Annotated in this window: 55 protein-coding genes and 1 pseudogene; 45 read left to right on the forward strand and 11 right to left on the reverse strand. The window is 41.9% G+C overall.

What is annotated here, in order from left to right; genetic code table 11:
- Positions 1 to 257: 257 nt before the first annotated feature.
- Together CIK99_RS14070 and CIK99_RS14075 are read left to right on the forward strand one after the other, a co-directional pair.
- Positions 258 to 608, forward strand: a complete 351-nt coding sequence (locus CIK99_RS14070; protein ID WP_144008012.1) for a hypothetical protein — start codon at positions 258 to 260, stop codon at positions 606 to 608.
- A complete protein-coding gene (locus tag CIK99_RS14075) occupies positions 605 to 991 on the forward strand; it encodes a hypothetical protein (RefSeq protein WP_094382133.1) in 387 nt (128 codons plus the stop codon). Before CIK99_RS14070 ends, CIK99_RS14075 begins: the two co-directional genes overlap by 4 nt.
- 42 nt (positions 992 to 1,033) lie before the next feature.
- Here CIK99_RS14075 and CIK99_RS14080 read toward each other — a convergent pair whose 3' ends face one another.
- From CIK99_RS14080 to CIK99_RS15620, 5 genes are all read right to left on the reverse strand, one after another.
- A complete protein-coding gene (locus CIK99_RS14080; RefSeq protein ID WP_094382134.1) occupies positions 1,034 to 1,597 on the reverse strand; it encodes a hypothetical protein in 564 nt (187 codons plus the stop codon).
- A gap of 236 nt (positions 1,598 to 1,833) precedes the next feature.
- Entirely contained in the window at positions 1,834 to 2,112 is a 279-nt protein-coding gene (locus CIK99_RS15030; protein ID WP_144008013.1) for a hypothetical protein, read from the reverse strand.
- An 11-nt stretch (positions 2,113 to 2,123) separates the two neighbouring features.
- On the reverse strand, positions 2,124 to 3,089 hold the full coding sequence (locus CIK99_RS14085) for a hypothetical protein (RefSeq protein ID WP_094382135.1): 966 nt from the start codon (positions 3,087 to 3,089) through the stop codon (positions 2,124 to 2,126).
- Positions 3,086 to 4,108, reverse strand: a complete 1,023-nt coding sequence (locus CIK99_RS14090; protein ID WP_094382136.1) for a M48 family metallopeptidase — start codon at positions 4,106 to 4,108, stop codon at positions 3,086 to 3,088. Before CIK99_RS14090 ends, CIK99_RS14085 begins: the two co-directional genes overlap by 4 nt.
- A gap of 2 nt (positions 4,109 to 4,110) precedes the next feature.
- Positions 4,111 to 4,332, reverse strand: a complete 222-nt coding sequence (locus CIK99_RS15620) for a DUF6140 family protein (protein ID WP_144008014.1) — start codon at positions 4,330 to 4,332, stop codon at positions 4,111 to 4,113.
- A gap of 1,703 nt (positions 4,333 to 6,035) precedes the next feature.
- On the opposite strand from CIK99_RS15620, the gene CIK99_RS14105 reads away from it, so the two are divergent.
- From CIK99_RS14105 to CIK99_RS14190, 17 genes are all read left to right on the forward strand, one after another.
- On the forward strand, positions 6,036 to 7,073 hold the full coding sequence (locus tag CIK99_RS14105) for a DUF3871 family protein (RefSeq protein ID WP_094382139.1): 1,038 nt from the start codon (positions 6,036 to 6,038) through the stop codon (positions 7,071 to 7,073).
- A 152-nt stretch (positions 7,074 to 7,225) separates the two neighbouring features.
- Positions 7,226 to 8,029 carry a DUF1071 domain-containing protein gene (locus CIK99_RS14110; protein ID WP_094382140.1) on the forward strand — a complete coding sequence of 268 codons (804 nt, stop codon included), beginning with the start codon at positions 7,226 to 7,228 and terminating at the stop codon, positions 8,027 to 8,029.
- 70 nt (positions 8,030 to 8,099) lie between these two features.
- Positions 8,100 to 9,068, forward strand: a complete 969-nt coding sequence (locus CIK99_RS14115; RefSeq protein WP_094382141.1) for a PD-(D/E)XK nuclease family protein — start codon at positions 8,100 to 8,102, stop codon at positions 9,066 to 9,068.
- An 88-nt stretch (positions 9,069 to 9,156) separates the two neighbouring features.
- On the forward strand, positions 9,157 to 9,360 hold the full coding sequence (locus CIK99_RS14120; protein WP_094382142.1) for a hypothetical protein: 204 nt from the start codon (positions 9,157 to 9,159) through the stop codon (positions 9,358 to 9,360).
- Positions 9,357 to 9,647 carry a hypothetical protein gene (locus CIK99_RS14125; protein ID WP_094382143.1) on the forward strand — a complete coding sequence of 97 codons (291 nt, stop codon included), beginning with the start codon at positions 9,357 to 9,359 and terminating at the stop codon, positions 9,645 to 9,647. The genes CIK99_RS14120 and CIK99_RS14125 overlap by 4 nt, the downstream gene beginning before the upstream one ends.
- A gap of 251 nt (positions 9,648 to 9,898) precedes the next feature.
- On the forward strand, positions 9,899 to 10,390 hold the full coding sequence (locus CIK99_RS14135) for a hypothetical protein (protein WP_094382145.1): 492 nt from the start codon (positions 9,899 to 9,901) through the stop codon (positions 10,388 to 10,390).
- On the forward strand, positions 10,387 to 10,596 hold the full coding sequence (locus tag CIK99_RS14140) for a hypothetical protein (protein WP_094382146.1): 210 nt from the start codon (positions 10,387 to 10,389) through the stop codon (positions 10,594 to 10,596). Before CIK99_RS14135 ends, CIK99_RS14140 begins: the two co-directional genes overlap by 4 nt.
- Positions 10,593 to 10,868, forward strand: a complete 276-nt coding sequence (locus CIK99_RS14145; protein ID WP_094382147.1) for a hypothetical protein — start codon at positions 10,593 to 10,595, stop codon at positions 10,866 to 10,868. The genes CIK99_RS14140 and CIK99_RS14145 overlap by 4 nt, the downstream gene beginning before the upstream one ends.
- A gap of 2 nt (positions 10,869 to 10,870) precedes the next feature.
- Positions 10,871 to 11,137: a hypothetical protein gene (locus CIK99_RS14150; protein ID WP_094382148.1), complete on the forward strand. Its 267-nt coding sequence runs from the start codon at positions 10,871 to 10,873 to the stop codon at positions 11,135 to 11,137.
- A 273-nt stretch (positions 11,138 to 11,410) separates the two neighbouring features.
- Positions 11,411 to 11,611, forward strand: a complete 201-nt coding sequence (locus tag CIK99_RS14155) for a hypothetical protein (RefSeq protein ID WP_094382149.1) — start codon at positions 11,411 to 11,413, stop codon at positions 11,609 to 11,611.
- Between the two features lie 13 nt (positions 11,612 to 11,624).
- The gene (locus CIK99_RS14160; RefSeq protein ID WP_094382150.1) at positions 11,625 to 11,948 is read left to right on the forward strand and encodes a hypothetical protein; all 324 of its coding nucleotides are present in this window, start codon (positions 11,625 to 11,627) and stop codon (positions 11,946 to 11,948) included.
- 1 nt (position 11,949) lies between these two features.
- Entirely contained in the window at positions 11,950 to 12,297 is a 348-nt protein-coding gene (locus CIK99_RS14165) for a hypothetical protein (RefSeq protein WP_094382151.1), read from the forward strand.
- A gap of 142 nt (positions 12,298 to 12,439) precedes the next feature.
- On the forward strand, positions 12,440 to 13,126 hold the full coding sequence (locus CIK99_RS14170; RefSeq protein WP_094382152.1) for a recombinase family protein: 687 nt from the start codon (positions 12,440 to 12,442) through the stop codon (positions 13,124 to 13,126).
- The gene (locus tag CIK99_RS14175; RefSeq protein ID WP_094382153.1) at positions 13,116 to 13,403 is read left to right on the forward strand and encodes a hypothetical protein; all 288 of its coding nucleotides are present in this window, start codon (positions 13,116 to 13,118) and stop codon (positions 13,401 to 13,403) included. Before CIK99_RS14170 ends, CIK99_RS14175 begins: the two co-directional genes overlap by 11 nt.
- The gene (locus CIK99_RS14180) at positions 13,400 to 13,666 is read left to right on the forward strand and encodes a hypothetical protein (RefSeq protein ID WP_094382154.1); all 267 of its coding nucleotides are present in this window, start codon (positions 13,400 to 13,402) and stop codon (positions 13,664 to 13,666) included. Before CIK99_RS14175 ends, CIK99_RS14180 begins: the two co-directional genes overlap by 4 nt.
- A gap of 15 nt (positions 13,667 to 13,681) precedes the next feature.
- Positions 13,682 to 14,152 carry a hypothetical protein gene (locus CIK99_RS14185; RefSeq protein WP_094382155.1) on the forward strand — a complete coding sequence of 157 codons (471 nt, stop codon included), beginning with the start codon at positions 13,682 to 13,684 and terminating at the stop codon, positions 14,150 to 14,152.
- Positions 14,153 to 14,311: 159 nt separating this feature from the next.
- A complete protein-coding gene (locus CIK99_RS14190; RefSeq protein ID WP_094382156.1) occupies positions 14,312 to 14,905 on the forward strand; it encodes a hypothetical protein in 594 nt (197 codons plus the stop codon).
- A 471-nt stretch (positions 14,906 to 15,376) separates the two neighbouring features.
- On the opposite strand, the gene CIK99_RS14195 is transcribed toward CIK99_RS14190, so the two are convergent.
- The 4 genes from CIK99_RS14195 to CIK99_RS15625 form a co-directional block, all read right to left on the reverse strand.
- Positions 15,377 to 16,444, reverse strand: a complete 1,068-nt coding sequence (locus CIK99_RS14195; protein ID WP_094382157.1) for a Fic family protein — start codon at positions 16,442 to 16,444, stop codon at positions 15,377 to 15,379.
- Between the two features lie 655 nt (positions 16,445 to 17,099).
- On the reverse strand, positions 17,100 to 18,527 hold the full coding sequence (locus CIK99_RS14200; RefSeq protein ID WP_094382158.1) for an ATP-binding protein: 1,428 nt from the start codon (positions 18,525 to 18,527) through the stop codon (positions 17,100 to 17,102).
- Between the two features lie 37 nt (positions 18,528 to 18,564).
- Positions 18,565 to 18,897, reverse strand: coding sequence for a hypothetical protein (locus tag CIK99_RS14205; protein ID WP_094382159.1), 333 nt, complete (start codon positions 18,895 to 18,897; stop codon positions 18,565 to 18,567).
- A gap of 112 nt (positions 18,898 to 19,009) precedes the next feature.
- Positions 19,010 to 19,246, reverse strand: coding sequence for a hypothetical protein (locus tag CIK99_RS15625; protein WP_216822813.1), 237 nt, complete (start codon positions 19,244 to 19,246; stop codon positions 19,010 to 19,012).
- A 201-nt stretch (positions 19,247 to 19,447) separates the two neighbouring features.
- Here CIK99_RS15625 and CIK99_RS16130 point away from each other — a divergent pair.
- From CIK99_RS16130 to CIK99_RS14220, 3 genes and pseudogenes are all read left to right on the forward strand, one after another.
- A pseudogene (locus CIK99_RS16130) lies at positions 19,448 to 19,603 on the forward strand (ATP-binding protein); the annotation flags it as partial.
- A 494-nt stretch (positions 19,604 to 20,097) separates the two neighbouring features.
- Positions 20,098 to 20,280 carry a toprim domain-containing protein gene (locus CIK99_RS15040; RefSeq protein WP_254047824.1) on the forward strand — a complete coding sequence of 61 codons (183 nt, stop codon included), beginning with the start codon at positions 20,098 to 20,100 and terminating at the stop codon, positions 20,278 to 20,280.
- 168 nt (positions 20,281 to 20,448) lie between these two features.
- On the forward strand, positions 20,449 to 21,405 hold the full coding sequence (locus CIK99_RS14220; RefSeq protein WP_094382160.1) for a hypothetical protein: 957 nt from the start codon (positions 20,449 to 20,451) through the stop codon (positions 21,403 to 21,405).
- Positions 21,406 to 21,474: 69 nt separating this feature from the next.
- Here the strand turns inward: CIK99_RS14220 and CIK99_RS15555 are convergent, their stop codons facing one another.
- Entirely contained in the window at positions 21,475 to 21,642 is a 168-nt protein-coding gene (locus tag CIK99_RS15555; RefSeq protein WP_173805371.1) for a hypothetical protein, read from the reverse strand.
- Between the two features lie 230 nt (positions 21,643 to 21,872).
- Here CIK99_RS15555 and CIK99_RS14225 point away from each other — a divergent pair, with 230 nt between their 5' ends.
- From CIK99_RS14225 to CIK99_RS14330, 23 genes are all read left to right on the forward strand, one after another.
- Positions 21,873 to 23,081, forward strand: coding sequence for a site-specific integrase (locus CIK99_RS14225; protein WP_094382161.1), 1,209 nt, complete (start codon positions 21,873 to 21,875; stop codon positions 23,079 to 23,081).
- Positions 23,082 to 23,824: 743 nt separating this feature from the next.
- Complete coding sequence (locus CIK99_RS14230; protein WP_094382162.1) at positions 23,825 to 24,397, forward strand: UpxY family transcription antiterminator; 573 nt, start codon at positions 23,825 to 23,827, stop codon at positions 24,395 to 24,397.
- Between the two features lie 251 nt (positions 24,398 to 24,648).
- Entirely contained in the window at positions 24,649 to 24,804 is a 156-nt protein-coding gene (locus CIK99_RS16135) for a type IV toxin-antitoxin system AbiEi family antitoxin domain-containing protein (protein ID WP_371591051.1), read from the forward strand.
- Positions 24,805 to 24,819: 15 nt separating this feature from the next.
- On the forward strand, positions 24,820 to 25,233 hold the full coding sequence (locus CIK99_RS14235; RefSeq protein ID WP_371591052.1) for a hypothetical protein: 414 nt from the start codon (positions 24,820 to 24,822) through the stop codon (positions 25,231 to 25,233).
- The gene (locus CIK99_RS14240) at positions 25,230 to 26,087 is read left to right on the forward strand and encodes a nucleotidyl transferase AbiEii/AbiGii toxin family protein (RefSeq protein WP_094382163.1); all 858 of its coding nucleotides are present in this window, start codon (positions 25,230 to 25,232) and stop codon (positions 26,085 to 26,087) included. Before CIK99_RS14235 ends, CIK99_RS14240 begins: the two co-directional genes overlap by 4 nt.
- A gap of 540 nt (positions 26,088 to 26,627) precedes the next feature.
- Positions 26,628 to 26,849, forward strand: a complete 222-nt coding sequence (locus CIK99_RS14245; protein ID WP_094382164.1) for a hypothetical protein — start codon at positions 26,628 to 26,630, stop codon at positions 26,847 to 26,849.
- 164 nt (positions 26,850 to 27,013) lie between these two features.
- Positions 27,014 to 27,460, forward strand: coding sequence for a Panacea domain-containing protein (locus CIK99_RS14250; RefSeq protein WP_094382165.1), 447 nt, complete (start codon positions 27,014 to 27,016; stop codon positions 27,458 to 27,460).
- An 11-nt stretch (positions 27,461 to 27,471) separates the two neighbouring features.
- On the forward strand, positions 27,472 to 27,882 hold the full coding sequence (locus CIK99_RS14255) for a hypothetical protein (protein ID WP_094382166.1): 411 nt from the start codon (positions 27,472 to 27,474) through the stop codon (positions 27,880 to 27,882).
- 353 nt (positions 27,883 to 28,235) lie between these two features.
- A complete protein-coding gene (locus CIK99_RS14260) occupies positions 28,236 to 28,736 on the forward strand; it encodes a hypothetical protein (RefSeq protein WP_094382167.1) in 501 nt (166 codons plus the stop codon).
- A gap of 81 nt (positions 28,737 to 28,817) precedes the next feature.
- Entirely contained in the window at positions 28,818 to 29,072 is a 255-nt protein-coding gene (locus tag CIK99_RS14265) for a hypothetical protein (protein ID WP_094382168.1), read from the forward strand.
- Positions 29,073 to 29,524: 452 nt separating this feature from the next.
- Positions 29,525 to 30,124 carry a hypothetical protein gene (locus CIK99_RS14270; protein WP_094382169.1) on the forward strand — a complete coding sequence of 200 codons (600 nt, stop codon included), beginning with the start codon at positions 29,525 to 29,527 and terminating at the stop codon, positions 30,122 to 30,124.
- A gap of 153 nt (positions 30,125 to 30,277) precedes the next feature.
- On the forward strand, positions 30,278 to 30,499 hold the full coding sequence (locus CIK99_RS14275) for a hypothetical protein (protein WP_094382170.1): 222 nt from the start codon (positions 30,278 to 30,280) through the stop codon (positions 30,497 to 30,499).
- A gap of 382 nt (positions 30,500 to 30,881) precedes the next feature.
- Positions 30,882 to 31,931 (forward strand): mannose-1-phosphate guanylyltransferase, encoded by a 1,050-nt coding sequence (locus CIK99_RS14280; RefSeq protein ID WP_094382171.1) that lies wholly within the window; start codon positions 30,882 to 30,884, stop codon positions 31,929 to 31,931.
- Positions 31,932 to 32,119: 188 nt separating this feature from the next.
- Entirely contained in the window at positions 32,120 to 33,457 is a 1,338-nt protein-coding gene (locus CIK99_RS14285; protein ID WP_094382172.1) for a nucleotide sugar dehydrogenase, read from the forward strand.
- A 35-nt stretch (positions 33,458 to 33,492) separates the two neighbouring features.
- A complete protein-coding gene (rfbC, locus tag CIK99_RS14290; RefSeq protein WP_094382173.1) occupies positions 33,493 to 34,080 on the forward strand; it encodes a dTDP-4-dehydrorhamnose 3,5-epimerase in 588 nt (195 codons plus the stop codon).
- Positions 34,081 to 34,175: 95 nt separating this feature from the next.
- On the forward strand, positions 34,176 to 35,078 hold the full coding sequence (gene rfbA / locus CIK99_RS14295) for a glucose-1-phosphate thymidylyltransferase RfbA (RefSeq protein ID WP_094382174.1): 903 nt from the start codon (positions 34,176 to 34,178) through the stop codon (positions 35,076 to 35,078).
- 60 nt (positions 35,079 to 35,138) lie between these two features.
- Positions 35,139 to 36,275, forward strand: a complete 1,137-nt coding sequence (locus tag CIK99_RS14300; RefSeq protein WP_094382181.1) for a dTDP-glucose 4,6-dehydratase — start codon at positions 35,139 to 35,141, stop codon at positions 36,273 to 36,275.
- A 1-nt stretch (position 36,276) separates the two neighbouring features.
- A complete protein-coding gene (locus CIK99_RS14305) occupies positions 36,277 to 37,392 on the forward strand; it encodes an acyltransferase (protein WP_094382175.1) in 1,116 nt (371 codons plus the stop codon).
- Positions 37,393 to 37,396: 4 nt separating this feature from the next.
- Positions 37,397 to 38,506, forward strand: coding sequence for a DegT/DnrJ/EryC1/StrS aminotransferase family protein (locus CIK99_RS14310; RefSeq protein ID WP_094382176.1), 1,110 nt, complete (start codon positions 37,397 to 37,399; stop codon positions 38,504 to 38,506).
- A gap of 36 nt (positions 38,507 to 38,542) precedes the next feature.
- Positions 38,543 to 39,754, forward strand: coding sequence for an ATP-grasp domain-containing protein (locus CIK99_RS14315; protein WP_094382177.1), 1,212 nt, complete (start codon positions 38,543 to 38,545; stop codon positions 39,752 to 39,754).
- A 5-nt stretch (positions 39,755 to 39,759) separates the two neighbouring features.
- Positions 39,760 to 40,836, forward strand: coding sequence for an NAD/NADP-dependent octopine/nopaline dehydrogenase family protein (locus CIK99_RS14320; RefSeq protein WP_094382178.1), 1,077 nt, complete (start codon positions 39,760 to 39,762; stop codon positions 40,834 to 40,836).
- Positions 40,826 to 42,691 carry a hypothetical protein gene (locus CIK99_RS14325; RefSeq protein ID WP_094382179.1) on the forward strand — a complete coding sequence of 622 codons (1,866 nt, stop codon included), beginning with the start codon at positions 40,826 to 40,828 and terminating at the stop codon, positions 42,689 to 42,691. The genes CIK99_RS14320 and CIK99_RS14325 overlap by 11 nt, the downstream gene beginning before the upstream one ends.
- A 112-nt stretch (positions 42,692 to 42,803) precedes the next feature.
- Positions 42,804 to 43,214, forward strand: coding sequence for a hypothetical protein (locus tag CIK99_RS14330; protein ID WP_216822814.1), 411 nt, complete (start codon positions 42,804 to 42,806; stop codon positions 43,212 to 43,214).
- Between the two features lie 282 nt (positions 43,215 to 43,496).
- Here the strand turns inward: CIK99_RS14330 and CIK99_RS14335 are convergent.
- The coding region (locus CIK99_RS14335) for a transposase (RefSeq protein ID WP_094379682.1) at positions 43,497 to 44,509 on the reverse strand (1,013 nt) is incomplete at its 5' end.

Genomic DNA, 44,509 nt, shown 5'->3' on the forward strand with positions numbered 1-44,509 from the left:
ATGCAGATAGTATATTAGCTAGTGAAAAATAACAAAAAATTACTCTAACGAAGTACTATTATATAGGAAATAGTATAGTTTTAGAGTAAAAAAGTGTTACATACCATTCACTAGCAAAGCTACACACACAAGGTGTAGTCCTTTTGTTCCACGAGCAGCTATGGATTTGCATATCGGTCATCGGCTCAATCCGATGGCTGATGTGCTATATGAAGACTACCATTAAAGCCAACATTAGCATTATAGAAAACATAACCATGAACGATTTAATACAGAACTTATGGAACAGTTTCATGTCCGGGCGGCAAGATGTGGTGTATGACAGCGTAGAAAAACCTACAACTACGCTTGAACCTTGCACCATCCCGACACCGCCCCTGAAAGAAGAAAGAAAGGCAGTGAAGAAATCATTTGCCGAAGAACTGAATGACCTGATCGCTGAAAAAGGCGAATTTGAGAGACTGGAAATATCGCTGAAAGAATTGTTGGCGATTATTTCACGACACAGACCAAGAATTGAGGCGTACAGAGGCTTTATCTCTTATGCTTCCAGTCAAGGCAAGAAGATTATTATAACATCAAACAAAACCAAAAACAACAGATTATGACGGAATTATATTACTTAGACAATGTTTATCCAGTTGCATCACTTCCAGATGCTCTGACGAAAGATATTGATGCCCTGCTTGCTAAGGGTGGTCATAATGTTAACACCTCTATGAGCTTTACCCCTTATGGAGTTGAGGTATATTACCCACTCATACTAAAAAACTATGATCCACGAAAAGCACCTTTGGCTCTTGCAGACATCATCCTTGGTGCAGCGGCTCCTCCAATGCCTAATTTCTTTCCATCAGAATGTTACAAGATGGACGAGGAAGAGATTAAGCACATCTACATGGAAGAAGCAAAGAAGGCTGGTATTAAGAGGCTAAAGAGTATTGACATTGATGTGACTGACCAAGGCATATATGTCAGGGTCAATGGGTAAGAAAAAGGACGGCACAATGTGAAGTGTCGCCCTTTAATTTTTTTACCAATAGAATATTTGTCTTGTTATGGATTCGTCATAGTCTAACGTTCTTCGAGTTTCCTCACTTTCGTTAGTTTCGACCATATCCCCAACCATGCGTCGCCAGCACCAGTTTCCGTGAGAGTCCTGATCTCCATACTGAACTTTTGCTTTTACTGTACTTGTTATGCCCTCTCCAGAAGACTCATATTTGATGAGCCATGGAAGTCCTTGGGCAAAATCACAGTAAGTATATGATTCATCCCAATAGAGATAGTTCATGTCGATAGAAGTCAACTTGCCATTTTGGTATTTGAATTCCCACCTGTAATATTGATCATCGAAGAGAGCGACACTGATCAGACCTTGCTTATTGTGGACTATCTTCTTTGCGTACTTACCCTTCTTGTTCTTGACAGAAATGACCTTACCCTGCTGATTGAAGGCTATGCTGTTTCCATCACTATAGGTAACACGCTTCACTTGACCCTTGAGGCATAATGCTTGACGGTCTGTGAGTTGCTGTGCTTTGATGTTAGAAGACAACAAAGTCAAGCATAACAATATACTCAGAATTCTGATCATGATTATGTTTCTTATAAGTATTGACTCTTATAAAAATTTAGGTAAATCTGTCACAAATTTCCACTACCTGCTCTAAAGTCGTAAGACAGAACGAGCAGATCGTGGAAATGTTAATGGTGATAATTTATGTTACTGAAACAAAACGTCTCTACGCATTATACTCTACAAATATTATCACTACAGGACACTTTCTTTCTTATTATGAAAGTATTCCCTGCTAAAATAAAGCAAAAAATCTATCTATGTGCTCGAACGTCTGTTACTGTGTTATTTTTAAATTCAACAACAAACCGTCTGCCACAATGATTGCAAACGAAGTCGTATGCTCCTTCTTCAAGCATACCATTCATTGCTTTACCTCCCATTCCATGACCTACAGTGAAAGATCCTATAACTGCAACGCCAAAGGCCGCTACACCTTTTGCTGCATGAACCATTTTACTACTTGTTTCTTGTTCGACATTACTACTGTAACAAAATGGACATCTTACATTTTTTAAACCATTAACTGCCATAATATTTTATTCTATTTTGTTTTATTATCATTTTTTGTTATGTTTGCAAAATTTACTATTGCAATTATTCCGAACACAAATGCCAATAATGCCATAAAATACCAAAGATAATCAGTTTCCATCTTGGTATCTTGACCTAGATTCCAAATAGTAGGTTCACATTTTACAAAAGTATTAAGATCATTAAAATAGCAATATGATCCACATGCAGCTGCGATTACGGATGTTAATAATCCTATGCAAAGATGAGCAACATCAATTCCTGATGTATTGTAGTCCTTTTCGTTGAAGCATTGATTTGTGAGAAGCTTGAATCGGAACTGTTTAAAATCTTCATTCCTAAATGTCTTCCAATCTGTATATTTATCAGAGATCCAACTGATCGATATCCAGTTTGAAACCAAACCGCCAATGAACAATAACCATGCAAAATAGAATGTATAGTTCACTGCCTCATAATCCTTTGCTCCCAAGCCAAAAAATCCATTGGTGTGTTCCATTGTTGTCGATGATAACCCAGAACACCAATTATAACATAAATATAGAAGCCCAAGATTGAGAGCAGAAACAATTATGGATAATACTATCAAAGTGAACCTTCCTCTCAATTCTTTGTTATAGAAAAACTTGACATAATCATGGTCTATTCCTAAAGTTAAATTTCCGACATTATGAGGGATAGAGCGTTCCCAATGACGTCGACAATGAGGACACGAAAAATCAAAATCACCAATTTCAAACATTTGGGATTCAACATATTTTCCTGCCTGGTCAAGTTTATCACCTGCTAAGATTTTTACTCCGTTTGCAACGCAAGTACCAATGAAACCATTACCGATGTTGCCTATATGTTCTATACCACTAGTAATACCTTTTTTTGTTGCCCAACGTGTCGCTTTTCGAGCATTGGTATCTCGCATCTGTCCTGTGACGTAATTTTCACAATATGGACACTCTTCCTTTATTATCTGATTCATATTCCTTTATTTTTTTTAAGTTTTGGTATAATCGATCCTAACTTTACATTCTTTGTTATTTCTAGTCCCTTATCCATAAGAGCACTACCCTTTGCCGACAGTTCTGCACCTTTTTCCATAATTGCATTTGCTCCCGTGGTAGCGACCTCAGTTCCTTTTTCTAATAAAGTGGAACCTTGCTGAACAACATCATGTTTTTCTATTGCTTCAAAACGTACACTTTCTGTTCGTAAGCGATTGCAAGTATCTGTTTTCTCCCACAACAATGCCTCGTAAGCACGGACAGGAGCGTATGGATGGTCGACATCAGAATTAGCCATCCAGTGTACAATCTTATTCCATGCTGTACCATCTTTCAAAGCCTCATAATCCTTACCTTGTTCAGCCCAAGCCCGAATATCCATAATGTCAACAATGTTCTTTGGTATCATGCTGATTCTTACTAATGCACGTGCAAGCGTTTCTGCTGATGTGAACATACAAGCCACTCTGTCAGCTGATAGTTCAGAAGCTCTACTCCATGCAATAAGTGCATGTCTTATCGGTTTCATTGCTGCATTGCCAACAAGACCGACAAGGCTATCGGCAATAGCATCGCCAAACGAGAACACTGCATTGGCAAGTGTCTGATATAAAACATGTTGACAAAGTATATGACCGCATTCATGTGCCAATACTGCATCAAGTTCCTCGCCCTTAACTCTTCGTATCAATCCAAGTGTCAGAACAATGTAAGTCTTGGTATGACCAGAAGTCCAGGCGTTCGCTATAGGGCTCATTTGGAGGTATAGTTCTGGCACAGGAATGCCAAGGCGTTCACAAATTGGAGGGAGGTGGTTGTATATCTCAGGCATTTGTGTTTCGGATAGACGCAAATTTGTTGTTACGTTCTCACTCCATGATATTTCATCATAACCATATTGAAACACCTTCTCCATTATCTTGGGTAGTGCAGGAATGCTCTTTAGAGTCTTTAATGTACTGGCATCCTCTGGATGTATAAGTTCTTCAAGTTTCATATTTATCCAATTCTTGTTGCTTTTAAGAATCCGCCGTTGAGGGCATTCATTTTTTTTAGATCAACACCCCTTTGAAAAAGAAATGCTTGTGCCACCTTTTCTTTCTCTGGAGAAAAAATAGGATTGGCATAGGTATATGTCTGAACATCAACGGATAGACCTTTGTCTATCCTTTGACCACAACATATTTTGGTTGTTATAACAGTTACTCGGAAAATAGGCATAATTATATACGATTGAATTGCCAATATTAATCAAGCCGACAACTCCACAAAAACTCAGCAGTTAGTTTATATATACAAAAAGGATGGAGCTTCGTTAGAGTCCACCTTCTTGCAGGATAAGTCTGGAAAAAATAACCTTTAGGGAATGAACAGTAACTACAACCCCATCCAGTGTACTATGTGAATTAAAAGGCACAGTGGGGCTGTACCATGTTCATTCGTACACAAGAGGGGCGCAATGCTGTTCTTATTCTCCCTATGCGATGTGGAGTATTCCCCACGAAGTTTTCCAGACTTTTTGCAAGTTAGGAATAAGACAGATAACGCCTTCTTGACCGCCTGGCTATTCCCCTGTTTTTAGCAGGAGCCTCCAAACGGCGACACAAATTTACAAAATCTTTTGTAAACCAGAAAATTTCGGAGGCTTACACCTGCAAGATTTATGTTTTTTTAAGATAAAAATGGCAAAAACGACATCTGGAAGTGTATTTTTGGCTATAATTTTCTCTGGTTTGAGAAGCATCTTGCAACCTTATACATGACACAAAAATCCCCTCTGAAATACGAGGGGTAAACAACAATTTATCTAATTATATTTTACCTGGTGATGGTTGGAATTTCCGAAGAGGAGCCAGCATCATTGGAAGGTCGCCATTCTTACAAGTAGTTTCTGGACTTATGTTCCACCAGTGAAAGTCTGAATAGCGGCGAAGGGCAAGAGAAAGCTGTAGAAGCGATCAACGGCTCTTCAAAAACTTATGAGATAAGAAAGATGGAGAATACAACGACTCTATCTGTGGAGAGATATAATGTCGCTCCTCTTATCAGGATCGACTGTATTTCTCTATCTGATATTGTCGATTATTATATGGAAAACGGCTCAGAAATGGGCTGTTTTTCTTTGTTTCTGGAGACCGTATAAGACATATCTGTATGCCTTATAAGTAAGAAAAACAATAACTTATAAATTTTACAACTATGACACAGCAAATAATCATTCAAAACAATATACATGGGAGCAGTATTATGGCTGCTCAGAAGTGGCAGCACATATTCTCCCAACAATCAAACACAAACAACAAATCACAAACCGAGGCGAACTTACCTTCCGTTAGCAGGACAAGTTCATCAATGCCTCAAGAGGACGCAATCATTGTCCTTTTCATAAAGCTAACACTCATACAATTTCTTTTAATACCGGCTGATTCATTCGGTCGGATCAACATACAAACAAATCTACAAGGCATTACTACTATAGATGCATTGAAGACTTTATACAATTCAAGCACACAGGTTTATAACCTTGATGAAGCATTGAATATGACCGCTATTAAATGTTTAGCAGAAAACGTAATTCTTCCTATATCCTATCCTCACACAGAGAGAAAGTGAAGAATATGTGCTGCTGCATTACAGACATTCTCTGTATGCAGGACAGGCATATAAAATGGAAACTTACAATTATCTACCAACATGAATACTTGGTTATTTCAAAGGCAACAACAAGGTAATGGACTTTGTATAGTGCATAGAATTACAGAGGCTTCATACTACACACTATGCCTTCAGATTACAGCCCAATCACCTACAATACAACAATCAAAGATAGTAGCGTGATTGGGTTTTCGTTTATGACAATTCACATTATTAACCAGGTGGCAACACCACAAATATTGCAAATTCAAATGGCAAACAAATCAACAATGACAATCGAGCCTTTAGAAGGTAAGATTGTATCTGAGATTACTCTTGGCGTTGATGACATTGAAGTCATTGATGCAGAAGTTATCGAAGTAGAAGATGAAGATTGGGGCGACAATCATCCTAACTTCATCGAGTCTAACACTCAAGCAATCACGCTTGAGGAACTGACCACAAAGAACGTAATACCAACGTTCAGCGACAACACTCTTACTCTGTCGCACCAGAACTTTATTGGTGCAGTGGGTAAGATGGCTGAACAAGTATTCGGAGAACTTACACCTGTTGAGATCCGAGTTTCGCATCCAATTATCGGACGCATACCATCGGCTCAGCACAAGAAAGCGAACGAACTTCTTGACGAAGAGAAGACAGTATTCTACCAGCGTATGGCTTGGTGCTGTCGAGTCAAGAATATCACTCGTGAAATCAATGGACAGACAGTACACCTTGTTATAGGAGGCGTAAGAAGTCTGTCAGAAGACAAGCTCTACAACCGTCAGAGTCCACAGAAGTTTCATATTTTTGTTGGCTATCGCGTGAAGGTATGTAGTAATTTAATGTTGACCTGTGACGGCAACAGCGGAACTATTGAGTGTATGACAGAAGCAGATATTATGCAGAAGTCTTTGGAACTCTTTACCGCTTTCAATCCTCACAAGGAAGATACTTTGCGTCTCTTGGAGAACTTACAAACTACTCCTATCACAGAGACTCAATTCTGTAACATCGTCGGCAGACTGCGTTTATTGCAGAACTTGCCAGTTGCAGAACAGAAGCTTCATCCAACATTCACTATCGGCGATCAAGCTGTGAATGCAATGGTGAAGAACTATGTGGCAGACCCTAACTTCGGTATGAAGGACGGAGAGCCATACACATGCTGGAATCTTATGCAGAACACAAATGAAGCAGTCAAGCAGTCGGCTTATATAGACCGATTCATCGACCGCAATCAGCAAGCAACAGATTTCGCTATTGGAATACAGAAAGCCATTAACGGTGAAGATACCGACGGCTACGACTGGTTCCTCAACTAATACCATTCAACTCGGCTCTGGAAAGCAAAGGAATGGTTCCCTGGATGGGTTATCACAAAATAATGTTATTCAATACGATAAACATTTGAGTGGTAGCCCATCCTTTTTGTTTGTATCAACCTTATTTATTCACAAATTTAATTTTTACAGCAATGTGTAAATTCACAAAACCAGTAATCCCTGCTGATGCAACAGCAGATGAGCGTCGATCTTTAATGTTCGAGGCTATGTATTCAGCTGACCTCTCTGAGGAAACTGAAAAGAAGTCGAATCTGACCTATTTGTCATGGTCACAGGCATGGAAACTGATGAAACAGTTCTATCCTTCCGCTACCTACAAGATTTTTACCAACCCTAACAATGGACTCCCTGTATTTGAGTCTGAAATGGGGCTTATGGTTCACACTTCTGTCGAGGCAGATGGTATTACCTACGAAGATTGGCTTCCTGTCATGGACTATGCTAATCGTGCGATGAAGTCTGTACCTTATACAGTTCAGGTATATGATAAGCAGAACAAGCAGTACGTTGAAAAGCGTGTTGAAGCTGCTACTACATTCGATGTGAACTCCTCAATTCAGAGAAGTATGGTAAGAGCAATAGCCCGACATGGTTTAGGTCTCTACATCTACAATGGTTTTGACCACATCAACGAGGATGGAGAACCACAGGTACAGCAGACTACCAACAACGGTTATCAGCAGAAGAACAACGGTGGCTATCAGAGACAGCAAGCACAGCCACGTCAGCAGTACAACAACAATCGTCCTGCACAGGCTCAGCCACAACCCCAGGCTTCTGTAGATCCAAATGCCGCTCTGAAGGCTCAGATCAATGCAACAACAGATGTTCAGGCTTTGATTAGTCTTTACCTCGACAACACAGCCGTCATCGAAGCGACCCCTGATGTTAAGAACCTTTTGACCACCAGAAAAAAGGCTCTGCAAGCAATCTAATTATTCACTTGGTGGGATGACTATATCAAAATAACTATATGGTCATCCTGCCACAATTCATTTTATAACAATGGAAAAAAGAATAGAACTCGTTTCTAGTGGTGTTCTCTTCAAGGAGGAAGAACACGAATACTGGCTTACACTCCCTAATGGCGAGAAGAAGCAGTTGTGCGGAATAACATCTGCAATCCAAAGACAAGTGGCAGGACACGAGTATGATGGTTGTCCTGAGTATCTTATTAAAAGGGCAGGTGAATACGGAACATCAGTACACAAGTCAATCGAAAGACTCATAAATGACTTTGAACATGATGGAACAGTTGAGACTGAGGACTTCCGAAATCTCACAGCAGACATGAACATTGAGGCTTCTGAGTACAATGTTACAGACCTTTCTAATGATGACTACGATTCATGCTTTTATTCAAGCAATATCGACATCGTTACAAGGCTTAGCCAAGAAGATTTTGGACTACTTGATCTCAAAACATATTCTAACGCTAAGTTGACCAAAGCACAGATGACCAAAGCAAGGTATCAGCTTTCATGCTATGCCTATATGTTTGAATTGCAGAACAAGGGTGCAAAGGTTAAAGAACTATTTGTAATCCATCTTTGCAATAAGACCAAGAAGGACGGCTCTATCAATCACATAGCAGAACTCGTACCTATTGAGCGTATTCCATCAGACATCTGTAAGGCTCTTCTTGAAGCTGATCGTAATGGCGAACAGTTCAACAATCCGTATGAACTGCCAAAGGAGGTTGAGAAGAAGTGCAAGCGTATCATCAAACTCATTCAGACTAAGAAGGAGGCTGAGGAAGAACTTACTCACATCAAGAAGGAAATCCTCGAAACCATGCTCTTCTTGGACGTTGATAATTGGAAGGGTGACGGCATTACATTCTCACGAACCGCAGAGACAACTCGTAGCAGTTTTGACCTTGCGGCATTCAAGAAAAAATATCCTGATCTCCCTTATGACGATTTCATCAAGAAGTCTAATGTGGCAGGTTCATTGAAAATCCTGACAGCTTAATCAACTCAGCATCAATAACCAAGGCTGGGGAATACCTATTATAAATAATAATGTGTGTATTCCCTGGCTTTTCATTTCTTCTACAACAATGAAGTACGAAATCACAATCACTACCGATGAGAAGGAGAACAGCGATCTTACCCTTTCTCTCAACACAGCCGATGGAGGCACTTTCGAGATTAAATCCTACGGCACAACAATGAATTTTGAGCAGTTCATCGAATTTGCTGATGGCATTCATGAGATACGTCAGAAGTTCGCAGTTATTAACCTCAAAGCAAGAAAACAATGACAACGCTTGAATTAGAAAAACTCAAAACCTCGAATGAATGGAAAGCAGCCGAAGAGTTAGAAAATAAACTCAATGCTATGGGCTTCGATCCAGTTAAATTCGTTCACGCTGTTATGTGTTACCATCGCACACTACAGCAGATATATTTCCGTATAGTTCTGGAGTCTATCAAACAATTCGCTTCTCCCGAATATGGTTATGACCTCAGAAACAAAGGAGCGCATGACGCAGCCCAGAAGATAGTTGACTCTGGTGCTTTAGAAGAATCATACCTCCCATATATCTAACCTATGGTGTATGAGTGTTGTTGTGCTGACCTATCCCTGGATCAATGGAAGGAACGCATGAAGGGGATTAAACCTATCTCCTATAAATGGCTTGTGGCTAAAGTTAAGAAGCATTTACCTCAGTTGTACGAGAGTCTGATGCTTGACTTTTACAATCCATACGAGAACAAATGTGGTGTGACTAAAGAATACTACATTCTATGTCATTCCTCTATAGAGTATTTCATCAAAAAATAAAAAATCAAACAATTATGAATATCAACGATTTTATATTTACAAGAACCGCCCCAAAGAAGAAATTGGAGGTTGTCAAAAATCTCCAACAGGGCGAACTGTTAGCAATCACTTATAAGACCATCCTCAGAATCATCAAGGAGGCAGGTGTAGGTGATAGCAATAAGACACGATGCAAGTTCAAGACTCTTTACTTGTCTGGAGCAACTAACGACTGGAATAGCAAGGTAACTAATATCTACAACTGGAAGAAGGACGAAGTATATCTCTCTGTTTATATTCAGGGCGACGATACAGATACGGATGTTTCATATAAACTCCGTGATTTCCTCGACAATCGCTATGAAGAGCAGTGCCTGGGTCATCTTGAAGAGTCATTCCGTAATGGCTATGAGCATAAAGTACCTGCTAACTATGATCGAGCAGACAGGGCAAGGGTAATTCGTGCTATCTTGACCGCTTATGTAAAGATCCACTATGCGGACAGATTAAAGGAGGGCGCAGCATGAAAGTAAAGATTGGAGATAAGATTCGCCATTCACTATTTGGCGGCGAAATCTTAACTGGCATAGTCGAAGATATTCAGATTTGCCGACAAGGTGAGAAAGAAGGTCGTTCGGTTAAATCCGCAGACGTTAGCAAGCATCATGGCATTATAGATGTAGATAATGGTCACTGGTGTTACTTTGATCAAGTTAAGGAGGTACTGGAATGAGCATAATCGAAGAAATGACTCAGGCACACTCCGAGTACATCCGTGAACATGGCTATAATCCTAATGTAGCCTATGTAAAGGTACGCTGGAAGTCAGATCAAGAAGAAAGCGATAACACTGAAGCTATCGCTATTGATGGCGTGGACGCTATCCATGACGAAGACATCCTATTCTACTGTAATTCTCTTCAGGGCTTAATCGGACTAACCACCGAAGGCCCTGGAGAAGACTTTACCGTAACAACATTTATTGGATTTGAAAACATTGAATAACAATGGCAAAGACAAAGCGTAAGATGACAAAGAAGTATTGGAAGTCTCTGGAGCGTAGAACCAGAAACAAGGCGATACTTATGATTTTCGGTTCTCAGGCAATGGCAGATATGCTATGTGATACGGAACCGAGTAATCCGAAAGAAGGTGGTGTGTGGTCAGTTATATTTGAAAAGACACACATTCCCGAAGATGGATGTTCCTACAAGTTAGTGGTGAATGGAGATACCTACATAAACTATCATGGAAGAACGAGTAAAACAACTTGAAGAGCAGGTGCATTTCCTGGTTGAACTTTTAGACGAGCGACAACTGGAGGAATACATCTGCTTTCTTAATTCCCATAAAGAAAATGGTAAAGACAACAAACATGAAGAAAGGTAATGTCACTGTATCTTATCGAGGTGCATCACTATTAGAAGTGGCTAACTATGTTCATCACGAGACTGTAGCGCACTGTGAGTATTGTGGTAAACCTATGAGCCGATCAGATATTAATGATTATGGCTCCCTATGTGAAAGCTGTTATATGAAAGAGTACTATGGCTAGAGGCACATTCTTTATGATTGATGCTGAACACGATGGAGATATTCAGCATTACAAGTCGTTAATCATAGATAACGGCGGCGAGATAGATGAAGTTGTATGGACTGGAGTAGAGGACGATGACGCTTATATCGTATTCTCAGCTCCTACCAGACAGCAAGTTTCTAACATTAAACTTATTCTGGAAAGTGAATAAACTTACAACCAAGATGGCTCAGTTTATTTGGTCTCTCCTTATAACTGATCCTTCGCTCCCTATGTCCTGGGGAGTTGACCCTGACAGTTTCGAGTGTACTGAGGATGCTCTTGAATTTCACGTTCAAGGATTCTTATTTACTGGTAACGTAAGAGTTGTATTCATAGAGGGTGCTGACTTATTTGAGGTTGCTTTCTACAATGAAGATGGTAGCCTACATAAGAGAGTCGAAGATGTATATAACGATAACCTGGCAGACGTAATAGATACAACCGTCGAGAATGATAAGGTTGGTGATTACGATGCCAAAATACTTAACTTCTTAATCAATTCATAAAATGGAAGAACAAAACAATGAGCGTATAGCAAAGCAAATCTGGGAACCACTACAGAGATACAGACATTTCTTCGGTTGGCTTCCTGATTTGAACAGTATCAAGGTCATCAAGAATGGTACATCCTTCTACCTTGGTAAACTGAAAGCACTGGTTTTGATACAGTATGTGAATATCACCAATTCCTTCAAACTGACCATAAAGCCAGATAATGAGGAAAACGAGATTACCTACAATTCTCTTTTCCTTGACAACTTGGTTCCTGTGATTGATGCGAATATCAAATACGGGACATCACGCTACGATTACATTTGTCATATTTGCGGACTTACACATAAAATGGCAGTGTAGCAGAATATGAATTTCTCAGAATAGGGAGATATGCGAAAAACAAGATTTTCACAGAGTCTAAAATTTCGTGTATTTCCCTTTTTTCTATCCTATCGAACGGCTTAAAGAATACTCAACGTCCGTTCGATTTATTTGAAATGGCATGGAAGAACAAAAATTCGTAGAGTACCTTCGTGTCTCAACAAGGGTACAAGGAGTATCAGGTTTAGGTCTCGATGCTCAAAAAGAAATCATCAGAAACTACTTGAAGGATGTTGAACCTATAGCATCTTTCGTAGAGGTGGAGAGTGGAAGGCACAACGACCGTCCAAAACTCCAAGAAGCCCTAAAGATGTGTCGCAAAGAGAAAGCAACTCTTATCGTGGCAAAACTGGATAGGCTCAGTCGTAATGTCGCATTCACATCACGCTTACTTGAATCAGACGTAGAAATCAAATTCTGTGACTTTCCAGAAGCAAATCGACTAGTCCTTCATATAATTTCCAGCATATCGGAGTATGAAGCTAATCTCATAAGGACGAGAACAAAACAAGCCCTTGATGCTAAACGTGCAAGAGGTGAGTCTTTGGGTAAACCTGAGAATTTCAAAGAGAACCAGGAGAAAGCAATAGCCAATAGTAGAAAGACAATTAAGGCAAAAGCAGACTCCAACCCTAACAACAAAAGAGCTGTAGCCATGCTTAGAGTGTTGGTAAAGAATACAACCAACTTATCTGAAATGGCAAGAGTATTAAACCAAGAAGGATTTACAACAAGCCGTGGAGGTCAGTTCACAGCCCAGCAAGTAAAAATCCTTCTGCAACGCTATGACATTAACAATGGAGAATAATATTTTCATTCAAGACGGATGCATAATACATACTTTGCGTCCGTCATCTGTTGCTCATGCTCGGATATTCAGTGAAGAGCAAAGAGCCAAAATCAAGCAACTTCTTCATCACAACTTCTTTCCCCATCATACAGCAGTAGGAAAGGGAAAGTCAACAAGGAAGCATTGGAACCTTGAAAAGTATCGTGGCAAGTATGGAGTGGGATTTAAGATGATTACCACTTCAAGTATATCCTCGAACTTCAATCACCTCACCTATTTCCTTAAAATGATATGACCGATACTTACATTTATCCTGTGTACGAGACCGATGCTTGGCACTCGCTTAACAACAGAGAATGCAAAGGAATCTACACAAGCAAAGAAGAAGCCGTTGAATCCATAGCAGAACACCATTGCATTCCACTTGATGAATTTGGTGGACTGACTAAGGAAGAGGCTAAAGAGAGAATAAAACAAGAATTACAAATCCCCTTTCAGACTCAGGGCTATACAGTAAACTATGATATTGAGGTGTGGTTCCTGAATGATTGGGCTTAAACAACAATTACAAATATGAAGAAATTTGTTATCCACTACAATTACTATGCTACCGCAGACGTAACTGTATTAGCCAATTCAAAAGAAGAGGCTATTGAAAAGGCTGACCAAATCGAAATCCCTAATGACGAATTTGACCTTGAATATGACAACAGAGAGGCTTTTGAATTAGAGGATGTTCCAGAATTACAGGAGGTCATCGATAAGGCTACTGCAATCATCAAGAAGTTCAATGAAGGTGCAGGACAGGAGGATTTCTATTCAGTTCCATGCTATCCTACCGTCACTACCTATTGCTGGAATGGTGACGAAATGGTTAAGAACAAGAATGCCGTCGAGGACTTCTATTATGATTCCGATAAAGGTCTGATGATGGATGTGGGCGAAGGATTTGAGGTTGAAATATCAGAACTTTCCGATGTTGAGCAGTTGAATGTGTGCCAGGTAATCATAAACTCAGCACAGGCAAATGGTATAGAACTATGAGAATCCTATGGTATTTCCTTGCATATAGTCAGGGAGCAACAAAACCTATTGTAATATGGGTGGAAGCGAAAAACCAAGAAGCCGCTCGCAACATGATTCATCGTGAGAACCCATATCTGAGTAAACTTGTATTTCAACGCACTAAAAGAATTGAATAATATGAGCAACACATGTTTTACAACTTACAAGGTGGTATCTGAGAACAAGAAAGATGTCACCAAACTATTCAAGACCATTAAACGACTTGGTGGCAGAAAGACTCCACTCGTAAAGAATGGCTGGTATGATCCGAAACTCTGGTTAGGATGTTTGGTTAAAGCCCTTGGCGGTAATCCTGACAAGGTGTATTGCCGTGGTACTATAACCTTCTATGAACTGGAGGATGACGTACTTACACTCAACACAGAGACGGCTTGGGCTGAAATGGCAGAGACAAGACACTTCATTGAGTCATGTTTCCCCGGTATGAAGATCTACTATATCGAGGAGGAAAGCGGATGTGAGATATTCAACACTAACGACTCTGAGGGCATCTACTTCAAAGATCGCTATTATCTCGACGGTTTTGAGGAATCTGAATACTTCGAGACCCTGGAGGAAGCTGCAAAGTATGTAAAGGAGATTGTCGGACATGATGTAGAGGCAAACGTTACGGCTATCGACAAGGCTCTCTCTGACTATGTAGAAGAGCATGAAGAGGACGATCCCGATTGTTACTATTCGTTCCATGAGTTCAGCATTGTAAATGACTAATCAGAACAAAAGAAGAAGGCTACTGTTATGGTTGTCTTCTTTTTTCATCATATTGCACACAAGACCTAATGAATGGCGATTATTTGATTTCAAAACGAGAAATAAAATATAAAAGGAACACAATAAATCCGAGTTTTATTCGTTATTATATTATGAGTGAATCACATAGTTGTTAAATTAAAACATAAAATATATGACATAACAAAAGACAGGATTTCTATTGTGCCCATATAGAATGAGCCACAATAAGACTCCAGTCTATCTAGATTGAATTGCAGCCTCTCTCAGATTACATATATACCAAAGTATTCGTATTTGGAACGGATTATTATAACTATCTGTTATTCAATATGTATTAAATTTGAGGAGGTGAAGTAAGTTTGATAAATAAACAATAAACAAATATATAAAATCCGTGTAACTCATCCAGTTACACGGATTTTTCTTTGTGTTAGTTTTTGTCACTCTTATTTATACTGATGGGGTGATAATTAGCCTCCAAGAATTGTCTTTCTCTGTACGAGCAATATAGCCTTTTTCTGTGAGCAATCGTAACTGTTTGTTTACTGCAGTAAGACTGATACCGGCAGCCTCTGCCAATTGAGGTATAGTGCTATTCGGCTGCTCATACATGCGATTCAGTATTATGCTGGTGGTCGCACTACGGAATTTCACGCGTTCGCCATCAAACCACCATACATTATCTCCACGCTCAGTCAAGAACTGTATGTCATATGACACCTCGTCAATAAAAAGGTTCGTAAAGTAAGTAAGAAACTGCTGAATGTCACGCTTTGAGGCATGTGCGCCAAGTGACGGGGCAGCTCCGACAGTAAGGTCTGTACGATGCAATGCCTCTAAATACTCTTTTTGCTTACGGCTACGCACCACAATCATAGGGTAATCATGGCGAGTGAGTATGTAATTGACCATCAATCGAGCTATACGTCCGTTGCCGTCTTCAAATGGATGAATACGGATGTATCGATAGTGGAATATCGCGGCAAGCTCTATTGGAGAGAACTTTCCCGATCTTTCTGCATCGTTGTACCAATCGATCAAATCGCTCATCAATGCAGGAGTTTCTTCGGGGGTAGCGTATTCAAATCGGTCACCATAACGAGTGATTACAGAATTAGGACGGGTTTTATATTGTCCTGCATGAATGACGTAGCTCGTCTGAACCCCTCCTGGCAGAGTGCGATACACTGTGTAATCCTCTCGCAATAGGGTTTTATGCAATGTTCGAATAAAATGCTGTGTCAAAGGAGTTTCTTTAAGTAGTGCCTCCTCCTTCATCATTTTCAGACCAACATTGCTGGCGGTCATTTCGTGAACATCACGAACATCAGCCTCGCCAACTATCTTTCCAAACAGGAGTAATATCTCTGTCTGTCCATAAGTCAACGTATTACCCTCAATGTGGTTACTATTATAGTTGAAATCAATAGTGAATCGACGGCTAAGCATCTCTCTGTCTCTTTCAGACAAGGGCAGCAAAGCATTCCATTCGTTCATTACTTCTTCTATACTTTTCATATATATGTTTTTTTGCAAGAATTTATACTAAAAGGTTTATGACGTCAACCTTTGTTGGGTGCAAAATTACAAAATTCTCGTCAAATAATAGCTATATAATACACAAAAAGGTGTATTCAAATAACCTTTTTTAGCATTATTTGGCATTCTTGTGCTATTTCGCTCCCTATTTTTGTTTGCCTTAACTGCCTTTAATAGATTCCCAAAACGTTCACGCATGTTTATAATACATTGATACACAGCAGTGTTTAGATTTGAGGAGGTGAAGTAAGCACATATAGAAATAAGAACATATAATCAAATGGAAAGCGTGTAGCTCTGGTGAGTTACACGCTTTCCTTTTTTTGGGGGGCTGCACACAAGAATATTGCTAACTTTGCGTTAATATTATAAACATCTGTACCTCATTTGTATCTCGAAACTATAGTAGATAATGTGCGAAACTATGGGGCGCAAGATAATTAGTAACAATAACATAGAGATATTAGTATGCCTGGATCAAAGTATAAGATAGTGCGTAAGTGTCCTATATGCGGCCTCACTATATTCACTTTGGTGTATTTTGCAAATGACCCTTCAATGGTTGAAGTGCTAATCGAGTCTTGTCTGGTATAGACAAACGTTGAAGCCACTGTCGCATTACGCGACGGTGGTTTTATTCTTTGTCAAGTACCTCCCAATGACCACTATAGCCACTACCCACATAACGAATATGTGGCATTTTGGCAAGGTGGCGTTTTATGGTTTTTGAACTTCGATTACTCAATTTGGCCAAATCTTCTGTCGAGATTTGAGGATTGTTTCGGATTTGTTTCTCTATCCAATCATCAAGTTCTTTATCTTGAGGGACATCTTGAGGGACATCTTGAGGGACATCTTGAGGGACACCTTGAGTATTACCCTTTGATGGTCTAATGAATGTTACCACAACAAAACCGCCATTGATACTCCAAGTAGGTGCTGCTACTCCTCTCTTTTGACAAGCTTCCATGATGCGCTTCACACCTGAACCCCAGTTCTCAATATAGGTTGTACTATACAATACATTAGCTATTAGAGGATTGTATGGGTATGATATATGAGGTTGACGAATGTTTTCGGGTGTAATCTGTGGGGGCAGTACGCCAGGATTCTCGATTTCGATACGGTCATCGTAGATGGCGATGCCAATTGTCAAGTTATACCGCTCGTACTGGCGATGACAAAGTGCATTCAAGACCGCCTCACGCAAAGCTTCGGCAGGTACCTCCAGATATTCATCACGGACCAGTCCGACAATCTTTCCGTGCATATTCAAGTGTTTGCGGAAGAAGTTCATTGCCTCGTTGAGCAATACGAATATGTTCCCTTCCACTCGCTGATTGTCAATAAACTCATTCTTGTCAGTACCTTGGAAACGAGCCAGACGCATTGTGAACTGCGTGTACATGCCAGTATCTTTCGTGAAGAGCGCCGTTGCGGCATTCAGAGGTCTTTCACCTGTGGTCAACTTCCATTTGCCCAACACATCTTCGATAGGTTCAATAAGAGCCAGATCTGACAACCGACCTCTTTCAACACCAAGACGCACAACGCCGCGTATCAGTTTCTCGTCCAAAGAACCAATATCAGTAAAGTCCGAAGGCTGACGTTCCCATGCAAACATGTCCGGCCTACTTCTTCGCAACCGCTCTTCGTACATGTCGCGCGGCATCTCCTTCGTTGTACTCTCAACCTTGTAGTAAGGACAACCGTGATAAGTATAAGGCACCATTCCCCACGCCCATCCGTCAAAGTGCATGGCTATCACCTTATGGTCTGGGCGATCAGGAACATCAATATATTCTACCCGCACATCAACCTGTGGCTCCATGTAACTCAGAGCCTGGGCAATCTCCCGTTGGGTATTATCAGTAACCTGCTGGCCCTGAATCTTCAATGATTTGGGAGCGACTCCGAAGATGAGCCAACCACCTTCTGTATTCAAGAAGGCACAAGCAGAATGCATGCCATCCTTCAGTTCACCCGTGGTCTTTTTCAACTCCAACTGACGATGCTCGTCAGCTTGTATCAGTTCCTTCAGTTCTGCTATTGTAAGTGCCATATATTTATAACGTTTTGTTTTGTTCTGTTTTATATTGTCACATATTTATGTACTTCACAGGATTTTGGCTTTTGCCATAGAAGGTTGTTACGTCTTTTCCAATGTATGTTGTATGTTCGTCTTCTACTCCCAGAAACTCACACCTTCCAATGTGTTTAGGGTCTTCGGTGTATTTCCAATCTACAGGATTATAGACTTCTTCCAAAATTCCATTAACAATGGCAAGAACGTGCGTAGCCTTTCTTGCTCGGCTTATATTAACCTTCCAATACTTACGGGTCATCTCATAGAGATTCTCCCTTTTTACTTTCCCTACTTTTACACAAATGATGCGGTCTTCGGGATTGGGTATCAATTCTTTTGTCTCCATATTCGGATATTATTAATAGACATTTTAGTATGGCGCTATTGTTATTCTCATACTCTATTTTAGTCTTCCCATAGATGCTTTATCATGCTTCTAATTGCAGGATTGTCGAATTTCATTCCCAAAGGTTGAGAACACCATTATATCCCGTTGTCCACTGGATATCAGACTTGCCAGTTTTCTTCTGTTCAACCAGCACAACCTTTAATCGATTCAAATCGTCCATCGTAATTTTATTTAAGTTCAATGCAAAGGTATTAACAATTTTCGGAATAACCATGATAAAGGCTTTCTTTTTTTTGCTTTTATAACGAATTTGCAGCCGAATCATCACTTTATGTGCTTTTCGCATGGCATTATTCCGTCTCTGTTATTAGCAATTAAACAGCATTTCACCATTCATGAGGTTTGTCCAAACGTTACGAGTTTGCCTCAATTTGGAACTAAAATTTGGTCACTCCATCTGTTTGTACATTAAAAAAATGTCAAGATTGGCAGTTCTTTAATGTAAAACTTGTGTAGTAGAATAAATAACGTTATCTTTGCATCGTAAAAGATACAGGAGTCTCGTTCACTGACAAACATCAATGACTCTTTCAAGAAGGTTATCATTGTGAAAGACCACATCATGCCACGCCGAAATGAAGAAGGCATACTGACAATAGGTCTCTTCGATTTCCTTCTAAAAGAGGATAGTTTGGATATATAATAAAGGTAAACATCCAGAAGCTTTACAGATAAGATGAAGAAAAGGATTATAATCTGCCATGGCCAAAAGATAGTCTTAATGAAGATGGCACCATTAAACGTCAAACCATACCCCAATGGGTCAATTTGGAACAAATGATCCTTGCAATATTCAGCTTACATGTGAGGAATGCAATAAGTCAAAAGGAGCTCAATTAAAGATGCCAAAATACAAATACCAAAGTTGGTGGTAACATATAACACCAAGGAATAACATTAAGGATGCTTATGGCGTTCCTTATTTGTACCAAAGCCTCTGTAGGTCACTGATAATCAGTGGTGGCTAATTTCGAGGAGGTGAAGTAAGTTTGATAAATAAACAAGAATATAAAATCCGTGTAACTCATCCAGTTACTCGGATTTTTTTGGGTCAATTAGACATAGTATCTTGACCGTAACACCCACATCCACTGCTTCCTCGACAACTGACGAACGAAGCAAGAGCAGAGCCAAAACTTGTTTGGTTATGCATTGCAAGGAGGAAGAAGACCGAAGGTCAACGACCAGGCAGGACGCAAGACAGCTGAGAGCATCACCAATATGTTCGAGTACCGTGTGACGGACGAGTCCATCAGATATGCCGACTACAAGGATGTCAATGACTATCTGATGAGGAAGAAACGAACGGCATCTGAATGACATTATAAAGACGAAAACATCATCATTTGGTGCAAAAATGGCTCAAATGCATTGAAATCTCATATCAAATCCGCACTTTTTCGTCAAAACATGCCTGATTTTCATCTATTATCATTATCTTTGCACTGTTTTCATTGGTATTGATAATCGTGCAAATATGATTAAAACATGAACAAGGCAGTAATTATAGCAGGCAAGACTATTCCGATGCGGCTTAAGAATCGCAGTGAACTGAAAGGTGTGTTTACCGATGCACTGCTGATGTTTTCGTTCTATGACATAGAGTATATGGGAGCCCCGTTTGTAGTGTTGGAAAGCAAAATGCCTGTACACCACACGCCCGCACAATGCAAGAAGCTGACATCAAACCTGTCTGCGGTTTTGGGGAAGCCATGCGTGATGATGTTCGATCAACTGGCTTCATACGAACGGAACAGGTATATAGAGCAAGGTGTGTATTTTGTAGTGAGCGGCAAGTATGTCTTTCTGCCGTTCTTCCTCATCAATGCACGGAACAGTGCGCCAATCAATAAGGAACGGCTGCAACCTGCCGCCCAATACCTGCTGCTGTATCATCTTCAGCGCAAGAGTTTGGAAGGCTGTACCCTGTCAGACATGGGAAAGTTGCTGCCCTACAACTATCTTGCCATCAGCCGTGCAGTCCGCCAATTAAAGGCCACATATTTGATTGATGTGGAGGTAAGCAACAACGGGACGAAGCGTATACACTTTGAGAAAGAAGGCAAACAACTCTGGAAAGAGGCTGAACCGTTGATGCAGACTCCTATCAAATCAGTATGGTACGCTGACGAAGAAGTGGCTCAGGGTGTGGTTGGAGGCATCAACGCCCTGTCGCATTACTCGGCTCTCAATCCGGAACGGATACAGACGAAGGTCATCTATGATCCAGAGTTCAGAAAAGCCAAAGAGGCTGGCGCACTGCCCGCACTGAACATTCTGGATGGTGACACCAAAATAGAAGTGTGGAAATATCCCCCGGTCATAGAGAAGGAGGAGGATTTTGTGGACCGCCTTTCCCTTGTCCTTTCGTTGAGAGAGGATGATGATCCGAGAGTGGAAAAAGAAGTAGAACGAATAATCAGTGAACAAAAATGGAAGGATTAGTCAAGTTCCGTGAAGCATTTGCGGAATACTCAGAAAACTATGTGGTGATAGGCGGAGCAGCCTGTGACATCACCATGACCAATACTGTGGTGCGCCCACGCGCCACACACCAACATCGATGTCAGGATAGGCAATACCCAATGCCTGTCCAACCAATTGGGCTATGTGTTCTCGAATGAGCATCGAGACTTCTCCCGCGGCAAGTACCTGACCATATAGCCATCCACATTTTCTCATCCACCCTCTTTACAAGCTCTTCCATATCGGAAGGGCTTTTTTTGTGGCCTTCGAGTTTGATTTTTGAGTATGATTGCAAGTTTAATGTCCTTTTTTCGCTTCGCTCAAGGGAACTTCTCCTTTAACTTCCTTAACTTCCTTAACTTCCTTAACTTCTTTAACTTCCCTTTCTTCATTATTTAAATATTATATATAATAAAGAATAATATTTAAGTTAATGATACAGCAACATGACATCCATTAAATTAAAGTTAAGGACCTCCTCAGTTCAGGAGAAAGAGGGCCGCCTGTATTATCAGGTCATCCACAACCGTGTGGTAAGGCAAATCCACACAGAATACAGAATCTATTCTTCAGAGTGGGATGCAGTTCATTCAAGCGTCATCCTGCCGTCTTCCGCCACTCCTCAACGTCAAACGTATCTTCTTTCCTTAAAAGACACACTAGATGCTGACAGAAAGAAACTGCAGTTGGTCATTGCACGGTTGGACAAGGAAGGGCAGTCATATACAGCAGATACTGTCGTTGGCAACTTCCATGAGGGGAAAGAATTACATGGTATCATCGGCTACACGCAGGAATTGAACGAGAAACTGAGACGCATCGGCAAGAAGCGGATGGTGGCAAGATACACCACCACGCTCAACAGCCTTCAGCGTTACCTGAAAGGAGACGATGTGCCGTTGGAAGAAATCGACGGGACGATGATACAGGGCTATGAGCAGTGGCTGAAAGACAGCGGACTGTACCGCAACACCACTTCATTCTACATCCGTAACCTACGCACCATCTACAACCATGCCATTGACGACGGATTGGTCATCTCCTCCTCACCGTTCAAGCACGTCTATACCGGCATCGACAAGACCGTCAAGCGTGCCCTTCCCTTGGAAATCATCAAGCAGTTGAAAAATCTGGATTTGAGCCTGACCCCACGCATGGAACTTGCAAGGGATATGTTCCTGTTCAGTTTCTATACCCGTGGAATGTCGTTCATCGACATGGCACAACTTACACCAAGCAATCTGCATGGCGGTACGCTCACTTACCGCCGTCAGAAGACCTCGCAACAGTTGCACATCAAATGGGAACCTGCCATGCAGGAGATTGTAGAGAAGTACAAGACAGAAGATTCTCCCTATCTTCTCCCTATCGCCAAAGGGGAGGGCACCCTATTCTGGAGGCAGTACAAGAATGCCTATAGCCGTATCACCAAGCAGTTGAAGAAAGTCGGAGAAATTATAGGCCTGTCCATACCGCTGACCACCTATGTTGCCCGCCACTCCTGGGCAAGCATAGCCAAGAGCAAGAATGTGCCCATTTCCACTATCAGCGAGGCATTGGGACATGACTCCGAGAAAACCACACAGATATATCTCTCCTCATTGGACACCTCTGTCGTTGACAACGCCAACAATCTCATCATCAATTCTCTTTAGGAGGTGCAGTGACTCACTGCACCTTTCTTTCAATATAACTACTCAACTTTACTTTTCCCTTCGGCCAGTGACCGTTGGTTCGCAGGAAAGGGAAGTTAAAGAAGTTAAAGGAGTTAAAGAAGTTAAAGGAGTTAAAGAAGTTAAAGGAGTTAAAGGAGTTAAAGACAATAGTCTTTTCGCTTCCTTTCGGGAGTTTTCTGGGCTTTGACATACGTCTTTAATTTCCTTAACTTCCTTAACTTCCTTAACTTCTTAGAGTTGAGCACATGCGAAACTTAAGTAACTATAATATTGCTGTGAGATACCGCAACCACAATAAAAAACGGGGATTGTTGGGCAAAAAGGTGTTTCTCTCTTTAAGAGAAATATCGTTTTGCTAAACAGTTGATACATAGGCATGATTTCGCTGTAAATTATCATATTTGCAAAACATCCGCTTGATGAAAATCAATAGTTTTTCGTATTTTTATAAAAAAATGATAGACAATTTGGTGGTTTGGAGTATTTTCCGTAATTTCGCAACGCCGAGGAGTTTCTCTTAAAGAGAGAAACACTTTTGCATACCTTATCCGAACGGTATTTCATGCCGGAAAGAAGGTCTTGCAAATAGTGGACTCGGAAAAATGAGAATAGATGACTATTGTAGTTGAAATACACGGGAAGATACTGATATACAGCCTGATACACGCATCGGGGTGAACCATGAGTATGCTCTTTCCCTAAATAATACATGTCAAAATACTATGACAAATGGACTGAACAAGGATAAACCACGGTGGTATGTCATGCGGGCCTACAAGAACGAGAGTGCTGCCGAAGAGCGTCTCTCTCATAAGACGTATGGCCTGAAACATTTCATACCCAAGCAGAAAGTCCTTCGCACCATCAACGGCGAGAAAGTCCTTTGTATGGTACCCGTCATCCATAGTCTGGTGTTTGTATATGCAAGTCAAAGGCAGATTGTGGATTTCAAACACAATTATTATTACAATCTCCAGTTCGTTACATGGAAAGCCGAAGAGGGACTCGTCTATCTGACCGTGCCAGAGAAAGAGATGAAAAATTTCATCGAGGTGTGTCATCAGACGGAACAAGAGGTCCATTTCTATAAAATTGATGAAATCAACAAAGGCAAGAATAAGATTGACATCGCCAAAGGCAAGCGAGTAAGAGTGCATGGCGGACCGTTCGATCAGGTGGAAGGCTATTTCATAAGGATTGGCAGGAAGCGTGGTAAGCAACTCGTAGTCATCATTCCCGACTTGTTAGCGGTTTCCGCAGAAGTCGCACCGGAATATATTCAAGTCATAGACTGAAAGCTTATACAATGATGATCACAAATAGGCGGGCTTCTCGGAATGCCCGTCCTATAAGGGTTTTAATCACTTTTGGACGCCTACAAGCCGATCTGGGCGACATTGACCTCTCGCCATGGTTAGAGGACAAGAATATGTGATAATCTACGGATAATTGATGCATTTTCCGTAACTTTTTACAAGTTTCTTCTTTTTTTTCAAGAAAAAGCAGTACCTTTGTAGCAGAATTACGAAATCATCAAGATTCAACAATGAGAAATATCACCATCATAGACGAACTACAAAAAAGCGGAGGATTCATAAAGGCAAGCGAAGTGAAAACCCGTGGAGAATATGAACAACTGCGTCGCGCAACGGAAGAAGGCACGCTGCTGAGGCTTCGTAATGGAGTGTATGTGGAAACATAAGCCTTGGCAAACAATATGGTAGATGTGGAACGTATCGTGCCAGGAGGCGTGCTTTGTCTTTATAGCGCATTTACACACTACGGACTATCCACACAAGTTCCGTCCTCCTTCTGCATTGCCATCGAAGCCAAGCGCAAACTGCGTCTTCCCGATTATCCTATCATTGACCTATACTATTGGAAAAAGGAGAATCTCGGATTCGGTATCACGCAGAAGGAACTGTCGGGATATGTCGTGCGAATCACCGACTTGGAACGCACTGTGTGCGATGCCGTCAAATACCGCAATAAGATAGGTCTTGACGTATGCGGCGAGGTGATAGACAACTATTTGAAGATGGACACCCGCAACATCTCCTTGCTAAACGAGTATGCCGGCAGACTGAGATTGCGTACCATTCTCACCAAATACCTGGAGACGAGACTATGACGAAGAATACAGGAAAATCCATCAGGACGCGCCTCCTCAACCTGTCGAGGAAAGAGGGCGTGGATTATATGAAAGTGTTGGTAAGATACCTGCACGAACGACTGCTGTTCCGCATTTCCGTCAGCCCATATAAAAGCCATTTCCTTCTGAAAGGCAGTACCTTGCTTTTTGCCTTAGACGGATTCAAGGCGCGCCCTACTATCGACATCGACCTTCTTGGAGAGCGCATAAGCAATGACCGTGACAACCTTAAGACCGTTTTTGAGAAGATATGTGCCATTGAATGTGTGGATGACGGCGTGGCTTTTGACCCGTCGTCCCTTGATTTGGAACCAATAGCAGTGGAAAAGAAATATCCCGGAACTTGTGTAAAGGTAGTCGCCCATTTGGACACTATCGTGCAGCAAATCTCAATAGACATTGGTTTTGGCGATGTAGTCACGCCCTATCCGCTATCGTTAGACTATCCCCTGTTATTGCCAGATGTGCCGTCGGTGGAACTGTACGCCTATTCGTTGGAGACACTCATAGCCGAGAAATTCCACACGATGGTGGACAGAGATGAGAGCAATAGCCGCATGAAGGATTTCTTCGACGTGTATCAGTTGTTCACAAATCATGAGATAGACAGACAGCTGCTTGCCGAAGCCATTGCCAGCACGTTCCGCAACAGGAATACCATCTACAAGGAGTCCCTTATGCTATTCACTGAGAAGTTCTCGTCCGACCCGACAAGAAACATCCAGTGGAAGTCTTTCCTGAAAAAGATACGAAGGAAAGAGCCTATACCCTTTCCTGTTGTTATGCAGTGCATAAAAGACAACCTGCAAGAGTTTTGGACAAAAGATTTGTAAACATTCATCAATCAACGGCATGTAGGCAATCCGCTCTGTGCGGATGGAGGATCGTCCCCTTCTGTCGTACCAACAAGCAAGTAATAATTTACGATAATTTTACGGATAATTAATGGACATTAGCGTTCACCCCAACCCCGTCCGCTTGCGGACAATCTAAGTCGTCACATGTAGCCCCTGTTGTCGTTAACAAATATCTTTATCAGTGATAATCATCAATCACTCATCAGACACTTGCGATAGCTTGATGAGCTCCTCTAATAATAAACAAGGTGCGAATAATCAGAAACTTGCGTAGCTTGATGAGCACCTCTAAATATTAACGCTGTGTGAAGAACTTGCTTTAGCTTGATGAACACCGCTGAAAATATATAATGTGTGAAGAACTTGCGTAGCTTGATGAGCTTGCGAATAATCAATATTCAGACGTGTGCCCTAAATTGAATACTTACAACTCAATCAATAATTTCTCCCATTTCCTTTGGCTGATTCAAAAATAATACGTATCTTTGCAGCGTGATTCATTAATTTATAAAGATTATGGCAAGTGTTACAACAATACAAAGACCGGCTGAGATTACCATAAATGTTTCAGACCTGTCTGTGGCAAAAGATATAAGCAGGCTGCTAAAAAGAGTTAGCGGCATTACAAATATAAGGGTGAAAAAAAACAAGAACGAGGTGGAACTTGCTCTTGAGGAAGCTCATAAAGGTAAGGTTAAGCAATGGAATAGTGTTGACGATTATTTCAAGACGTTATAATCAGAATTGCCGCAGGACTTTAGCTTTTTTCACCGCAATGAGAATTAGTACAACGTATAATTAATGTTATTAAGGTTAATTAAGGTTAGCAAAAGTTACAAAATAAACATTTCTTTTGCCGTTAGCAAAAAAAATACGTAAATTTGTGCCAAAATTAGAAAGATATGACATACAAGGCATTGGACATAGCAAAGAAATTAATCTTCAAGGCGCAGAACGACGAGCCCAACGGAGGCGAGCGTCTTACCAACCTGAAGTTGCAGAAACTGCTTTACTATCAGCAGGGCTATCATCTTGCAGCTTTTGGCACACCGTTGTTTTCTGAGGATGTAGAGGCATGGATGTACGGGCCTGTTGTACCAACCGTATATGACGTGTTCTCAGCATACGGTTCATCCGCTCTACCTGTAGTAGAATCGGAGATATCCCTCAGTGAAGAGGAGGAAATCCTATTCAGTCAGGTATATGATGCCTATAGGGAGTTCTCAGCCATTGGATTGATGAACCGCACCCATACGGAGAGACCTTGGATTGAGGCAAAGCCCCACGACCGCGGTACTGTCATACCGTTGTCGAGCATGGAATCATATTTCAAGACTCAGATGCAATAATTACAGTCCTTATGGTAAAGAAGTTCGCCATCAAACAGCCCAAGCCTCAGGCAGCCGTCATCGGCAAGCCTCAGGAAAGGATTGTGTTTGGCTTTTCAGAACTTCGACCATACAGCTATGTCAACTGTCATAACGATTCTTCGTTTTTCATTTCTTTTTTTGAGCGTTTAAAAAAACTCAGTAGTTTGGACTGGAACACAGTAAACACCTCAGCCCGCCACTCCTTCGGTTTTGAGAAGATGCAGGCTGACAGTCTCACCGCTGCTGCCAAGCAACATGTCCCAGTAGGAATGACAAGTCTCATGGTGTTCCGTGCCTCAGGCGACAACCATGTATTTTTGGGCTATCGCGACAACAACGTCTTTCAGGTTATATTCATTGAATACAACTTTGGCGACGTCTATTTCCACGGCAAGAAGTAATACGTTTTTATCATCAATTCTGGTAAGCGTCCAAAAGTGGTTTTAGGTAATCCGTGAAAAAGTTTGTACCTTTGCGCTGTCAAATTCAATAAACAATAAATAGGCATGATAAGTTCTTTCATCTCGACCAGTCAGCAGAAGTGTCGCAACTTCCGCGACTTCTTCGTTGACTATGATTTCAATTAAATCACAAATAGGCGGGCTTCTCGGAATGCCCGTCCTATAAGGGTTTTAATCACTTTTGGACGCTTACTCATCAGTCATTGCATGTAGGGTCTTTAGTTTATGTAAGACCGCCCCTCGATCCGGACACTGCCCGTCCCCTTATCACACGGAGCAATATTAATTATATTATGCGAAAACTACTCGATACAAAAGCCGGCGCCACCTTCTACGAAGAAATGCCGAATCTCACGTTGTGCACCCGAAAGGACTGCATAGAATTCATCTTTAAACTGAAGCCTGGCATATATGTCATCATCAACATGACCAGAGGCACCGGAGGCAAGATTATGCTCTATGCCAATTGGGACAAATACTTCATGCGCATGCAGAACCCCGATGTCCAACTGCCGAGAATCAAGAAGAACTGTCCAACTCTCTTTGCCGTTCTAACCGGCGAAGACAAGGACGACGTCAGTCTTCTAAGTCATAGAAACGCTCCTGCTCACGAAAGAGGATTTGGTGTCTTTTGTGATGGTGACGTCGATACCCCTCTCATCGCCCATATAGACAACAATCTATTGGACAAAGTGGCGATGCTGGTCAATAAGAACGTTGATATCTACAACGAGCTCAACACCACCCCACCTTTCCCTGCCTGGAAAGACGGACTTCGCGACTTGTGGAATTAGCAATCAAAATCCCCACATTTTTCAAGATTTCCTTGCAAATCTCAAATTTAATATGTATATTTGCACCCAAAATGCGATAATATGGATAGATTATATACAACAAACATTAGTTCTGTAGATGCACTTTGGGCACTGATTCAAGGACAGTCCCAAAATGTTAAGGATGCATTGTATCAACGTATGGAAGAGGCTAATCGCCAAAGGAAGACATTGCAGCAACAGCAGTATGTAAGTAAGAGCCTCAAAAGGGCATTCGCAGAGTTGGAAGAAGCACGAACTACAAATAAGGAACTTCCCGATGCTTCTGATTTGTTTAAACTGATAGATAAACAATGAAGGTCAAATAAGACATTCTTCATCAATCAACGGCATGCCGGCAATCCGCCCCTGCGGATGAAGGATCGTCCCCTTCTGTCGTACCAACAAGCAAATAATAATTTACGATAAATTTACGGATAATAAGTGGAAATTAGCGTTCACCCCAACCCCGTCCGCTTGCGGACAAAGTTGTCCTATGTTGTTCCTGTTGTCGTCATCATAGTCCACTTGTGGACATCCGTATAACCCAATTTTCGTTTTGGTTTTGGTTTTCGTTCAATCAATAATCAATAATCAATAACAATTGCCGCAGGACTTTAGCTTTTTCACCGCAGTGAAAAATTAGTGCAACATATAAACCTCGAATTCGAGGTAACAGTTGGTACGAGTACCAAGTCCGTTTCGCGTTTACCGGACTAAAATAATTAAACGCGCTGCTTTTACAAACTCAAAAAATCATTAAAGACATTATGAAAGTATTTGTTTCCGGCTTCTTCAACAGAGGCCAACAGAACGAGTATGTGGAGTTGGAAGCAGCATCCAAGTGCTCTCTCGAAGGTTTAATGCTAATGCGTTATCTCTATGGCAAGGATTATCTCCCCATCCAAAGTGAAACGCGAGTATTCCTCTTCCCCGACATTAACCTCAGAAAAGGCAACCTTGTCAGGGTTTACACCTTCCACCATGCCGGAAAGAAAAAAGAGAAAGACGAGACGCTCGGCAAGACCGTCTATAATTTCTCTTGGAATCTCGACCGCACAATATGGGAAGGCAAGAACGTCGAAGCCCAAGTTATGAAACTAGGCAATGCCATGGGCTTAGCCCCCAGTGACGCTACATCCGATTCCGTAAGACAATCTGACGAGCATCGAGCCGCATTGCTCGACTCCGACTCCTTGTTTGCAAACCTCGCAATAGGAGCCATAGACGGACGTGTAAACATCATCGGCGAGGATGGCAAAGCCAAGCCTTTGGAAATCACGGGTGTGCCCCCAAAAGTTAAGGAAGCCATATCAGAAGGCGATTACTACAAGGCCTACACCCTAATGTTGGCAGAGAGCTCAAGGTAACCCTACGGTGCTGCCATGCATTAAAGTGTGGCAGTACCATTATGGACAATCTATGTCCCCCAATACAATAATTTAGTATTATTTTTGCAAAAAGTTATCTCGTAAATGCTTGAAAAATAGTGGTTACGTTATAATGGTCGTTTACTCAAGACCTTGCAGAAGACTATAGATGACCTAAATGCGAACGAGAAGCGTCATAAGAAGGAGATTGACGGCCTCCATGAAATGCTAGAGTTCTTCAAAAACCAGTGCGAGTATCTCCAGTCCCTTAACAACCGCCACAACAAGCAGACTTACTCGGGCAAGTCTTTAAGCCAGAAGCATCGTAGCGAGAACAGAAAGAAAGGGCGTGATGAGAAGGAACACCAACTATGAGACGCTCGTACCATGGGCAATCAAGCTGGCATAATCATCAGAAATGGTAAAAATGAACTTTTTCACTATGCCAAACGCCTCATTCTAAATGAGGTGAAAGGCATTGAGTGCTTACTACCCACACAAGTCCGCTTGCGGACTCATTTCCTTAAATTCACGGTTAATTCCCCTAAATTCACGTTCCCCAAAACAGTCCGCTTGCGGACACACATTATATAGTTTAGACAAACTTTTATGGAAATTATAAAAACAAATATCCCCGGTGTGCTCATCATTGAGCCCCTTGTATTCAAAGACAATAAGATATAAAAATTAGGGGTCTAGGGTTCTAATCCCTACGGAGGAAGAATAAAATCCAGATAGAACTTAATTATTATAGGAAATGAATAACAATACACATATAGTAATCATGGCTGGCGGCATTGGTAGCCGCTTTTGGCCTATCTCTACACCTGAATATCCCAAGCAGTTTATTGACATCCTTGGGGTCGGGAAAACACTGATACAATTGACGGTGGAGAGATTCCAGACAATATGCCCAGTGGAAAACATGTGGGTAGTGACTAATGAAAGGTATTCGGAGATTGTGAAACAACAGATTCCGAGCATACCAGACGAAAACATCTTGAAAGAACCGGAGGCTCGCAATACTGCACCATGTATAGCCTACGCATGTTGGAAAATCAAGAAGAAGGATGCAGATGCCAATATCGTGGTAACACCTTCTGACGCTATAGTGATGAATGTTGCGGAATATCAGCGCATCATTGCAAAAGCGCTTGATTTTACAAGCAAGAATGACTCCATCGTCACTGTAGGCATAAAGCCCACCCGCCCGGAAACAGGTTATGGATATATTGCGGCAAAGAACGAGGTAGCTAAAGATGAAATCCTTAAGGTTGAGTGTTTCAAAGAGAAACCAGACCTTGCTACAGCAGAGGAATATCTCAGGGCTGGCAATTACTTTTGGAATGCCGGTATCTTCGTTTGGAATGTAAAGACAATAGAGGAAGAGATACGTACATTCCAACCTTCGCTTGCTTCTATCATGGATGACCTATCCAATTCATTCTTTACTGAGAATGAAGAGCCGGAGCTGCGCCGACTATTCCCTACATGTGACAAGATAAGCATCGACTATGCCGTGATGGAGAAGTCTCAGAAGATTTTCACCATTCCCGGTGATTTTGGTTGGAGCGACCTTGGCAGCTGGGGTTCTGTGCAGACACATGTTGCTACAGATGCCGATGGCAATGCAATAGTAGGAAACCATATCAGCTTGTATGAATGTAAAGATTGTATCGTGAGTGCATCCAATGCCGCAAAGATTGTAGTGCAAGGTCTAAATGGATATATCGTGGCAGAAAAAGAAGGAAGGATTCTTATCTGCTCACTGAAGGAGGAACAAAGGATAAAAGAATTTTCAAAATAACTATAAACGAAGGAGTACAACTTTTCCGACATTAATTAATCATGGAAATAATAAAAACACCAATAGACAACGTGCTCAACTTTGAGCCACGCGTATTTAAAGCCAATAAGATATAATAGTTAGGGGTCTAGGGTTCGAATCCCTACGGTACTCACAAATAATTATGTAGAAACAAAAAATATAATAATATGAACACATTTGAAAATTTGAAAATTGCTGTAGCCGGTACAGGCTACGTTGGCTTGTCAATGGCAACATTGTTGTCACAGAACCATCAGGTGACAGCAGTTGATGTTATACCTGAAAAGGTGGAAAAGATAAATAACCGTGTATCACCTATTCAAGATGAATACATCGAGAAATTCTTTGCTGAAAAAGAACTGAACCTTAAAGCTACTCTCGATGGTCGTGATGCATACAAAGATGCAGACTTTGTAATCATTGCAGCTCCGACAAACTATGACCCTGTGAAGAACTTCTTCGACACTCATCATATCGAGGATGTGATTGACCTTGTATTAGAGGTGAACCCCGATGCAGTGATGGTCATCAAGAGTACCATCCCCGTAGGATATACTCGAAACCTCTACGTCAAGTATGCGACAAAAGGAGTGAAGCAGTTCAATCTTCTTTTCTCTCCAGAGTTCCTTCGCGAGAGCAAGGCTCTCTATGACAATCTCTATCCCAGCCGTATTATCGTGGGTTATCCCAAGATAATCGAACGTGAAGACTTCAAGGAAGAGAATGATGCCATCTTGAAAGTAACAGACGTAGCTAAGATGAAGGAAGCTGCCGAGACATTCGCCCAACTTCTTCATGAAGGAGCCATAAAAGAGAATATCGATACTCTCTTCATGGGCATGAAAGAAGCCGAGGCAGTCAAGCTCTTCGCAAATACATATCTCGCCCTCCGTGTCAGCTACTTCAATGAACTTGATACCTACGCCGAGGTCAAAGGCCTCGACACACAAAGCATCATCCGTGGCGTGAGTCTCGACCCACGTGTAGGCGACTATTATAACAATCCATCCTTCGGCTACGGCGGCTACTGTCTGCCCAAGGACACCAAGCAGCTCCTTGCCAATTACAAGGACGTACCCGAAAACCTCATCGAGGCCATCGTAGAGAGCAACCGCACTCGCAAGGACTTCATTGCCGACTCCGTCCTCCGCAAGGCAGGCTGGTATGCATATTCTGAGAACAACGAGTATAATCAGTCATCATCAATCAATAATCAATCATCAGTCACCATCGGCCTCTATCGCCTCACCATGAAATCCAACTCCGACAACTTCCGTCAGTCTGCCATCCAGGGCATCATGAAGCGCATCAAGGCTAAGGGAGCCAATGTCATCATCTATGAGCCAACCCTTGAAGATGGCAGCACTTTCTTCGGCAGCCTCGTTGTCAACGACCTCGCCAAGTTCAAGGCTCAGTCCAATGCCATCATCGCCAACCGCTATGATGCGTGTCTCAACGATGTAGAGGAAAAGGTATATACAAGAGATATATTCCGTAGGGATTAGGTCTTTTATTATTGAAATCAGCAATCACCGACATTATGGAAATTCTAAAAACATCAATAGACGGCGTGCTCATCATTGAGCCCCGTGTATTCAAAGACTCCCGTGGCTACTTCTTCGAGAGCTTCTCTCAGCGAGAGTTTGACGAGAAAGTAACACCTATCCTTGGTAATAGTATAAACTTCGTGCAGGACAACGAGTCAATGTCATCATACGGTGTGATGCGTGGTCTGCACTATCAGCGCATGCCATATACCCAGAGCAAACTCGTGCGCTGCGTTAAAGGCGCAGTCCTCGACGTAGCCGTTGACATCCGCAAAGGCTCCCCGACATTCGGTCAACATGTGGCTGTGGAACTGACGGAAGACAATCATCGTCAATTCTTCATACCTCGTGGCTTTGCTCACGGCTTCGCAGTGCTCTCCGAGACCGCTGTCTTCCAATACAAATGCGACGAATTCTATCACCCAGAGGCCGATGGTGGCATAAATATCAAAGATGAATCACTTGGCATTGACTGGCGCATACCTATGGAGAAAGCGATACTCAGCGAGAAAGATTTGAAGCATGCATGTCTTAAAGATGCTGTGCTTGACTTTGATATAAACGACAAATTATACAAATAACCAAAATGAATTATCGTGCCAATGAGAGCAGAACCAAACTTGTTTGAGTTATGCCGAATGCAGCCGATAATGCATAAACGAAAGGATTGAAGTTTATGAAAGGTATAGTATTAGCCGGTGGCAGCGGTACCAGATTGTACCCCATCACCAAGGGCATCAGCAAGCAGCTGATACCCATTTTTGACAAACCGATGATTTATTATCCTATCTCCGTATTGATGCTTGCCGGCATCCGTGAGATATTGATAATCAGTACTCCATTCGATTTGCCAGGCTTCAAGCGACTGCTTGGAGATGGTAGCGACTTCGGGGTGAGGTTCGAGTATGCCGAGCAGCCATCGCCCGATGGACTCGCACAGGCATTCACTATTGGAGCCGATTTTATTGGCGACGATGCTGCGTGCCTTGTCCTTGGTGATAACATCTTCCATGGTGCAGGTCTTACCAACATGCTTGTTGAGGCTGTTAATACTGCAGAGGAAGACAAGAAAGCGACAGTTTTCGGCTATTGGGTCAACGATCCAGAACGCTATGGCGTGGCTGAGTTTGACAAGGAAGGCAACTGCCTTAGTATAGAAGAGAAACCCTCGAAGCCAAAGAGCAATTATGCCGTAGTCGGATTGTATTTCTATCCTAACAAGGTGGTTGAGGTAGCAAAGAATATCAAGCCATCAACAAGAGGTGAATACGAGATAACTACTGTTAATCAGCGATTCCTTGAAGATGGAGAGCTGAAGGTACAGACCTTAGGCCGTGGCTTCGCATGGCTTGACACTGGAACGCATGATTCACTCTCTGAGGCATCTACATACATAGAGGTGTTAGAGAAACGTCAGGGTTTGAAAGTTGCTTGTCTTGAAGGTATTGCCTTCCGCAAAGGCTGGATTACAGCCGACAAGATGCGTGAGCTTGCCAAGCCGATGCTTAAGAACCAGTACGGACAGTATCTGCTTCAGGTTGTGGAAGAAGTTGAAAGAACAGGTCAAGCAAATCTTTAATCAGTCCCGAATTAGCGAATAATTCTCAAATTCGACAATTCGTGATAATTAATAATGAATATGAAAAGAAATATAGTTATTACTGGCGGCGCAGGCTTTATCGGCTCGCATGTGGTTCGCCTCTTCGTGAACAAATACCCAGAGTATAACATCATCAACTTGGACAAGTTGACATACGCGGGCAATCTTGCCAACCTCAAGGACATCGAGGACAAACCAAATTATAAGTTTGTCAAGATGGACATCTGCGACTTCGACGCTTTCTATCAGCTGATGCAGGACGAGCAGATTGACGGTATTATCCATCTCGCTGCCGAGAGCCATGTGGACAGAAGTATCAAGGATCCCTTCACCTTCGCACGCACCAACGTGATGGGTACACTCTCTCTGCTGCAGGCAGCAAAGCTCTATTGGGAGTCGCTGCCCGAGAAATATGAGGGCAAGCGCTTCTATCATATCTCTACCGACGAGGTGTATGGAGCACTGTCGATGACTCATCCCGAGGGTATCGAACCTCCCTTCACCACCAAGGCTTCTTCATCACAGCATCACGAGGCTTACGGTGAGGACTTCTTCCTGGAGACAACAAAGTATAATCCTCATTCTCCATATTCGGCATCGAAGGCTGGCTCAGACCATTTCGTTCGCGCCTTCCACGACACATACGGAATGCCGACTATCGTAACAAACTGCTCGAACAACTACGGTCCGTATCAGTTCCCCGAGAAGCTCATCCCGTTGTTTATCAACAATATCCGCAACCGCAAACCACTGCCGGTATATGGCAAGGGCGAGAACGTGCGCGACTGGCTCTTCGTCGAAGACCACGCCCGTGCCATCGACATCATCTTCCATGAGGGCAAGGTGGCTGAGACATACAATATAGGAGGATACAACGAGTGGAAGAACATCGACATCATCAAGGTTGTGATTAACACCGTCGATCGTCTGCTCGGACGCAAGGAAGGCGAAGACCTCGACCTCATCACCTACGTCACCGACCGCCTTGGACACGATGCCCGCTATGCCATCGACTCAACAAAGTTGCAGAGAGAACTCGGTTGGGAGCCAAGTCTGCAGTTTGAGGAGGGCATAGAGAAGACCGTGAAGTGGTATCTTGAGAATCAGGAGTGGCTCGACAACGTGACGAGCGGCGTTTATCAGAAGTATTACGAGAATATGTATCAGGTAAAGTGATATGAGTAATGTCAAACTTCAGAAACCAATTGTAGGGGGGGGGGGTAAAGAACGCTTCTCCAATTTGGAATTGTATCGCATCATCTGTATGATGCTTATTGTTGCCCACCATTGTGTGGTCAATTCAGAACTTGTCTCCCCAGAAGGCCCAATGTCAGGAAATCCCACCAGTGTCAATACGCTCATACTATGGGCAATAGGTATGTGGGGTAAAACCGGTATCAACTGCTTTCTGCTGATTACAGGCTACTTCATGTGTACAAGTAGCATCTCGCTACGTAAATTCATTAAGTTGATGCTCTGGATATATATCTACAAAATAACGATTTTCGCTATATTCCTGTTTGCAGGTTACGAGACAATGAACCCCGTGAGAATAGTCGAGCTACTCTCTCCCGTTTGGGGCTTCAACAGCAACTTTACCAGTTGCTTCATAGGTTTTTGGCTAACGATTCCATTTTGGAATATACTCATCAGGAATATGACTAAACGACAGCATGAGGTGCTTCTCTGTTTGTTAATCTGCATGTATACCATCCTTGGAAGTACTCCAAAATTCAATGTTGCCTTAAATTATGTGACATGGTTTGGAGTGATATATCTTATCGCATCATATATAAGACTTTATCCTCATCCATCAATGAGTAATAAGAAGATATGGCCTGTTGCAACTCTGATTAGCATAGCTCTGGCCTTACTTAGTGTGATTGTCATGTCATATCATGTAGCCCCTAATAAAGTAACATTTTTTGTCAGCGATTCAAACAAATTCTTTGCAGTCCTTGTGGCAATATCGTCCTTCCTTTGGTTTAAGAGCATGAATGTCTCATACAGCAAATTGATAAATACAATCGGTGCATCAACATTTGGAGTGTTACTCATACATGCAAATTCAGATGCGATGCGTCAGTGGCTTTGGAAAGATACCGTGGATTGTGTTGGACATTATAACCTCCATCCATTCCAATTGGTATTATACATTCTTTCTTCTGTAGTTATCATCTTCATTGTTTGCACAATAATAGATATAATAAGAATTAAACTTATTGAGAAACCATTCTTCAGATGGTACGATAAGAAACCTCGTTTTTTACGAATACAAACATTAATAAAATAAAGATATGGATAATAAACTTATCACAGTTACATCCCCGTTGCTCCCCAATCTCGATGACTTCCATGAGGAACTGAAGAAGATTTGGGATAGCAAGTGGATAACAAACAACGGCAGTTACCACAAACAGCTGGAGGCTGCATTGGCAGAGTATCTTGGTGTGCCATACGTGAGTCTATTCACCAATGGTACGCTCCCTCTTCTCACGGCTCTTCAGGCATTGAGAATCACAGGTGAAGTGATCACCACGCCTTACTCTTTCGTTGCAACAACACACTCTATATGGTGGAACGGTTGCAAACCAGTATTCGTGGATATAGACCCAGCAACGGGCAACATCAATCCCGACCTTATAGAGGCTGCGATTACCCCAAAGACTACAGCCATCATGCCTGTACACGTATATGGCAAACCTTGTGACACCAAGCGCATTCAGGAAATTGCTGACAAGTATGGCTTGAAGGTAATCTACGATGCCGCCCATGCTTTCGGAGTAAAGGTCAATGGAGAGAGCATACTCAATTGTGGTGACATGTCAACACTTTCGTTCCATGCCACCAAGGTTTATAACACCATTGAGGGCGGAGCCATGGTGATGCATGATGAGACTACTAAGAAACGTATAGACTATCTGAAAAACTTCGGATTTGCAGGAGAGGTGACCGTTGTAGGTCCTGGCATTAACTCCAAGATGGACGAAATGCGTTCCGCCTACGGATTGCTTAATCTCAAACAGGTGGATGCAGCCATCGAGGCACGCCATCAAGTTGCCATCAAATACCGTGAGGCATTACGAGAAGTTGATGGAATCACCTTCTTCGACGATATACCCGGTGTAAAACACAACTACAGCTATTTCCCCATATTTGTTGATGCCGAGAAATACGGAATGACACGCGATGAGCTTTACTTCAAGATGAAGGAAGCAAACGTGCTAGGCCGCAGGTATTTCTATCCTCTTATCTCTGAGTTCTCTACCTACAGAGGATTGGAGAGTGCAAGACCTGAGAATCTGCCCAATGCCCACAGAATGGCCGACAGTGTCATTTGTCTTCCTATGCATCATGCACTGTCCGAAGAAGAAATAGAACATATCATTAATATAATAAAGAAATAAAAAATACTTTTATTATTTATTCAATAGTAGATAAATATGAAAATTTTAGTTTTGGCAGGAGGTGCAGATCAAATTGCATTAATCAACGAATTTAAAGCAAGAGGTCATGAAACCATATTAGTTGATTACTTTGAAAACCCACCGGCTCGTCCTTATGCAGATAAGCATATTGTTGCAAGCACACTGGATGTTGAAAGAGTAAAAGAGATCGCAATAGATCAAAAGGTTGACCTTATTACAACAGCATGCACCGATCAGGCGTTACTTACTGTAGCAAATGTATCAGAGCAACTTAACTTGCCTTGTTACTTGTCATATCAGACGGGTTTGAATGTTACAAACAAGTCGTATATGAAGAATGTGCTGTTTGCCAATAATATTCCAACAGCAAAGTTTGTCATCCTCGATAAGGTTGATTTAGATGCTGTAAAGGATTTTTCTCTTCCACTTGTAGTAAAGCCTGTTGACTGCAATTCTTCAAAAGGAGTGAAGCGCATTGATGACATTGTTGATATTACTAAATATCTTGAAGAAGCAATTAAATTAAGCCGTACTAAGAAAGCTATTGTTGAGGAGTTCAAGACAGGAAACGAAATATCGGTTGACTATTATGTCGAGGGATGCGAAGCAAAACTCCTTTGTGCTACGACATCTCTAAAAATTAAGAATAGCAAATCTTTCACTATACTTTGTAGCGACTATCCAGCCATTAATGAGGAACAGGAAGAATTATTAAAGGTCATCGGCAATCAGGTCGCAAAAGCATTTGGTTTGAAGGATTGCCCTCTATTTATTCAGATGATAGCTAATGGCACTGATGTCAATGTTATAGAGTTTAGTGCTCGTATGGGCGGAGGTTCTAAATACAATCTCATTCGTGTCCTTTCAGGTGTCAACATAATGTCTAAGTATGTTGACCTCGTATTAGGAGGAAAACCTTCTGTTAGTCCTTCAAAGTTAGTCAGCTTCTGCAAGATGGTTTATTTGTATTGCAACCCAGGGGTATTTGATCATATTGAAGGTCTCGAAGAACTTAAGCAGCAAGGTATTATTGACTCATACTTTGAATATAAGACAAAGGGTATGGAGATTAGTCATGCAGAAACAAGTGGCGATCGTCCTGCCGGTTATTTAATTACTGCAGAAACTGCAGATGCTCTTCAAGAGAAGCTGAACTACGTTGATTCTCACATTAAGGTGGTATCAGACAAGGGCGAAGATATAATGATGCATAATTTGTTGGCTTAATAAATATGAAAATTGCAGTTATTGGTGCAGGGAATGGTGGTCAGTCAATATCAGGCTATCTCGCAATGCAGGGATATGAGGTGTCTTTGTATGACATTGATGAAAAGCGAATCTCTGAACTAAATGAGAAGGGTGGCATTACTCTTGAAGGTAAATTGAGCGGTTTTGGCAAGATTTCTACCATAACGACAGATATTGAGGAAGCTGTGGCAGGGGCTGAAATAGTAATGGTTACTACTGTTGCAAATGCGCATAGAGCTGTTGCCAAGAGTATTGCTCCTTACGTTACAGATGGTATAGTTATAATATTGAATCCAGGTCGTACATGTGGCGCGTTGGTGTTCAAGCAGACATTGAAAGATAATGGTGTAACTTGCCGCTACTACCTTGGAGAGGCTCAGACTTTGGTATATGCTTGCCGTATCGTCGAGAATGGAACAGTAAATGTAATTGGAGTTAAAGATGAAGTGTTCCTTGCCGGTTTGCCTGCATCTGATACCAATTATATCTTGGAGAAAATCAACCCGATATATCCTTCTTTTGTGAAGACTGATAATGTACTTCATACAAGCTTGGAAAATATAGGCGCAATGTTTCATCCATGTGTTTGTCTCTTCAATGCGGCTACCATTGAGCGTCAAGATCAGTTCTGGTTCTATCGAGACATGACAGATCAAGTAGCTCGTTTCATTGAGAAGTTTGATGCAGAACGTATAGCAGTTGGAAAGGCATACGGTATAGACCTTTTGAGTGTGAAAGAGTGGATCAAGTTTGCGTATAAGGACACTGAGGGAGAAACCCTTTGTGAGCGAATGAAGAACAATCCTGCCTATCATGACATCAAGGCTCCAGGATCAATCTTTACTCGTCAGTTGACGGAGGATATACCAACAGGAGTACTCCCCATTATGGAATTAGGTAAGGCTGCTGGTCTTCAGGTTCCTTTGTTGGAATCAATGGTAAACACAATAGAAGCACTTTTGGATATGGACTTACATACAAATGGACGTTCACTTAAGAACCTCGGTTTAGAGGGTAAAACAAAAGAAGAAATTTTGAATTTTATTGCAAATGGAGAATAAAGCACATTCCAACGATGTCTTTGGTTTCATCAAAACAAAAGTTGATGTTCACACTATGGGCATTTACACGATGGCCAATTTGCTTCGTGACTGTGGCTATAAAGTTGTTGTAGCTAAGGATGAGATTGGCGAGGCTGTTGAGAAACTGAAGAAATTAAATAATTATAGTCTGTTTAAGAATTGGATTCTGAGCAATAAAATCAATCGCATCAGTTTCAGTTACAGAATGGATCCTCAGGATGGCTGTGATTATTTTATGACTATGTATGAGCAATTAAGCGCAGACAAGATGCTCGTTGAGCAAGGTGGTCCTATCAAAGAAATGAGTTTTGCCGGTCTGCCTGATGCTTGTGATTTGGTCACTCAGAAGACCGAAGGCAAAATATTGGTATTCCCTGGCAACGAGCCACCTGTTGTTTCATTGCGAATGTATGGAGTACCTGAACATATACTTCCGAAGTCGTTAGTAAATGATAATCCTTACGATAATATGCGTTGGGATTTTGCCAAAGAACTAGTTGAAAGTGAGCGCTGGAAGCTAGAACCTGCTCAGGATCACTTTGGATATAATGAGTGTGGTACAAAAAAAGATTCTTATATTGCTCGTTTGTGTTACGCTCGTGAAAAGCATACTTTGCCTATCATCCGTACTCATTCTGGTCCATACAACGAGAACCGTTTGGAGGCTTTGAAGGAGTATAATTCTTGGTGTAATGATTTGGCAAATTCAAAACTACTGGATGTACTGTCTATCGGAAGCAGTCAGTTGACTCAATCGAACTTTGGCGAGGATTGGGAAGGAAAGTCAAATGGTGGCGGTGTACCTGTTAACTCGGAAATGGAGTATGAGCAGATTCGTGAAGCAGCAAAACCTATGCTTGTGCGTACCTATTCAGGGACTAAGGATGTTCCAAAATTGGCTCGCATTCATGAGCGTTCACTTAATATTAGTTGGCATGCTTTGAGTTTCTGGTGGTTTGATGAGTTGGATGGTAGAGGAAATAATACGCTACTTGAAAACTTACGTGAACATTTTGAAGCTGTTCGGTATATCGTTACAACAGGAAAACCGGTAGAACCTAACGTTCCTCATCATTTTGCATTCCGTGGAGGTGATGATATAACTTACATTGTATCCGGATTCTTGGCAGCCAAGGCAATTAAAAAGATGGGAGCAAGACACATGGTGCTTCAGAATATGCTTAATACACCTAAATATACATTGGGAGTACAGGATTTGGCAAAGGGTAGAGCGATGATAAAACTGGTACGTGAATTAGAAGATGATAACTTCAAGGTGAGCCTTCAGACACGAGGCGGTTTGGATTACTTTGCTCCTGATTTAGAGTATGCAAAGATTCAGTTGGCAGCTGTTACTTGTATGATGGACGACTTGGAGCCAGACAACGAGAATAGTCCTGAGATTATTCATGTAGTGAACTACTCAGAGGCTGTCCGTCTTGCAACGCCTCCTATTATCAAAGATAGTATCAAGATTACATTAAATGCTCTTCACTCATATCGCTTTGCCCGTAAGATTGGTGTGATTCCTGATATGGCTCATGATGCAGATGTGCGATATCGATATGAGGCGCTATTGTATGATGCACGTGAAGCTATTCGATTGTTGGAGAAGCATATTCCAAACCTCTATACTCCAGAAGGTTTCGAACGTGTATTCAAGGAAGGTTTTTTGGCAGTTCCATATTTGATGGATCAGAACAATAAGTGGCCTAAAGCTACCATGTGGAAGACCGCTATTAAAAACGGAGGTATTTGTGTTGTTGATGACGATGGAAATATAATTTCCACAGAAGACAGATACCACTACATCATTGATCATATGGAAAAGTAATTTTTTGCCGGAATGTTATCATGAAAACGATCCAAGAGAATTCGGAAACGACTACCAAAGGATACTCATGTCTCATAACCGTATTATCATCAAATCACGTAATGCGTACAATGTGGATAGACTCTTTGCTATGATAGATGAAATAGATACCTATGCGGAGTATATTTCTCATGAAGGGAATATGCTTGTTGTTGATTACCATCAATTCAAAGATATCACCCCTTCAACCAAACTCGTTGATACCGCATGTAAGTATGCATCTGAGTTGAGCTGCTTAGCAAACAATGTTGCAAATGCACTGCAAGTCTCTGATATCTTCAAGAACAGAGCACTAGCAAACGATTTGTCTGATTCTAATATAGAAATGACAAATTCTCTTTTCTTAAGTCAGCAAGCACAAGCTTATGTAAATACCCCTTTGACGTTCAAACAACCCTTACTAGATGCAATTAATGAATACATAATTTGGTTCGAACAACTTTACGGCAAAGGAGCCCTTTCGCAGTATAACATAACAAGATAGGCTTCGTCTCGCCTGGAAGGCGATATGAAGCACCGACCGTTGTACGTCCGCCGCAAATGTAATCAGAATATTATGGGGAAAGATGTTGGTTTTTGCATGGTTTCCAAAAGGCAAGTGGCAACTTACGGATGAGAAAAACGGACTTGTACCTCTTAGAATATATACAAACAGAGATGTCACAATCTCAAATCATGCCACAAATGATACAATATAAAGTGTTTTACGACGCGTTAGGGCACAAAGAGGCTGTCCACGAAGAAAAGCACTTCGCGGACTACCTGCTTAGTTACCTATACGCTTCACAAAGAATGGCGGGGCTCTCGGGGCTGGATTTATAATCCTTATGATGATACGCTGGCAATGGCATTCCTTGCATACTCCAATCTCCCAACCATTCTCCTGACAGATCTCAAGATATGACTTATTTGTCCTTTCTTTCGGCACGGGCGGCACATCGAGCTGCTTCTGTATGTTGCGCAGTGCATCCCTGTTGCAAGGTGAGAGTATGCCGTAGTGGCGTATCCTCACAAACCTGTCGGGTAGCACATGCAGTGACAACAAACCGAGAAACTTGCCAATCTCCATGGTCATTACTCCATGCTTGCCGCCTTTCCTGTAGTCCTTGTAGTCGTATGAGATGCTATTGTCTGTCACGTCAAGAATCCTGGAATTGGTTATCGCCACACGATATGCATATCTGGCAATATACTCCAATACCTGATTCACTCCCTTTGCGGGAGGACGGGAGTAAACGACCCAATCCTTGTCAAAGCACTGTTTTCGTATGTAATTAGCCATGACGAAACCATCTTCCTTCAGCCTCCTTGTGAGCAGAGCCATGAATCTTCCACGGAATTTGTCGCTCATGCCATGCACGGGAAAAAGGAAGTCACTCTTTTCACAACCATTGAGATGATGCCACATACCGAGTTTGTCCATCCCGCCACCCGGCACAATGCAGTGAATGTGCGGATGGTAGAACAGATTGGAACCCCACGTATGAAGAATGGCGGTCATACCGGTACGCAGTCTCTTATCGCCTGCAAAGGCGGAGATGGTGGCCCATGCGGCCTTGAACATGCAATCGTAGAAGGCAGCCTGATGGTTAATGGCTATAGGATGCAGGCAATCCGGCACCGTGAATACCACATGGAAGTACTTCGCGGGGATAATCTCCTCCCTGCGGAAAGAAATCCACTGCTCACGCTCCTTGTTCTGACACTTGGGGCAATGACGGTCTCGGCAACTGTTGTAGCTTATCTTGATTTCTCCGCATTCGGGACACACTTCCACAT

The sequence above is a fragment of the Prevotella sp. P5-92 genome (assembly GCF_002251245.1).
Taxonomy (GTDB): Bacteria; Bacteroidota; Bacteroidia; order Bacteroidales; family Bacteroidaceae; genus Prevotella.

What these genes read in the sequence shown, in the direction of transcription:
- CIK99_RS14105 (WP_094382139.1), top strand. Translation starts at nt 6,036, where the DNA reads ATGACAATCGAGCCTTTAGAAGGTAAGATTGTATCTGAGATTACTCTT.
- CIK99_RS14205 (WP_094382159.1), bottom strand. Translation starts at nt 18,897, where the DNA reads ATGGAGACAAAAGAATTGATACCCAATCCCGAAGACCGCATCATTTGT.
- CIK99_RS15620 (WP_144008014.1), bottom strand. Translation starts at nt 4,332, where the DNA reads ATGCCTATTTTCCGAGTAACTGTTATAACAACCAAAATATGTTGTGGT.
- CIK99_RS14315 (WP_094382177.1), top strand. Translation starts at nt 38,543, where the DNA reads ATGAAAATTTTAGTTTTGGCAGGAGGTGCAGATCAAATTGCATTAATC.
- CIK99_RS14325 (WP_094382179.1), top strand. Translation starts at nt 40,826, where the DNA reads ATGGAGAATAAAGCACATTCCAACGATGTCTTTGGTTTCATCAAAACA.
- CIK99_RS14250 (WP_094382165.1), top strand. Translation starts at nt 27,014, where the DNA reads ATGACATACAAGGCATTGGACATAGCAAAGAAATTAATCTTCAAGGCG.
- CIK99_RS14135 (WP_094382145.1), top strand. Translation starts at nt 9,899, where the DNA reads ATGAATATCAACGATTTTATATTTACAAGAACCGCCCCAAAGAAGAAA.
- CIK99_RS14245 (WP_094382164.1), top strand. Translation starts at nt 26,628, where the DNA reads ATGGCAAGTGTTACAACAATACAAAGACCGGCTGAGATTACCATAAAT.
- CIK99_RS14170 (WP_094382152.1), top strand. Translation starts at nt 12,440, where the DNA reads ATGGAAGAACAAAAATTCGTAGAGTACCTTCGTGTCTCAACAAGGGTA.
- CIK99_RS14320 (WP_094382178.1), top strand. Translation starts at nt 39,760, where the DNA reads ATGAAAATTGCAGTTATTGGTGCAGGGAATGGTGGTCAGTCAATATCA.
- CIK99_RS14070 (WP_144008012.1), top strand. Translation starts at nt 258, where the DNA reads ATGAACGATTTAATACAGAACTTATGGAACAGTTTCATGTCCGGGCGG.
- CIK99_RS14235 (WP_371591052.1), top strand. Translation starts at nt 24,820, where the DNA reads ATGGTAGATGTGGAACGTATCGTGCCAGGAGGCGTGCTTTGTCTTTAT.
- CIK99_RS14165 (WP_094382151.1), top strand. Translation starts at nt 11,950, where the DNA reads ATGGAAGAACAAAACAATGAGCGTATAGCAAAGCAAATCTGGGAACCA.
- CIK99_RS16135 (WP_371591051.1), top strand. Translation starts at nt 24,649, where the DNA reads ATGAGAAATATCACCATCATAGACGAACTACAAAAAAGCGGAGGATTC.
- CIK99_RS14200 (WP_094382158.1), bottom strand. Translation starts at nt 18,527, where the DNA reads ATGGCACTTACAATAGCAGAACTGAAGGAACTGATACAAGCTGACGAG.
- CIK99_RS14155 (WP_094382149.1), top strand. Translation starts at nt 11,411, where the DNA reads ATGGCTAGAGGCACATTCTTTATGATTGATGCTGAACACGATGGAGAT.
- CIK99_RS14085 (WP_094382135.1), bottom strand. Translation starts at nt 3,089, where the DNA reads ATGAATCAGATAATAAAGGAAGAGTGTCCATATTGTGAAAATTACGTC.
- CIK99_RS14120 (WP_094382142.1), top strand. Translation starts at nt 9,157, where the DNA reads ATGAAGTACGAAATCACAATCACTACCGATGAGAAGGAGAACAGCGAT.
- CIK99_RS15030 (WP_144008013.1), bottom strand. Translation starts at nt 2,112, where the DNA reads ATGGCAGTTAATGGTTTAAAAAATGTAAGATGTCCATTTTGTTACAGT.
- CIK99_RS14150 (WP_094382148.1), top strand. Translation starts at nt 10,871, where the DNA reads ATGGCAAAGACAAAGCGTAAGATGACAAAGAAGTATTGGAAGTCTCTG.
- CIK99_RS14255 (WP_094382166.1), top strand. Translation starts at nt 27,472, where the DNA reads ATGGTAAAGAAGTTCGCCATCAAACAGCCCAAGCCTCAGGCAGCCGTC.
- CIK99_RS14190 (WP_094382156.1), top strand. Translation starts at nt 14,312, where the DNA reads ATGAGCAACACATGTTTTACAACTTACAAGGTGGTATCTGAGAACAAG.
- CIK99_RS15625 (WP_216822813.1), bottom strand. Translation starts at nt 19,246, where the DNA reads ATGCGAAAAGCACATAAAGTGATGATTCGGCTGCAAATTCGTTATAAA.
- CIK99_RS14225 (WP_094382161.1), top strand. Translation starts at nt 21,873, where the DNA reads ATGACATCCATTAAATTAAAGTTAAGGACCTCCTCAGTTCAGGAGAAA.
- CIK99_RS14110 (WP_094382140.1), top strand. Translation starts at nt 7,226, where the DNA reads ATGTGTAAATTCACAAAACCAGTAATCCCTGCTGATGCAACAGCAGAT.
- CIK99_RS14260 (WP_094382167.1), top strand. Translation starts at nt 28,236, where the DNA reads ATGCGAAAACTACTCGATACAAAAGCCGGCGCCACCTTCTACGAAGAA.
- rfbC (WP_094382173.1), top strand. Translation starts at nt 33,493, where the DNA reads ATGGAAATTCTAAAAACATCAATAGACGGCGTGCTCATCATTGAGCCC.
- CIK99_RS14140 (WP_094382146.1), top strand. Translation starts at nt 10,387, where the DNA reads ATGAAAGTAAAGATTGGAGATAAGATTCGCCATTCACTATTTGGCGGC.
- CIK99_RS14075 (WP_094382133.1), top strand. Translation starts at nt 605, where the DNA reads ATGACGGAATTATATTACTTAGACAATGTTTATCCAGTTGCATCACTT.
- CIK99_RS14305 (WP_094382175.1), top strand. Translation starts at nt 36,277, where the DNA reads ATGAGTAATGTCAAACTTCAGAAACCAATTGTAGGGGGGGGGGGTAAA.
- CIK99_RS14265 (WP_094382168.1), top strand. Translation starts at nt 28,818, where the DNA reads ATGGATAGATTATATACAACAAACATTAGTTCTGTAGATGCACTTTGG.
- rfbA (WP_094382174.1), top strand. Translation starts at nt 34,176, where the DNA reads ATGAAAGGTATAGTATTAGCCGGTGGCAGCGGTACCAGATTGTACCCC.
- CIK99_RS14115 (WP_094382141.1), top strand. Translation starts at nt 8,100, where the DNA reads ATGGAAAAAAGAATAGAACTCGTTTCTAGTGGTGTTCTCTTCAAGGAG.
- CIK99_RS14285 (WP_094382172.1), top strand. Translation starts at nt 32,120, where the DNA reads ATGAACACATTTGAAAATTTGAAAATTGCTGTAGCCGGTACAGGCTAC.
- CIK99_RS14125 (WP_094382143.1), top strand. Translation starts at nt 9,357, where the DNA reads ATGACAACGCTTGAATTAGAAAAACTCAAAACCTCGAATGAATGGAAA.
- CIK99_RS14195 (WP_094382157.1), bottom strand. Translation starts at nt 16,444, where the DNA reads ATGAAAAGTATAGAAGAAGTAATGAACGAATGGAATGCTTTGCTGCCC.
- CIK99_RS14090 (WP_094382136.1), bottom strand. Translation starts at nt 4,108, where the DNA reads ATGAAACTTGAAGAACTTATACATCCAGAGGATGCCAGTACATTAAAG.
- CIK99_RS14185 (WP_094382155.1), top strand. Translation starts at nt 13,682, where the DNA reads ATGAAGAAATTTGTTATCCACTACAATTACTATGCTACCGCAGACGTA.
- CIK99_RS14160 (WP_094382150.1), top strand. Translation starts at nt 11,625, where the DNA reads ATGGCTCAGTTTATTTGGTCTCTCCTTATAACTGATCCTTCGCTCCCT.
- CIK99_RS14080 (WP_094382134.1), bottom strand. Translation starts at nt 1,597, where the DNA reads ATGATCAGAATTCTGAGTATATTGTTATGCTTGACTTTGTTGTCTTCT.
- CIK99_RS14310 (WP_094382176.1), top strand. Translation starts at nt 37,397, where the DNA reads ATGGATAATAAACTTATCACAGTTACATCCCCGTTGCTCCCCAATCTC.
- CIK99_RS14240 (WP_094382163.1), top strand. Translation starts at nt 25,230, where the DNA reads ATGACGAAGAATACAGGAAAATCCATCAGGACGCGCCTCCTCAACCTG.
- CIK99_RS15555 (WP_173805371.1), bottom strand. Translation starts at nt 21,642, where the DNA reads ATGAGAAAATGTGGATGGCTATATGGTCAGGTACTTGCCGCGGGAGAA.
- CIK99_RS14175 (WP_094382153.1), top strand. Translation starts at nt 13,116, where the DNA reads ATGGAGAATAATATTTTCATTCAAGACGGATGCATAATACATACTTTG.
- CIK99_RS14300 (WP_094382181.1), top strand. Translation starts at nt 35,139, where the DNA reads ATGAAAAGAAATATAGTTATTACTGGCGGCGCAGGCTTTATCGGCTCG.
- CIK99_RS14145 (WP_094382147.1), top strand. Translation starts at nt 10,593, where the DNA reads ATGAGCATAATCGAAGAAATGACTCAGGCACACTCCGAGTACATCCGT.
- CIK99_RS14280 (WP_094382171.1), top strand. Translation starts at nt 30,882, where the DNA reads ATGAATAACAATACACATATAGTAATCATGGCTGGCGGCATTGGTAGC.
- CIK99_RS14270 (WP_094382169.1), top strand. Translation starts at nt 29,525, where the DNA reads ATGAAAGTATTTGTTTCCGGCTTCTTCAACAGAGGCCAACAGAACGAG.
- CIK99_RS14220 (WP_094382160.1), top strand. Translation starts at nt 20,449, where the DNA reads ATGAACAAGGCAGTAATTATAGCAGGCAAGACTATTCCGATGCGGCTT.
- CIK99_RS14180 (WP_094382154.1), top strand. Translation starts at nt 13,400, where the DNA reads ATGACCGATACTTACATTTATCCTGTGTACGAGACCGATGCTTGGCAC.
- CIK99_RS14230 (WP_094382162.1), top strand. Translation starts at nt 23,825, where the DNA reads ATGACAAATGGACTGAACAAGGATAAACCACGGTGGTATGTCATGCGG.